The sequence below is a fragment of the Thiorhodococcus mannitoliphagus genome (assembly GCF_010915725.1).
In the GTDB taxonomy this organism is placed as follows: domain Bacteria; phylum Pseudomonadota; class Gammaproteobacteria; order Chromatiales; family Chromatiaceae; genus Thiorhodococcus; species Thiorhodococcus mannitoliphagus.
Window position 1 is genome coordinate 1 of sequence record NZ_JAAIJR010000036.1, and the last position, 46,763, is coordinate 46,763.

Sequence of the window (46,763 nt, forward strand, 5' to 3'; positions counted from 1 at the left end):
TGGACTCAGTTCTGGCAGCGCATTGATCAGTTCGGCGCCGAATGCTGTTGCTGAGACATCATTCAGAGGCCGCACTCCTCCACCAGCACCGCCGAGTGCACGCTCGCTGCGCCATCTTCGCGGCAGGCGCGCATCACCTGATCCAAGGTCACTCCCTCGTCGAGGACATCGTCGAGCACCAGCACGTGCTCACCGCGAATCGCCTCTGATGGTCGATAGCGCCAGGTCAGCTCACCGCCGCGCGTGTCGCCCCGGTAGCGCGTCGCATGGATGTAGTCGAGGCGCAGCTGAAAATCCAACCGCGGCAGCAACAGCCCGGTGACGATGGCGGCACCTGTCATGACGCACAGCACGAGCGGATCCTTGCCGGCAAGTCGAGCCGTCAGCGTTTCCGCCATACGGTCCAAAGCCGCCTCCATTTCTTTTGACGTCACCAGGCATTCCGCACGCCCTGCAACGGCGGAATAGGCGCTCGCATCAAGCTTCATCCTGCTTTCTCCGGATCTGTTGGGTCGTCGAACTCGAGATCCAGTGTCTCGAGCGTTTCAAGCTCGGCCACATGGCGCATCGCGCGCTGCCACTCGGGCTGCTCGTGTAACTGCAGACGCTCGAGGTGCTTGCGGCCATGCATCCGCAGCAGGCGCAAATTGGCCGCTGGGTCATGATGGTCTTTGAAGGCCGCGACAATCTGGCGTGCCGCCTTACGGTTGTTGCAGATCAGCAGCATGTCGCAGCCAGCCGCCGAGGCCGCACGGGCACGCTCAGGATAATCTCCGCCTGCATCCGCCGCCCCCATGTTGAGATCGTCGCTAAAGATCACGCCCTGAAAGCCGAGCCGGCCACGCAGAATATCTTTGAGCCAGCGCCGCGAAAAACCCGCTGGGCAAGTATCGACAGCCGGATAGACCACATGCGCCGGCATGACCGCCTCCAACCCACCCTCGATCAAACGCCGGAACGGCACCAGGTCTTCCATCTCCAGATCGACGAAGGGGCGCTCGTCCCGCGGCAGCTCGGCGTGCGAATCAGCGCTGACGCCGCCATGCCCGGGAAAGTGCTTACCGACCGCAGCCATGCCCGCCTGCCGCATGCCATCGCACCAGGCCGACGCAAGATCGCAGATGGTCTGCGCCTGGGCGCCGAATGCCCGATCGCCGATGACCTGGCTGATCCCCCGGTCGAAATCCAGCACGGGAGCAAAGCTGAAGTCCACCCCGACGGCCCGCAGCTCGGCGGCCATCAGCCAGCCCAAGGAGGCTGCAGCCTGACGGGCGCGTCGCGGATCCGTCGCATACAGCGCCCCGAAGCGCCCGGCGGGCGGCAGGCGGGTAAAGCCTTGGCGAAATCGTTGGACACGCCCGCCTTCCTGATCGACTCCAATCAAGAGATGCGGCTCACGCAGGTCATGGATGGCGCGCGTGAGTGACGCGAGCTGATCGGGCGAAACGAAATTCCGCGCGAAGAGGATCACACCGCCGACAGCGGGATGCCGCAGGAACTCGACGTCCTCGTCCTCCAGGGCAGTTCCTGCGATATCCACCATGATGGGTCCGAGCGACATCCTAGTTTGTCACTCCTGAGCTTTTCGAAAGGACGGCGAACACTGACGACATGGGACTCTTGACGACATAGAACTCTTAAGGCGCGGCTGCGCATGCGGCAAAGCACCTTTTTAGCACAGCCGCCAGACCACAAGCGAGCCAGTAACCTGGACAGAACGCCTGCGCACCGACTCAAGAGACCCGCAGGCGCACGTCCAAGTGGTCTCTAAAAGCGTCGCCCAGCAGATTGACCGAGAGCACGACCAGAAAGATCGCCGCGCCAGGCGCAATGACGAGATGCGGCGCGACGAGCAGGTAGGAGACGCCGTCGCGCACCATGTTGCCCCATGAGGCATCCGGCGGCTGAACCCCCAGCCCGAGAAAGGACAAGCCCGCCTCGGCCACCACGGCCGCAGCGACGCCAAAGGTTGCCTCGACCAGCAAGGGCGCGAACGCCAAGGGCAAGAGATGCTTGAGCAAAATCATCGCAGTGCGCCGTCCCAGCGCCCGCGCCGCCGTGACATGATCTCGACCGACCAGAGAAAGCACTTGGGCGCGCGTGAGCCGGGCATAGCCCACCCAGCCAACCGCCGCCAAGGCCAGGATCACGTTGTCGATGCCAGGCCCCATGACGCCGGCAAGCGCGATCGCAAGCAAGATGCCCGGGAAGGCCATGAAGAGGTCGATCACGCGCGCGATGAGCGCATCGACCCAACCGCCTGACAATCCCGCAATGCCACCGATCAGGGTGCCGACGGCGGCACTGACCGCGACCACAAGGCAGCCAACGATCAGCGAGGTGCGCGCGCCAACCAGGAGACGAGCGAGCACCGGCCGCCCGAGATCATCGTTCCCCAAGAGCGAGCGCTCGCCAGGCGGGGCAAGGATAGCCGTGAGATCCACCTTGGTCGGATGGAGACCCACGACCGGGGCGAAAAGGGCACAGAGCACCCAGATGGCCAGCACCAGGGATGCCATCCGCAAAGTCCAATCGAGGCGCAAAACTGATAAGCTCCCGTAAACGCGGGCACATTCCGACCAATCCGTTGGATTTCCAAGCCGAGACCCGATGTTTGAGATCAGATAAAGAAGGGCGCGGCAGCCCACCATCTGTGTCGCGCCAGGTCAACGAGGATAGCCTTAAGAATGAATGCAAAGAACCTGAACATCCTTCTCTGGGTCGCCGTGACCTTCTGGCTGGTGATGATGCTCAACAGCCTGACGGCACCGGATCAGATCGAGCCACGCAGCCTGAGCTACAGCCAGTTCCTCCAGGAACTCTCCGACGGAGCGGTCAAAGAGGTCACGATTCAGGATGAAACCATCAAGGGCTTGCGCACCGACGGCTCTCGATTCGAGACCTACAATCCCGGCGACCCGGGTCTGGTGGGTGATCTACTGAACAATTCCGTCACCATCCGCGCCAAGCCGCCGGAACAGCCAAGCGTATTCATGCAGGTCGTGGCCGCTTGGCTGCCCTTCATCGTACTCGCCGGCATTTGGATCTGGTTCATGCGTCGCAATTCAGGAGGCGGCGGAGCTGGGGGCATCTTCAACTTCGGCAAGAGCCGCGCGCGGCAGCATGCCGAGGGCGAGGTCAAGGTCACGCTGCGCGACGTCGCGGGCGTCGAAGAGGCCAAGGAAGAAGTCGCGGAGCTGGTCGACTTCCTCAGGAGCCCGCAGAAATTCTCCAACCTCGGCGGGCGCATCCCGCGCGGCGTCCTCATGGTGGGCCCACCAGGCACGGGTAAGACGCTCCTGGCGCGCGCGATCGCGGGCGAGGCCAAGGTGCCCTTCTTCAGCATCTCGGGCTCCGACTTCGTCGAGATGTTTGTCGGTGTCGGCGCCTCGCGCGTCCGCGACCTCTTCGAGCAGGCGAAGAAGAGCGCGCCCTGCATCATCTTCATCGACGAGATCGACGCCGTCGGCCGCAAGCGTGGCGCCGGACTCGGCGGCGGACACGACGAGCGCGAGCAAACACTCAATCAGCTCCTGGTCGAGATGGACGGCTTCCAAGGTAACGAGGGCATCATCGTCATCGCAGCGACCAACCGCGCCGATGTCCTCGATCCAGCACTGCTGCGTCCTGGACGCTTCGACCGTCAAGTCGTCGTCGGCTTGCCCGACTTGGCTGGGCGCGCGGCCATCCTTGAGGTCCACATGCGGAAGGTGCCGATCGCGAACGATGTCGACGCCAGGACGATTGCGCGGGGCACCCCCGGCTTCTCCGGCGCGGATCTCGCCAATCTGGTGAACGAGGCCGCACTCTTCGCGGCGCGCGCCGGGCACAGCGACGTCAACATGGAGATGTTCGAGAAGGCCAAGGACAAGATCATGATGGGCGCCGAGCGGCGCAGCATCGTGATGTCCGAATCGGAGAAAAAGCTCACCGCATATCACGAAGCCGGGCACGCCATCGTCGGCCGACTGGTGCCCGAGCACGACCCCGTTCACAAGGTCAGCATCATCCCGCGCGGGCGCGCCCTCGGCGTCACGCTCTTCTTGCCGGAGCGTGATCGCTACAGCATGAGCAAACGCCAGCTCGAAAGTCAGATCTCCAGCCTCTTTGGCGGGCGGCTGGCGGAGGAGATGATCTTCGGTCCGGAGCAGGTCACGACGGGCGCGTCTAACGACATCGAGCGCGCGACGGACATCGCGCGAAACATGGTGACGCGTTTCGGACTCTCCGACGGCATGGGTCCGCTGGCTTATGCGGAGGACGAGGGCGAGGTCTTCCTCGGGCGCTCCGTCACCCAGCAGCGGCAAGTCTCCCCGGAGACCGCGCAGGCCATCGATAAGGAAGTCCGCACCATCATCGATCGCAACTATCAACGCTCCAAGCGGTTGCTGAACGAGAACATGGAGAGGCTGCACACCATGGCCGGGGCACTCCTCAAGTACGAGACCATCACCAAGGAGCAGATCGACGACATCATGGCCGACCGACGCATGCGCGAGCCTGATGACCACACAGGCGGCTCCACCCCGACAACAGGAGGCGGCACCGGCACGGCGCAAGATGGGACCGCACCCAAGCAACCACCGCTGCCGGCGGGGGGCCTTTGATAGCGACTGCTTGAAGCCCAGCACCCCGCTGGGCTGAACAAAAAAAGCCTCAGCGGCATGCCGCTGAGGCTTTTTCATGTCGGCCGTTGAAGCCTGGGCGCGTCTATTGAGAGCGAGCCCAGGCTCACCAAGCCTTCTTGTCATCGTGATCGCGGCCGATGATGTCCTCATGCATGGGGTTGAGGAGATGCCGCTGACTCAAGACCTCGATCAAGATGGCCTTCGGCAAACCGGCGAGACTATAGCCCCCCACGACGACGCCTTCACTCAGTCGATGTCTGCGCCCAATATGGGCTTCGTGACGGAGGTGCTGCTTGGGAAACAGTCGGCCTGAAGGCCGACCCACCCACCAATCTGGAAACACCGCAGGAAACACCGCAAGAGAGTGGCAGGTATTTCCCTGAACCTCAGGCCTGACTGGCCTGCTGAGCGCAGGTACGCGCCTTGACGGAAAGCGCGTGAAGCGCGCCGCTGGCGACCTGATCCTTGACCGTCTCCATGACGAGACGCTCGCGCTTCAAGAGCGACAATCCGTCAAAGGCGTCGCTGACGACGATGGCCTCGAAATGTGCGCCATCACCGGTCACCTGGACCTCGGCGCCCGGAAGGCCCACACGAATAAGCTGGGCGACTGCTTCAGTTTCCAAGATTCACTCCTAAGCTGGACTCGAGCTGAAACGCTATGGTGGCGCCAGCGAGCCAGGTGTCAAGCACGCCACTCGCCCCCGTCTTGCTCGGGTACTAGACCCCTCAGCGCGTCTGTAGAGGTCGGAGGAGGTGTTGTTCCTGGGCGCGGTGATCCGGGGCGACAGCGAACAGGTGTCGCCTTGCCCTGAAACGCCATTTCCATCCCAACAATTTCTTCATACCTGTTTGCCTTTAGGCAACGAACCAGCCTGATCTGGCGCTCTTTCGAAAAGACGGTCTTCGCAAAACGGCTTGCTCCAAGCGGCCTAGCAGCGCCTTTTGCAAAGTTGGCACAGCTGCTGCTTTCTCCTCTGCAAGCGCCCAACAGCGCGCTTGATGACCAAACACTGGGAGAGACCACCATGCTGACCATCACCGACCTGACCCTTCGCCACAACCTCAATGCAGCGTCCATGAGCAGCGTCCGCGGCGGCTTTGCCCTGAGCGACTTCGATTCCCTTTTCAGCACCGGGATCGTCAACGCCCCCCAGATCGACCTGGGCACCCACCTGCTCGCCCAGGAGCAAGCCTTGGCCGTCAATCAGGCTGGCAACATTGGTGGACTGAACCTGGTGATCTCCGATCAGACCCAGAACGGCGTGTCCGGCCAGGTCACGATCTGAGCCAATGCTGTCTAGGCCCTGTAAGTACACAACCTAGCGAGGCTTCGCCTCAGACCGACGAGTCATGCCATCGGGATCGCTATCGTCGGTTCGATACCGATACCGATACCGACGGCCTTGGATGGTCGGACGCTTCATCGAAATTTGACTCATCTGCAAGCATTTTGCGCCCTCAAGGATTCGAGGAGCCTGTCCGACTTGGGGGGATCGAAGCGAGGAAGTGGGAGAGCGAGGCCATTTCGTTCCGGTTTTGAGGCGCATAGTGGTTCTATGTAACGAAAAAACGGGGCGAAAGGGACCCTTCTCCCGATTCCGCAGCCGATTCATCCTCAGTCGGACAGGCTCCTAGACCCTGCAAGCACACAGCGAGATGAGGAGAAAGAGCATGTTGAGCATCAACGACCTGACGGCTGACCGCACCCTGGATAAGGCCGCGATGAGCGGCCTACGCGGCGGCCTCGCCGTTGCCGGAGACGACCTCGCTTCCTTCCTCGGCTACTTCAATGCACCGACGCTGGATCTCGGCACGCATGAACTCATCCAGAGCCAAGCCGTTGCCGTCGATCAGAGCGGCGCAACCGGGGGCTTCAACATCAACAGCGGCAGCCAGACGCAGAACGGCATTTCGGGGCAAGTCTCCTTGTTTTAGCCGAGGGCTGAGCGGCAACCATCACCGCTCACCGAGTTCAGTGCACCCAGCACGGCAAAATCCCCGTCATTTCCTAAAGCTCCCGCGTCGCCAGGAAGCGCACCTCGGGCCAACGCTCTTCGGCCAAGCTCAGGTTCACCATGGTTGGGGCCAGATAGACCAACTGATCGTCGCCGTCTAGCGCCAGATGCTCGTAGCACTTATCCCGGAAACGCTCGAGCATCTTGGAGTCGTCGCACTGGATCCAACGCGCCGTCTTCACGCTCACGGGCTCGACGATGGCCTCCACGCCATACTCGTCTTTGAGACGGTAGGCCGCGACATCGAACTGGAGCACACCGACGGCCCCGAGAATGAGTTCGTTGTTCTTCAATGGCCGGAAGGACTGGGTCGCCCCTTCCTCCGAGAGTTGCAGAACCCCTTTCTGCAGGGCCTTCATCCGCAGCGGATCCTTGAGGACGACACGGCGAAACAGCTCGGGGGCGAAATAGGGGATGCCCTCGTACTTGAGGTCCTCGCCTTCACTGAAGGTATCGCCAATCTGGATGGTGCCATGATTGTGCAGGCCGATGATATCGCCCGGCCAGGCCTCCTCGACATGCCTTCGCTCGTCGGCCTGGAAGGTGATGGCGTTGGCAACCTGGATCATCTTGCCAATACGCACATGGCGCATCTTCATGCCTTTCTTGTAGCTGCCCGAGCAGACCCGCATGAAAGCGACCCGGTCACGGTGGCCCGGATCCATGTTCGCCTGAATCTTGAACACGAAACCACTGAACCGCTCTTCCGCAGGGTCGACCAAGCGCTGCCGAGTCTCGCGCGGGCGCGGCACTGGGGCGTAGTCGACGAAGGCGTCGAGCAGCTCACGCACCCCGAAATTATTGATCGCCGAGCCGAAGAAGACGGGCGTCTGCTTGCCAGCACGATAGGCATCTAGATCCAGCGGATGACTCGCCCCCTCGACCAGCTCCAGCTCATCACGCAGCTCCTGGGCCTGATCACCGAGGATCTCATCCATGCGTGGGCTGTTGACCCCATCGATCACCTCTCCCTCGGCAATCTTGCCGCCATGCTGAGCACTGAAGAGATGGGTCCGCCCGCTGCGCAGGTCATAGACCCCTTTGAAGCGTTTACCCATGCCGATGGGCCAGGTCACTGGAGCGCACTTGATCTTCAGCACCGCTTCGATCTCGTCCAGGATCTCGATCGCATCCCGCCCCTCGCGGTCGAGCTTGTTGACGAAGGTGAGGATGGGCGTGTCGCGCAGCCGACAGACATCCATCAGCTTGATGGTCCGCTCCTCGACGCCCTTGGCCACGTCGATGACCATGAGGGCGGAGTCGACCGCCGTCAGCGTGCGGTAGGTATCCTCGGAGAAGTCCTCGTGCCCCGGGGTATCGAGCAGATTGACGATGGCGGCGCCGTAAGGGAACTGCATCACCGACGAGGTCACGGAAATGCCGCGCTCTTTCTCGAGTTCCATCCAGTCGGAGGTTGCGTGACGCGCAGCCTTGCGACCCTTCACCGTACCGGCAAGCTGAATGGCGCCGCCGAAAAGCAGCAGCTTCTCGGTCAGCGTGGTCTTACCGGCGTCCGGGTGGGAGATGATCGCGAAGGTGCGGCGTGTATCGATCTGCTCTTGGAGCTCGCTCATAAAGCTGTCAATCAGGTAATGTTCGCGCTGGTCAATCGCGGAAGTATAACTGGCCGGTCAGCTCGTTGGACAGACGCAGACCGCGCCCGGCCACGCCGTCAGCGCCTAGAGGAGACCAGCGCTGACGCTCTCGAGCCCCCGCAGCTCGCGCGCCAGGACGGTCGCGTCCTCGCGCCCCTTGTGCGCTGGGTAATAGTTGCGCCTGGTGCCGATCTCGCAGAACCCCTCCGAGGCATAGAGCGACCGGGCACCCGCATTCGACACCCGCACCTCCAAGAAGGCGGTGTCGGCCTTGTGCTTGAGTGCGACCGACAGGAGATGACGCAACAGCCTGCGCCCCTGCCCGCGCCCCTGCCAGTCCGGATGCACGCAAAGGTTGAAGATATGGCATTCACCCACCGCGACCGACATGATGCCGTATGCCACAACAGCGCCATCGGCCTCACCCACCCAACAGCAGTATCCAACCCGCAGGCAGTCCTTGAAGATACCCTCCGTCCAAGGAAACTCGTAAGCGGCACACTCGACAGCCAGGACGGCACTGACGTCCTCCGCGCGCATGGGCCTTAGACGCAGGGTCGGCTGCGTACCGCACTGGCTCATCGAAATCATGCCCCAAGGTTTTGCGACTAAAGATGCTGAGAGCGGAACCATACGCGAGCCATGACGCCAAAGCGAAGGGTACAGAGTCAATCCACGCAAGCAGCAATGAAGGCTCAACGATGAAACCCACAGCAGACAAAGGGTTTACATGGGGACAGGCCGAAAGGCCGCCGGCAAACTGATTCTGATCATGTCACGATCGATTCTCCAAGAAAGCCCACGAAGACCACGCCCACCCCTTTCGACTTTGGGTCTATAGTAGCCGGGGTATTCGACTGCGAGCCGGGCTTGAGAACGGGCGCACGGCGCTCCAACGCCAATGAGAGCAGCTGCTTGGGACGAGCGCACAACACCAGCCCCTCGCTCACAGCAGGGTCAACTCAAAAGGACACTGCCGCTAGCTCGGCGCCAGCAAGGAGGGTAACGCAGGGATTGCAACATCTCCGTCATCAGCCAGGTTTAAGGTGATTGCAGGAAAATCTCATACCCGATGGCGCAGGATCGAGGTTCGCCTTCATGGAGCATCGCTGAGCGATGTGAGCGCCGGTGCGACTTGGATGACAGGGCTTGAGAGACTGTCTGAAAAACCCCGTAGGGGCGACTTTAGTCGCCCTTGGCACTGGCGGGAAGGCGAATGAATTCGCCCCTACAGCTCGGGCGATTACAGTATTCAGGCAGCCTCTGAGACAAGTCCGCCGACCTGAGCTTTGACAGAAATCGCCTTAAGGTTGATCAAGAAGCTCCGCATCGCATCGCCGCATCGCGGTCACCCCCTTTTCACTCACCAAACGGACAGTTCGATGTCGCACAAGAGCATGGTCACACTCGACGGCAATGAAGCCGCCGCCTATGTTGCCCACATGACCAATGAGGTCATCGCCATCTATCCCATCACGCCCTCCTCGAACATGGGCGAGTGGGCCGACGAATGGTCCTCGCAAGGCGTCAAAAATCTATGGGGAACGATCCCCGACGTGGTCGAGATGCAGAGCGAGGCGGGCGCGGCGGGCGCCATCCACGGCGCGCTGCAAGGCGGCTCCCTAGCGACGACCTTCACGGCCTCTCAGGGCCTGCTGTTGATGATTCCGAACATGTACAAGATCGCGGGAGAGCTGACCCCAACGGTCTTCCATGTCTCCGCCCGCAGCCTGGCCGCGCAGGGCCTGTCCATCTTTGGCGATCACTCAGACGTCATGGCCTGCCGAGCAACGGGCTACGCCATGCTCTGTGCGGCATCCGTGCAGGAGGTCATGGACTTCGCGCTCATCGCGCAAGCGTCCACGCTGCAAAGCCGTGTGCCGATGGTGCATTTCTTCGACGGCTTCCGCACCTCGCATGAGGTTGCCAAGATCGAGCGGCTGCCCACCGACGTCATCCGCGCCATGATCGACGAGGAGCTGGTCTCGGCCTTCCGCGCGCGCGGCTTGAATCCAGACCATCCCAGTCTGCGCGGAACCTCGCAGAACCCGGACGTGTACTTCCAGGGCCGCGAATCTGTCAATCCCTACTACGCGGCGGCGCCTGGCATCGTGCAAGCGCTCATGGATCGCTTCGGCCAGCTCACCGGGCGTCACTATCACCTCTTCGACTATGTCGGCGCCCCGGACGCCGAGCGCGTAATCATTCTCATGGGCTCTGGTATCGGCGCTGCGGAGGAGGCCGTGGAGCACCTCAACGCCCGTGGCGAGAAGGTGGGCCTGGTCAAAGTGCGCCTGTTCCGTCCCCTTGATGCCAGCGCACTGCTCAGTGCCCTCCCCGCCTCCACCACCGCAGTCGCGGTCTTGGACCGGACCAAGGAGCCAGGCGCCGATGGCGAGCCCCTCTACAAAGATGTGGTGACGGCGGTCGCTCAATCCTTCTCGAACGGCCAGTTGAGCAGCATGCCCCGCGTCATCGGCGGCCGTTTCGGGCTCGGCTCCAAGGAGTTCACGCCGGCGATGGTCAAGGGCGTCTTCGACGAGCTTGCAAAAGACAGCCCCAAGAATCAGTTCACGGTCGGCATCTTCGATGACGTCGCCCAGACCAACCTGGAGTGGGATCCGAGCTTCAAGGCCGACGCGCTCGATGGTGTCACCGCCTGCGTCTTCTACGGTTTGGGTTCAGACGGCACGGTGTCGGCGAACAAGAACTCCATCAAGATCATCACGGAAGAGACACCCAACTACGGCCAGGGCTACTTCGAGTACGACTCCAAGAAGGCCGGCGCCGTGACCATCAGCCATCTGCGCTTCGGCCCGACCCCCATCAACAGCACCTATCTGATCGGCGACGACGAATCCAGCTTCGTCGCCTGCCACCAGCCGACCTTCATCACGCGCTATGACATGCTCGACAAGGCGAAGCAGGGCGGTGTCTTTCTGCTCAACTCGCCGACCGGGGCGGACAAGGTCTGGAACGAGTTGCCGCGCAAGATGCAGCAAACGATGATCGACAAGCAGCTCACCTTCTACGTCATCGACGCCTATGGCATTGCCGGTCAGACCGGCATGGGGCGGCGCATCAATACCATCATGCAGACCTGCTTCTTCGCCATCTCGGGCATCCTGCCCAAGGACGAAGCCATCGCGCATATCAAGGAGGCGGTCAAGAAGACCTACGGCAAGAAGGGCCAACGCCTGCTGGATCGGAACTACCAAGCCATCGACGCCGCGCTCGCGGGCCTGCATAAGGTCGATGTACCCAGCCAGGTCAGCAGCAGCTTCGATCGCCCGCCCGTGGTGCCGGACGACGCCCCCGAATTCGTACGCAAGGTCACCGCGACCCTGATCGCCGGTAACGGCAACCAGCTTCCGGTGAGCCTCATGCCGGCCGATGGCACCTGGCCCACCGGCACCACCAAGTATGAGAAACGCAAGCTCGCGCTACAGCTCCCGAAGTGGGACGAGACGCTCTGTACTCAGTGCGGCAAGTGTCCGCTGGTCTGCCCACATGCGGCGATCCGCGCCAAGGTCTACGCCGGCGATCTCACTGCCCAAGCACCCGCGAGCTTCCAACATGCCGCCATCAAGGGCAAGGACTTCCCCCAGGGCTATCGGGTGACCTACCAGGTCGCACCGGACGACTGCACCGGCTGCGGGCTCTGCGTCGAGGTCTGCCCCATCCGCGACCGTCAGGACCCCAACCACAAGGCCCTGAACATGGTCGAGGCCACTGAGACGCAAGCCGCCGAGGAGGTCAACTGGGACTTCTTCCTGGGCCTGCCGGAGTACGACCGCACCCAGCTGGACGCGACCAAGATCAAGCATGCCATGATGATGCAGCCCTTGTTCGAGTTCTCAGGCTCCTGCGTCGGCTGCGGTGAAACGCCCTACATCAAGCTCGCGACTCAGCTCTTCGGTGACCGCATGCTGATCGCCAACGCCACGGGCTGCTCCTCGATCTACGGCGGCAACCTGCCAACCACGCCCTACGCGACCAATGCGGACGGGCGCGGCCCAAGCTGGAACAACTCGCTGTTCGAGGACAACGCCGAGTTCGGTCTGGGACTGAGGTTGGCGGTCGACAAGCAAAGCGCGCATGCGCGCGAACTCGTCGCCGAACTCGCCAGTCAAATCGGTGAGGACCTGGCCGACGGCCTGCTCAATGCCGAGCAGCACAGCGAGGCGGGCATCCACGAGCAGCGCGAGCGGGTCGCGGCGCTGCGGGTCAAGCTCAAGGGCATCGACACCCCGCAGGCTCGCATCCTAGAGGCCATTTGCGAGCCGCTCGTCAAGCGCAGCGTCTGGATCGTCGGCGGCGATGGCTGGGCCTATGACATCGGCTACGGCGGCGTCGATCACGTGCTCGCCAGCGGCCGCAACGTCAATCTCTTGGTGCTGGACACCGAGGTCTATTCCAACACGGGCGGTCAAAACTCCAAGGCCACGCCCATGGGGGCCGTCGCCAAATTCGCCGCGGCCGGAAAACCGACCTTCAAGAAAGATCTGGCCATGATGGCCATGGCCTACGAGAACGTCTATGTCGCCCAAATCGCCTTCGGGGCCAAGGACGTCCAGACGGTGCGTGCCTTCCTGGAAGCAGAATCCTACGACGGCCCCTCGGTCATCATCGCTTACTCGCCCTGTATCGCGCACGGTGTTGACCTCTCCAACAACCTGCGCCAGCAAGACCTCGCAGTGACCTCTGGCCACTGGCCCTTGTTCCGCTACGATCCGCGACGCACCGAGCGCGGCGAGAACCCGCTCCTCATCGACTCCAAGCCGCCGAGCATCCCCTATCGGGACTTCGTCTATACGGAGACGCGCTTCAGCCTGCTGACCAAGACCCACCCAGAGGCCGCCGAGCGCTTCCTCAATCTCGCGCAGAAGCATGTGGCGACGCGCTTCACGCTCTATGAGCAGCTCGCGCATCTCGCGGTCCAGAAGGCCCCGGCCTCGAAGTAGTCAGGCGCATGAGCGGGGGGCGCATCCTTGCACCGCCCGCCAGCGTCCAATCATGAATTCCTTGATGTGAGGGACGGCAGAAAATGAATCTCACCACCAAATACCTCGGGCTGGAGCTGAAGAACCCGCTGGTGCCTTCGGCCTCGCCGCTGTCGAAGAGCGTCACAACCGCTCGCGAACTGGAAGACAAGGGCGCGGCTGCCATCATTATGTATTCGCTCTTCGAGGAGGCCATCACCGCGGAGTCCGAGTCCATGGTGCGGTTCCTGCACCATCAGGAGACGGGCTTCGGCGAGAGCACGGGCGGCTTCTTGCCCGACCACCAAGACTTCGAGAGCGGACTCCAGGAATATCTAAACCAGATCCACAAGCTGAAGGAGGCACTGGACATCCCGGTGATTGCCAGCCTCAACGGCGTCACCCCCAGTGGCTGGATCAGCCATGCGAGCGAGCTTGAGCAAGCCGGGGCGGACGCCCTGGAACTCAACGTCTACTATGTAGCCGGCGACATCGGCCAGACGGGCGCTCAGGTCGAGGAACGCTACCTCAGCCTCCTGAGAGACCTGCGCACCAAGGTCCGCATCCCCATCAACATGAAACTGTCCCCGGCCTTCAGCTCGGTTGGCAACTTCATCAAGCAGCTCTCCGAGGCCGGCGCCGACGGCGTCTCGCTCTTCAACCGCTTCTATCAACCCGACATCAACATCGACAGCCTGCGGCTACAGTCTCGCCTCTACCCATCCACGTCCGCCGAGGCGCTGCTGGCAATGCGCTGGATCGCCATCCTCTACGGGCGCATTCCCGGACTCTCTCTAGGAGCCACCGGAGGCATTCACTCGGCCGAGGATGCCGTCAAGCTCCTGCTCGCCGGGACGGACGCGGTGCACCTCTGTAGCGCACTGCTTGAATGGGGCCCCACCCACCTCGGCATCCTGCTCAGAGGCATCGAAGACTGGATGGAGGAGCACGGTTTCGAATCGGTCGACGACTTCCGCGGCCGCGTCAGCGCCCTCAGCGTGCCCAACCCGGACGAACTCGAGCGCTCGAACTACATCCACGTGCTCGACAGCTACAGCCCGTCCGCCGGGGCCATGACCTAAGGCGAGTTCGGGAAATGACCTTTCCCAAAAGACGCGGGGCGGTAGGATGGGCAAAGTCCGCACTCGGGGCTTGAGGGACACCTCGGCGCTGGACGGACGTGCCCATCCTGCAAAGCGCTGAGCGGGGATGATGGGCACGCCCCTCGACCCTCGGCACTCCGAAAGAAGCGCATCGCCAGGGCTTTGCCCATCCTACGGGATCGGAACTGCGGGTATTTTGTTTCCCGGAAATCACCTAAACCGCACCAGCCTGTCATGATTCAAGGCACCGCCCGCCATCCCGGCGGGCGTGCCTTCCCTGCCAAGAAGCCCCAAGGCCAGCAGCACAATCGTCCACGAAGGACAGAGCCCTCGCGCACATCTACAGACGTCCTGATAGCAGCGACCATGAGAGCGCGTACCCGCTAGAGCGCACGCGTCAACAAGCTCATGCGGTTGCCCAGCTGTGGAGCGCGAATGCGCACCTGCCAGCCCGCACCTGGGGCGACGCTGAGGGGCTCACCCTCCAGCGTGACCATGGCTTCGAGCTGAAAGTGGCGATTCCCTTCTGGGCTCATCAGCTCCAGCTGGTCGCCGACGGCAAAGCGGTTCTTGACCTCGACCTCGGCCCAGCCATCCGCGCCGAACACAACCTCGCCGACGAAGATTCTGCGTTGGTTGCGCGAGACACCTTCCTCGTAGTTTTGCAGCTCCGCGGGGGCGTGACGCCGGTAGAAGCCCTCGGTGTAGCCACGATTGGCAAGCCCCTCGAGATCCACCTTGAGTTCGGCGCGGAAGGGACGCCCGGCGACGGCGTCGTCAATGGCCGCGCGATAGACCTGCGCCGTGCGGGCGGCGTAGTAGTGTGACTTGGTGCGCCCCTCGATCTTGAGACAGTCGATGCCGATCTCGACCAGCCGGCTGACGTGCTCGACCGCCTGAAGATCGCGCGAATTCATGATGTAGGTCCCGTTCTCGTCCTCGAGAATCGGCATGTATTCGCCGGGGCGATTGGATTCCTCGAGGAGATAGCTGTCATCGGCCGCCGGATGCCGCTCGCGCCCGGACCGCACCTGCGCGCGCTCCCCCTCGATCCCGACAGGCTCGGCCCCAGACTCGGCCGTCAGCTTGTACTCCCAGCGACAGGCATTGGTGCAGGCGCCTTGATTGGCGTCACGGTGGCTGAAGTAGCCCGAGAGCAGACAGCGGCCCGAGTAGGCGATGCAGAGCGCCCCATGAACGAAGACCTCCAGCTCGATATCCGGGCAGGCGTCGCGGATCGCGGCGATCTCATCCAAAGAGAGTTCGCGGGACAAGATCACCCTGGACAGTCCTTGTGTTTGCCAAAAGCGCACGGCAGCCGCATTGACCGTATTGGCCTGAACGGAGAGGTGGATGGGCAAGTCGGGCCAACGCTCGCGCACCAGCATGATCAGCCCGGGATCGGCCATGATGAGGGCGTCCGGCCCCAGCGCGACGATCGGCTCCAGGTCCGCGATAAAGGTGCGCAGCTTGGCACCGTGCGGCATGAGGTTGGCCGTGAGATAGAACCGCTTACCCTGAGCATGCACCTCTTGGAGGCCTGTCTCCAGGTTCTTCAGGTCGAAATCGTTGTTACGCACCCTGAGGCTGTAGCGGGGCAGACCGGCGTAGACCGCGTCCGCCCCATAGGCCAAGGCGTAGCGCATGTTCTTGAGGGTACCTGCCGGCGACAGCAGCTCCGGCATGGCGTCGATCGGGACGGTCAATGCAGCCGCACCTCGAAGGTCTTGTGCTCATCTGAGCCAAGCACATACTCACGAACCACCTCAACCGACACCAGATCGTCAGGCTCCGCGTCGACCATGGCGATGCGAACGTCCGCATAGCCCGTGATGCTGTGGGCACCGATCCGCACGATTCGGTCCCCGGACTCGAGCCCCGCCGCCTTTGCACCACTCGTTTGCGCGAAACCCTCGATGCGAATACCTGGTTTATCCTCGTCGGCGTCGCTGCTCAGCATGACGCCCAGCATGCCGGAAGGCGGCAGCTCGACCTCGGGTGGATAGAGGAAGAAGTCGGCCGCGGCGCCGTCGGGCTCACGGTTCTGTCCGTTGAGGACGATCGCCATGGGGACGCGCTGGCGGCGCATGAGCCGCTTGGGAATGCCCTGACCATATTCGACATGCCCGCCGCCTGTCAGGACGACCAGGGTCGTCTCGGGGTTTTGCTCGAGGTAGGCCGCGGCCCGCTCGGCCATGCCCTCGTCCCAGAGGAGCTGCACCTCGAAGAAGTGGTCGAAGTCACGCTGCTGGTCTGCGGGATGGTGCCGGAAGACCCTCTCGATACGCGCTCGATAGGCGGGATCCTCACGGTCCATCTGGGCTGGAATCCTGGCGCGCTCCTCGTCGCTCAGCCCATCAATGCCCGCATCGCCAACCTTGCGCGTCAGCTCCGACTCGAGGTTCAAGGCGATCACCGGAATCCGATGCTCGCGTGCAAACTGCAGAATGGGGCGATACAGGCGGTAGTCGTAGCGCCAGCGGTCGAAATACTGAGTGCGGCGCAGGAAGTCAGCCTCGTCGATCTTGCCTTCCACATAGTCGTCGACATCTTGCTGAAACGGCTGTTGGAAAAATTCCAGCCCGATCGCAATGGATTTGCCGCGTGCATGCAAACCTTCGATGATCGCGAGTTGGTTGAGATGATCGGCATAGCGGTCGTGCTGTTCGCCGACGAAGACGACGCGGCGATCAGCAAGCTTCGCAAGAAGCGCGTCCATACCCGTCAGGTCGGAGGCGTCCAGCACCCGCGTGCCATTGCCGTCGATGGCGCTCACCGTGGCGTCGGCGGCGATTGCTGGGTTGATTCCTACCCCAGTGCCTAGCAGCGCCGGGATCACAAAGAAGGCGGCCTTCATGGCCGGGATTGATCGAAATCGGAGCGACATGAGATCCCCTAGTCATCATAGACCCGCAGGTCCGTCAATTTGGATACGAAGGGCTTACACCTTCAAGTTCGGACATCGTCCGCCATCGCAGCGCACCGAGGGCAAAGCCAGAGACGGTTTCGCCGATTGGCTCGAGTCTAAGCTGACCGGACTGCGGCTGACGCTCTTGTTGTGCGCGCTCGGCACTTCCTTGCCAACGGCAGCAGCGCCCGAGATCCCGGAGGTCGCGCACCGGCTCGACGTGCACATCAATCCTGCCGACCATGCGCTGACGGTTGAGGACGAGATGCGGCTGCCGGAGGGAAAAAGCGAGTGGACGCTGCTGTTGCACGCCGACTTTGAGCCCGAGATCACGGACGGCGAGGCGGAGCTGACCGAGATCGAGCGCCTGCGCAACCTGCGCGGATACCGCTTGCGCCTCAAGGCTGCGGGCCCCGTGACCATCCGTTACAGCGGGCGCATCCAACATGGTCTTCGGCAGATCGACGAAGGCATGGGCCGCACGCGCGAATGGTCGCTCGGGGTCATCGGGCCGGAGGGCGTCTTTCTCAATGCCAACAGCGGTTGGTATCCGCAAATCCCGGATACGCTGCAGAGCTTCCAGCTGGACGTGCATCTTCCCGCCGGCTGGATCGCCGTTTCTCAGGGTGCCGGCCCGGGCGAGCCCGGCTCCGGGCACTCCACCTGGACCGAGCCCTTGCCGCAGGACGACATCTATCTCATCTCGGGTCCCTATCACCTTTACCGCTCCGATGCCGAGGGTATCGAGGCGCAGGTCTATCTCCACGAGCCCGATCAGGCGCTGGCCGAGCGCTACCTTGAGGCGACCGGCACCTATCTCGCGCACTATTCGGAGCTGATCGGCCCCTACCCCTTCGCCAAGTTCGCGCTGGTCGAGAATTTCTGGGATACCGGCTACGGCATGCCGTCCTTTACCCTGCTCGGCCCGCAGGTCATCCGTCTCCCCTTCATCATCCACACCTCTTACCCGCACGAGATCCTCCACAACTGGTGGGGCAACAGCGTCTTCATCGACTTCGACAGCGGCAACTGGAGCGAGGGTCTGACCTATTATTTGGCCGACTACTGGATCAAGGAGCAAGCCGGCCAGGGCGATCAAGCCCGGCGGGACATGCTCAAGCGCTATGGCGATTATGTCCAGGCGGGGGAGGATTTCCCCTTGGTCGAGTTTCGCGGCAAGCACAACATGGCCTCACAGGGCGTTGGCTACAGCAAGGCAGCCATGTTCTTTCATATGCTGCGCCAACGCCTTGGCGATTCAACCTTCGAGGCCGGCCTGCGCCGCTTCTACGCCGATAACAAATTTCGCAAGGCCAGCTATGAGGACTTGCGCGCGGCCTTCGAGGCCGCCAGCGGCCAGGATCTGAAGCGCTTCTTCACCGCCTGGACAACGCAGCCTGGCGCGCCACTCCTCGGGCTCGAGGACGTTCGGGTCGAGCAGATTGATGAGCACTACCGGGTTACCGGGCACATCCAACAACGCCAATCCGGCGCCGACTTCCCCTTGCGCGTACCCGTCGTGGTGACCCAGGAGGATCAGACGAGCGTCACCCTCGAGGTGGAGAGCAACGGCAAAGACGCGACCTTCTCGATCGATCTCCAAGACAAGCCGACACGCATCGCGGTCGATCCGAATTTCGATGTCTTCCGCACCCTGCTTCCGGGAGAAACACCGGTCACGCTCAGTAGTCTCTTCGGCTCAGACGACGGCCTGATTCTCATTCCCAAGGCAGCGCCAAAGGCACTGCGTCAGGCCTACCGCCAGCTCGCCACAGCCTGGCAGGGGGGACACCGAAACTGGCGCATCCAAGACGACGACGCCATCGAAGAACTCCCCAGAGATCGCCCCGTCTGGCTGCTTGGATGGGAGAATCGGCATCTGCCGAACCTGACGCGAGGGGCGTCCGATTTCTCGCTCAGCAGCGACCCACGCAGCCTGACCATCAGGGGTCAGCACATCGATCCGGAATCCGAGAGCCCGGTGCTGACGCGCCGCAACGACGGGCGACTCATCGGCTGGGTCGCGGCCACGGACGCCGCGCAAGTACCGGCCCTGGCCCGCAAGCTGCCGCACTACGGCAATTACAGTTTCCTTGTCTTTAGCGGCCCTGAGTCGAGCAACCGACTCAAGGGGCAATGGCCGCCTGGAGACTCGGCGCTGGTCCGCCATCTAGCAACGAAGCGCCCTTGAGTCACTGGAGGGGCCTTAAGTCGCTGAAGGGGCCTTGAGTCACTGGGGGAGCGACATCTTGCCGACTCGAGCAGGGTCACAGCCTGTTCGAGCCGTCGCTCAAATCCGCGGCCGACGCCGCAACTGGGTCAGCCCGAAGAGCCCACCCACCACCAGGAACGCGCCGATCAAGAGCCCAACCCAGGGAGGTGTGCCGCCTCGATCGCCGAGCAAGGGGTTTGCCGGTCGCTCCGGCAAGAGCCAGACATCAAGGGTCTCACCCGGCTCAAGCCGCGACCTCAAGGAATCGGAGACCAGATCTTTCACCTCATACGCTCGACCTTCAAAGACATACCGATAGTGCAGGTAGTCGTTGCCGCCGGCGAGGTTCTCGAAACCCAGGACCTCCGCCGTCACCCGGATGCCATCCGCGCGCATGTGGTGCTCCTGCTCCATCCGCGTGACGACGAGGGCGCACAGTGCTGCACCGAAGAGGGCAATGCCGAAGTAGGCGGAAGCCCCAGCCCTTGTCCGGACGTGAAGCGATTTCAGGAGCACGCGCAAAGCACCTCGAGTTTGGAGCCAACCCCTTATCCTGGAACAGCCGAGGAGATCCTGTCGACCAGACGCGCATGGACGGCCTCGGCTTCCCTGATCCTGGGCTCCAGGAGGTCCAGCGTCTGCTGAGCGTCGATCGCCTGGAGAATCTCCGACATCATCCCTTGAAGCTCAACGAAGCCGAGGGTTCCCGCAAGACCCTTCAGGGTATGCGCCAAGCGGCGGGCTTCATCCCGCTCGCCAGCCAAGAGGGCCGCGCGCAGCCGCTCTGGATCCTGCTGATGCTGCTGCGCATACTTCGCGAGGATGCTCTCGTAGAGCGACCGGTAACCCTTCAACTTCTTCAGCGCCCCGACGACCTCTACGCCCGGCATGGTCGCCACGCAATCGATCACGGAGCTGGCAGCGGCGGTGCTTGGCGGCCTCTGCAACCTTTCCACTGGCCTCCTTTGCCGCGCCGGCACTTGCGACCGCTCCAGCCACTTGAGCAGTGTCGAGTAGAAAAGCGGAGGATCAACTGGCTTGGAGATGTGGTCGTCCATGCCCGCCTCGCGACAGCGCTGCTTATCCTCCTCGAAGGCATTGGCCGTCATTGCTACGATCGGACAGGGTCGCCAGTCCGTCCGCTGGCGGAGTCTTCGACTGGCCTCCAGCCCATCGAGCACCGGCATCTGAATGTCCATGAGCAGCAGCGGATAGCCGCCTTGGCAGGCCATTTCAATGGCCTCCTGACCCGTGTTCGCGAAATCCGCCTCCAGCTCAACGATCTGCAGCAGCTCACGGATCACCTCTTGGTTGATCAGATTGTCCTCGGCAACCAGTAGGCGCGCGCCACCGTAGCGCTCGGCCAAGCCTTGCTCGGCGACCCCATCGGCCTGAACCTGATCGAGCTGCACGCTGTCCTCCTCGGACACCTTGCGGAGACGCGCCGTCAGCCAAAACAAGCTGCCGCGCCCAGGCTCACTCTCGGCGCCAGCGTCGCCACCCATGAGACGGGCGAGGCGTCTCGTAATCACGAGCCCCAGCCCGGTTCCCGTGAAGGAACGTGCAGCCGACTGGTCGACCTGGGTAAATGGCTCAAAGAGACGTGCGAGGTCATCCGTGGTGATACCAATGCCGGTATCCTCAACCTCAATGCGCAAGAAAATGTCGTCGTCCGTCTCTTCGAGCATGGCTAAACGCAGGGTGACGCTACCCTGAGGGGTGAACTTCACGGCATTGGTCAGGTAGTTGACCAGCGCCTGGCGCAACCGCGAATCATCACCATAGAGCACGCGCGGAACGCCCCTGCTAATGCAGTCGAACCTCAGGCCCTTCGCCGTGGCTTGCGCCCGGATCATGGAATTCACCTGCCCCAGCAGCGCATCGAGCAAGAAAGCGCGCTCGTGCAAGATGAGCTTTCCCGCCTCGATCTTGGAGACATCCAAGATATCGTTGATGATCCCGAGGAGATGATTTGCTGAGTCGTCAATCTGGCGCAGAATGACACGATCAGACTCAGCACTGAGGTTGCGGCCGAGCAGATAGGTCAGACCGAGGATCGCATTCATGGGCGTGCGAATCTCGTGACTCATGTTGGCCAGGAAGGCGCTCTTGGCCTCGCTGGCCGCTTCCGCCTGCCGACGGGCCTCATTCAACTGCCGGGTCCGCTCCTCGACCAGCTCTTCCAGGTGCGACCTGTAGCCCTCCAACTCCTCCGCCGTGCGCTTGGCCTCCGTGACGTCCTCCTTGACGGCGATATAGTGAGAGATCTCGCCATCCGGCTGACGGATCGGCGCGATCAACGCGGATTCGGTGTAGGGGGTACCGTCCTTGCGGCGGTTGATCAGCTCGCCACGCCATTCCTCGCCGCGACTCAGGGCACCCCACAAGTCGCCATAGGTTTGCCCTGGTGTCATGCCGGAGCTGAAGATCCGTGGATTCCGGCCGATCACCTCCTCCCGCAGGTAACCGCTCGCCTGAATCAGCGCCTTGTTCACATACTCGATACGGCCTTGAGGATCGGTGATCAGGATGCTCACCGGGCTCTGCTCGACTGCCAACGAAAGCTTGCGCGCCTGCTCTTCAGCCTCCTTGCGCGCGCTCAAATCAATGTCCACGCAGTACATCTGCGGCTCGCCGTCTGGTCCCTTAAGCATGACGTGACTGGAAAAGACATGCACCGGCGAGCCATCCGCCCGCCTCAACGTCAGCTCGCCGGCTGGGGCGGCGGGGCCGCCGTTGACCCAGGCATCCACCGCCGCAATGACGCCTTCACGCATGACGTCGGGGATGATCAGATCCTCCAGCTGGCATCCGATCGCCTCCTCCGCCGCATAGCCATAAAGGACAGTGCTCGCCGGGTTCCAATAGATGACGCGACGATAGCGATCGTAACCTTGAACCGAGATCGCCTCGATCTGCTCGAACAGCTGGTGGAAACGGGATTCGGAGTACCAGGACGCCTCAGACGAGCAGCGGTCGGCCCTGATCCCATGCCCGCTGCCGAGGATACCCACCATTTGACCCAGCGCATCCCGCAGGGGAGAGAGCGACACATTGAGGTAGCGCACCTCGGCACCATCCAGGGAGGGGACCGCTTGCACGTAACGCTGCGGCTCGCCGGCCAGGGTCAGCGCCTGCTCATGCCGCTCAAAGTCTTGCGCAAGACTCATCCGAAAGAGATCGCAATCGCGCCGCCCGACAACCCCGGCGACACCGAAGAAGTGCTCGAAGGCTGGATTACAGACCCGATAAAGACCACTGAGATCCTTGACCCAGAGCGGATCCGGAAGTGCCTGGATGATTGCTGGAGAACCCGCCAGCTTGAGCCAATCGATATCCGTTAGCGCATCCATCGAGCTGCTCGTCGTTTTTCCTTCGTCCATTGATGAAGCGACAGAAACCGGCGCTAGCCCCGCCTCTCAAACCTGGGCTAGTCGGTCCTGCGCGTGAACACTGCGAGATTGGTAGGGCACTGGCACCGCTTCCAGCGGCGAGTCATCCGTTGTCGCCCTCAGCTATGAAGATAGCAGCCTGAAAACAATTCACAGACCCTAGGCGTCACGCGGAAAGCTGGCGCCAGGGCGAGGAGCAGCTCGCCGTCCCTGGAGTTTTGCATCCCTTGCAACGCTGAGGCGGGCAAGCACGCAGCCCAACCCAAACCGCGAGGCTCTCGTTCTGCGAAAGACAGGATTACAGATTTGATCGGGGCTGATCGGGACCTCGTTCACTGTTCATCGCCTTCGGGCAGCGCAGGAGGGCGGACGGGAAAGTGATCAAGGGGCGGACCGGAGACATGGCCGCAGACAAGTTAACAGCAGGCTTCAGGCTTGAAATCGAGGCGCCGTCGCATCGAGACGGCGCTCGGCTTCTTGCATCCGCCCCTGCCGCAGGCCGGCGAAGGACGGGGGCGCGCATCAAGCGACCGATTGATAATAGATGTTCTGAGGATGCTGAGCCTCGGCGAAGAACGACCAGCGCTCGGCCATCAAACCGAGGAACTGCACCAGGAAGGCCAGGATCGGAAGGTTCGGGGACTCGGTCACGTAGGACGCACCAATGAGAAGCACGGGCAGCGGAAAGACGAGCAGGAGGAAGAGGTAACGGACGTTCGCAACAAACCGCTGACTGCGACCATGGAAGAACTCGCGCGTGTTGAAGCTACCGCCGGTGGCGCCCTGCGTCCGCTGGACAAGGGTATTGTGGCGGATGCCAATGGCGGTCTGAACCGTGCTCTTACGCTTGATGCGCGCATTGCGACGCAGATGGGCGAGGCGTGAGCCCAAGGCGACCAGGGTCAGAATGACCGCCCAGGTCCCATAAAAGGTGACCAGCGGGTTGCCGATGTAGGCGGAATAGGCTGCGGCCAGCATGAAGCCGGACGCGGCACCGAAAAAGATGAAGTTGAAGACCGTCAGCGGCGTGTGCCATTCCTGCAGAAACTTCACATCGGCGTAAATCATGGCGGTGCAGACAAAGAGTGCCAAGCTCGCCAAGGTGCCGATGATGCCGAGAATCAGGGTGACATCGACCCGCAGGGCGCCGACCTCAAAGATCGTCCCCGTCCATTCCATCCAATGAGCGAAGCCGTAGGCAAAGACCAAGGCCATGACGATCGGCAGGATGATGACCTCCCGCGACAGCCAGGAGGTGCGCCACTTGGCGGCGGCACGCCAGGCCCGTTCGGGGCGCCCGAGATGGAAGAAGGAGGCCACGAGCCCGGCGATCAGAAACAGCAAGGCGACCAGGCTGCCAAAGGCGTAAAAGCGGTCCACCTGCGCCTCCACGAAGTTCGGGATTGCATAGAGCTGACCAGTGACCATCGCCAAATAGAGGCCTTGACCGGCACCGATGAGCGTCGTCAAAAAGATGACTGAGAAGGCGGGATGCATGGCTATTGGTCCTGCGCAGCTGATTCTCGAAGAGGGCCTGGGCCCTCATGGGACCGGACGCGCGGCCGATCTCGACCGCCGTCTGGCGTGTTCTTGTCTACCAAGCCACGTCGTCCAAGGTCTCCTCACCCGTGTAGGTGGTGAGATCTTCCTTGCGTAGCGGATTGTCGACACGCGTAAGCTCGTCTGGATCGATGTGCATCCGCGTTTTCTGACGAGGTAGGTAGTGATTTGCCGGCTTGGTGCCCCACTCAGGCATCAGCTGGTAGCCGCCGCGCTCGCGAATGGCGACCGAGACCTCGGAGTCCGCGTCGTGCACGTCGCCGAAGAGCCTCGCGCTCGTCGGGCAAGCCAGCACGCACGAGGGCTTGCGGTCGCGCTCGGGCAGCTTGGCGTCGGTAATGCGGTCGATGCAGAGCGTGCATTTCTTCATCACCTTCTGCTCCTCGTCCACCTCGCGGGCACCATAGGGGCAAGCCCAGGAGCAATACTTGCAGCCGATGCACTTGTCGTAATCGACCAGGACCACGCCATTGTCGGGCCGCTTATAGGATGCCCCCGTGGGACACACGGGCACACAGGGAGGCTCCTCGCAGTGCAGACAGCTCTTGGGGAAGTGGACCGTTTCGGTATTCGGATAGGTCCCGACCTCGAAGGTCTGTACGCGGTTGAAAAAGGTCCCGGTCGGCGAGGCACCATAGGGGTTTTGGTCCACCAGGGGACCGGCCCAGCCAGAGGTGTTCCACTCCTTGCAGGAGGTGACACAGGCGTGACAGCCGACGCACACATTGAGATCGATGACGAGAGCGAGTTGAGTCATTGCTTAGCCTCCAGCCACCAGCCACCAGCCACCACGGAGCAGAGCCCCGCCGGTGACGGGAGGCCGCGGGCCGGTCGTTGGAGGTTTATTTCTTGGTGAATACGCCAGCCACGTAAGACTGCCATTTGCCACGCTTCTTCTCCTGGCCGGGCAAGCGCGGCATTGCGGAGAACTGGGGCGAGGACATTTTCGGCTCCTTGTCGTCGGCCTTGTAGACACGCACGCGCACATCGAACCAGGCGGCTTGCCCAGTGACGGGATCCGAGTTGGAGAGGTGCTCGCCGGCCGCGTTTGGTGGGAGTTCCTCGGCGATGACGTGATTGAGCAGGAAGCCCTTGCGCGACTCGTCCGCGTCGGCGCTCAAGCCCCAAGCACCGGACGCCTTGCCGATGGCGTTCCACGTCCACACCGTGCCCGGCTCGACGGCCTCGGAGAAGCGGCACATGCAGCGCACCTTGCCGTGGGGCGACTCGACCCAGACCCAGTCGCCGTCCTCGAAGCCATTCGCGAGTCCCACCTTCGGGCTGAGATAGAGATAGTTGTGGCTGTGGATTTGGCGCAGCCAGGCATTCTGGCTATCCCAGCTGTGGTACATGGCCATCGGGCGCTGCGTCAGGGCATTGAGCGGATAGCGCCGCGTGTCCACCAACTGGTCCTCGAGCGGATCATGATAGAAGGGCAAGGGGTCGAAATAGGTCTCGACGCGCTCGCGCAGCCGCTCCGGAGGCTGGCGCCCCGGCCATTTGCCTTGGGCCGCCAGGCGGAAGCGCTGCAGCACCTCTGAGTAGAGATGCAGGGTGATGGGCTCGGCGTAGCGGATCATACCGTGCGCACGGGCCCAGTGCAGGTAGCCCTTGTTCCAGTTGCGCATGTACTGGTAGCTCTGCGGGAGTTCGTGGTGGTAAACGCAGCCGTTCTGCGCATACATCTCCCACTGGCGCGGATTCGGCTCGCCCTTGAGCACCTTGTCGCCGCTCTGACCACGCCAGCCGGCCAAGAAGCCGATGCCCGAGCCGGGCGAGGTCTCGTAGTTGACGATGAAATCCGGGTAGTCGCGATACTTGCGGCCGCCGTCCGCCTTGGTGAAGGCGGGCAGTTTGAGCCTGGAGCCCAGCTCGATGAGGACATCCTGGAAGGGCTTGCACTCGCCTTTGGGCGGCAGCACGGGCACGCGCACGGCGTCGACTGGGCCATCGAACTCCGAGATCGGCCGATCCAGCATCGACATGACGTCGTGGCGCTCCAAATAGCTGGTATCCGGCAGCACCAAGTCGGCGAAGGCCACGGTCTCCGAGGCAAAGGTATCGCAAACCACCAGGAAGGGGATCTTGTAGTCCCCGTTGGGGTGCTTGTCGACCAGCATCTTGCGCACTTCGGTCGTGTTCATGCTGGAGTTCCAGGCCATGTTGGCCATGAACAGCAGCAAGGTGTCGATCGGGTAAGGATCGCCGCGCCAGGCGTTGGTGATGACGTTGTGCATCAGGCCATGGACCGAGAGCGGATACTCCCAGGAGAAGGCCTTGTCGATACGCTGCGGCTCGCCATCATCATCGACGAAGAGGTCCTCGGGCTTAGCCGGCCAACCCAGCGGCAAACCGTCCAGCGGGGTATTGGGCTGCACGGCCTCGGGGCCATGCGGCGGCTTGGGACAGGGCGGGATGGGACGCGGGAAGGGCGCCTTGTGGCGGAAGCCGCCCGGCCGGTCGATGGTGCCCAACACCGTCATGAGGATGCCGAGGGTACGAATGGTCTGAAAGCCGTTCGAGTGGGCCGCCAGACCACGCATGGAGTGAAAGGCAACTGGGTTGCCGACGACCGACTCATGCTCGTTATCCCAGCAGTCGGTCCACTTCATCGGCAGCTCGATCTTCTGATCGCGCGCGGTCACGCCCATCTCGTGGGCCAGACGACGAATGGTGTCCGCGGGGATGCCGGTGATGGGCGCGGCCCACTCGGGGGTGTACTGCTCGAATCGTTCCTTCAGGAGCTGGAACGCCGGCTTGACCGGGGTGCCGTCCTCAAGCGTATAGGAGCCCATGAGGCGCGGATCGGCGCCTGGCGTGTGGGTGCTGATGGGGCCGTCGATCTCGCGCTCCCACCAGAGTTTGTTCTGCGGATCGAAACACCCCTCTTCCACGTGCATCTCAGCGCGGTAGAAGAGACCGTGATCGTCGCGGCTCGGATCGTCGACGACCAGCTCGGCCGCATTGGTGTACTGGACCAGGAACTCCCGATCGAAGAGGCCCAGCTTGAGGATCTCATGCGTGATCGCGAGGAGCAGCGCGCCGTCGGTGCCCGGCTTGATGGGCACCCATTCGTCGGCGATGGCTGAATAGCCGGTGCGGATGGGATTGATGGAGATGAAGCGCCCGCCGCGGCGTTTGAATTCGGAGAGTGCGATCTTGAGCGGATTGGAGTGATGGTCCTCGGCGGTACCGATCATGACGAAGAGCTTGGCACGCTCCAGGTCGGGTCCGCCGAACTCCCAGAAGGATCCGCCGATGGTATAGATGAGGCCTGCGGCCATGTTCACGGAGCAGAAACCGCCGTGAGCGGCATAGTTCGGCGTACCGAACTGCTTGGCAAAGAGCCCGGTCAGGGCCTGCATCTGGTCACGGCCGGTGAAGAGGGCGAACTTCTTTGGATCTTCCGCGCGCAGCTTACTGAGACGCTCCTCGAGCATCGAGAAGGCTTCTTCCCAGGAGATCGCCTCGAAGGCGCTGTCGCCGCGCTCGGCACCCGCCTTGCGCCGCAGCGGCTTGGTGAGGCGGCCCGGCGAATACTGCTTCATGATGCCCGAACTGCCCTTGGCGCAGATCACGCCTTTGTTCAGAGGGTGGTTCGGATTGCCGTCGATGTAGCGCACTTCGCCATCACGCAGGTGCACACGGATGCCGCAGCGGCACGCGCACATGTAGCAGGTCGTTTCCTTGACCTCGACGCGACCGACGTCTTTGTCCGAGTAGCTAACTGGGTCCTGCATGGGGGGCACCTTTGGCGGGATCGAGGCAAACAATCACGGCATTCTAATATTCGAGTGCGCTGACTTTCAAACCGATTCAATACTCGGAATTGAGGGATACAGCCCTAAAGAAATCAGGGTTAGCAGCCAGCGCACCGCACAAGCAGGAAACGCACACAACAAAAAGGGCCGCAAGCGGCCCTTCTCGTCATCTTTAACAACCAAATCTTTACAACCAAGCTAGCGCTCCGAGACTGAAGCCCTAGCCTGGAGATCAAGCGGCGGCTTGGCGCTCGACAGGCATCCAAGCGCTAAGACGCTCGCGTTCTGCATTGATGTCGACGGTGAAGAAGTGACTCAGCACACCCAGTGCCTCGTCCAAGTCTTCGCACGGCCACTCGCTGGTGACGGTCCGGCAGTTCCAGTCTTCAACGTGGAAGCAGCAGTGACCGCCCTTAGCGGCGCCTTCTGCGTCAAATCGAAGCTTGTAACCCGTTGATGTCAAAGGATCCCATTTGTACCGGATCGCGTTTTCGCTTGTTTCGAACATGGCTGGCCTTCGCAAATAATGTATTAGTTTGGACCGGAATCGAGTGACATCTATCCCGCCCGAAGGTGACGTCCCAGGCGCCCATCAACACCACTCGCCGAATCAGTAAAGCAACAATGCTGTCTCATATAGGCTGCATGCCGCATCTCACGCTTAGAGTCTAGTACAAAAATGCAACAACCAACAAGCGACGGAATGCTCAATACCGGGCGAAAAGTAAGAGCTTCACTTTGTTTGAACATTGCGACGACGAACGGTTATGCGAACCAAGAGGCCAAGGAAACCGTATCATAAAAACAACAAAATCCGTGCATTTTGTCCTCGCAAGACCATCAAGAGGTCGTCGGAGGTGCTTTACTTGCAAGACGAGCCCGTCCGACGGGCAAGAAGTGTGGCGCATCGTAAGTTATGGGGACCGCATGCCCCGAGAGCAGGTTTCAGATGCAAGCCGGCGCCAGACCAACACAAGGCAGTCCGGGGACGCTGCCAGGGATGAGATCCACCAGGGCTCGCCCGCCAAAGGGCGCGGGAGTGAGACGCCGGACCAGGGAGCCGAGGTAGGAGCGGGCCGAGACGTTGGGCTCGGCCCGAGGATGACTAACCTACTCGAGATCGAGCGGATCCCCAGGGTTCACGCCAGCCATGAAGGCGAGTTTTCGGTCGTTGTTCGTGAGGCGATAGATGAGTCCCATCCAATTGCCGAGCACACCCTCCGCCGTGTCGTGCCAGGTATTGTGAAGACCTGCTAGGAGGTGCGATTCCGGAAACACCGGCAGCTCGCAGCCCCGGTCGAGCGCAGCCCGGATGCGGGACTCATGCTCGTTCAGAATGGCTCGGGACTGAAGACCGAAGTAGCTCTCCGGGAATGGCGGATAGTCAAGGCGCGCGCCAGCCGTAAAGCCTTTGACCTCGCGCTTGTACTCCTTGAGCAGCGAGATGGTGTCGTACTCCGGATGTCCCTGAAAGAACACCTGCCGAAATCCATCCGGGCTCACGGCAAGGTGTACGCCGGCCGCCTCGCTCTCGACCAGCACCTTGAGGCCGGCCGAGACGAACTGCTCGTGACTGATGTCATTGAACCGAGAGTGAGGGACGTCGAAGCGCGTATTGACGTTCGCCACCAGAGGGTGCGAACGGTCCACCACACGGTGCGGGAAGACACCCCAGCGCTTCTCGGGGAGGGGCTGACGACGCTGGGCGTACCTGAACTGCAGCACGGCATGGGTCGCCAGGCATGAGCAGAGTGTCGAGCAGACATTCTCGTAGGCCCAGTCGACAACCTCCATGAGCGGATCCCAGAAGGGCTCGGCGGAGAGATCCGACCCAGTGACGTTGGCGCCCGTGATGATGAGTGCGTCCAGCCCCTCTTCACGAATGCGCTCGAAGGGCTCGTAGTAGCGCTCGATGTGCAACCGCGCATCCGGACTGCGCTCGAGCGCATCAAGCGTGAAGGGATGGACGTAGAACTGCGCGATCTGATTGCTCTGTCCGATGAGACGGAAGAACTGGCGCTCGGTCGCGGCAAGCGCGGCGTCCGGCATCATGTTGAGCAGTCCGATGTGCAGCTCGCGGATGTCCTGATGCAGCGCCAAGTGGGGATCTAGGATCTGCTGCCCCTCTTGCTTGAGCCGCGAGAAGGTCGGCAGACCATTGTGGGAGACGATTGGCATGGGGCGTTCGGTATCTTGCTGCTTGATCTTATCCAGAGTCGCGGCCTACTTCGTCTTGGCTGGCCGCACTCATTGCCCATCCGAGCGGGCGATCGCGGACTCGATCAGCTGAAGGAAATCGGCCTCGTCGCGAACCTGAGCGACATCCTCGGAAGACACGGTGTAGCCATAGGGCCTGGCAATGGCCTCGTAGCGTGGCACCCGTGAATGGAAGAGGCGTGGAAAGACCCAACGCGTAAAGTCGTCGGGGTCGATCTCCGCCACATAGTCCAGCTCGCGCAGCTCCAAATAGTCCTTTATGGCGGCTTGCAGGAAATCCGGCCTGTAGTAGAGCGGCTTGGGATCCGCTTGGGCACGCTGGATCAGCTTGATCTCGTCCGCCTCCGGCACCCGGATGTAGAGGATGAGGCTGTGAGCGGCCAGCATCTCGATGACGCGTGGCTCGTCAAGCTCGCAGAGGCTGCCGCCGACATCGTTCACCAAATGGGCATAGCTGTAGATGTCCTGTGCCTTGCGAACGAAGTCGGGCAGATCCAGCATGGCGGCGATCTCGGCCTCCCGGTAGAGGGCCTGGCGCCGACTGAACTCGTCCATCGGCAGGCCGCCAAGCTCAGGATTGCCGAGCTTGCCGATGAAGCTCAATACCGGCCCGAGATCAGTCACCTTGATGTTGTTGCGGATGGCAATCCAGTCACGCCTCAGGAGCTCGCGAAGAAAGGGCTCCCGCATGGCCCGCGCCTTGATCAAGTCCAGAATGGGCTCGTCGAGATAGCGTGTCCCGATGCGGTAGTCGCCCGAATAGTGGAACCAATCGCTGCGCCGCAAGGTGGCCGAGAGGTAGGTCTTGCCGACCCCCGACATGCCGAGCAGGGTGATACACCTGTGCTTCCAGGCACGGAATTCGTCGACTGTGAATTTCAAGGATGACGCTCCAGAAGAATGGGTGCGCTCGACCGCTGGTCGCCGCACCCGTGGCAAAGACGGGATGTTAATGCAGCGAGCGCGCCCCTGACCATTCCAAGAGTGGCCGCCCCCTACGCCCGTGCGTCGAGCGCCTCCCAACGGACAAATGCCTGCTCCAGGGCGGCATCCACGTCTGCGAGCCGCGCATTGAGCTTGGCGACCTCGGAGCCCTGGCTCTGATAGAGCGTCGGGTCGGCCATGCGCGCGTGCAGCTCGGACTGCTCTTGCTCCAGCGCCTCGATGAGCCCGGGCAGCTCCGCCAGCTCGCGCGTCTCTTTATAGCTGAGCTTCGCGGCCGCAGGCTTCGGCTTCGACTTGCCCTCGCCTTGCGCCGCAGCCTCGCCGTCGGCCGGCTTGTGTTTGACTTGCGCCTGCTGAACGGCGGGCGCGGGACGCTGCCTGAGCCAATCTTCGTAGCCGCCAACATAATCACAGACGCGCCCGTCACCCTCGAACACCAGGGTACTGGTGACGACATTGTCGAGCAGCGCGCGATCATGACTGACCAAGAGGAGCGTCCCGGTGAACTGCGCCAAGAGTTCTTCTAGGAGTTCGAGGGTCTCGGTATCCAGGTCGTTGGTGGGCTCGTCCAGGACCAGCAGATTCGCTGGACGCGTGAACAGCTTCGCAAGCAACAAGCGATTACGCTCGCCCCCCGACAGGGCCTTGACCGGCTGGCGCGCGCGCTCAGGGGTGAAGAGAAAGTCCTTGAGGTAGGAGAGGACATGCCGGCTTGCGCCCTGGGTCTCGATCTGATCGCTTCCCTCGGCCACATTGTCTTGGACGCTCTTCTCTGGATCGAGCTGCGCGCGCATCTGGTCGAAGTAGGCCACCTGGAGATTGGAACCCCGCCGGATCTGTCCTTGCTGCGGCTCGAGGTTGCCGAGAAGCAGCCTGAGCAGGGTGCTCTTGCCGGCACCATTGGGGCCGATGATCCCGATCTTGTCGCCCCGCAGGATCAGCGTACTGAGATCGCGAATGATGACGCGCTCGCCCCAGCCATAGGTCACGCCCTCGGCCTCGGCGACCAGCTTGCCCGAGCGATCCGCCTCGGTCATGCGCAGCCGCGCCGTCCCCTGAAGCTCACGCCGCTCCAGGCGCTCCTCCCGCATCGCCTTGAGCGACCGGACGCGGCCTTCGTTGCGGGTGCGACGCGCCTTGATGCCCTGACGAATCCAGACCTCCTCCTCCGCGAGCTTGCGATCGAAGTGCGCGGCGGCCTGCGCCTCGGCGTGCAGCCGCTCCTCGCGGCGGCGCAGATAGTTGTGGTAGTCCCCGGGCCAGTCGGTGATGCGGCCGCGGTCCAGCTCGAGGATGCGCGTGGCCACACGCTGCAGGAAGCGCCGGTCGTGCGTGACGAAGAGGATGGCCCCCTGAAAGCCGACGAGAAACTCCTCCAACCAATCGATTGCCTCGATGTCCAGATGGTTCGTGGGCTCGTCGAGCAGCAGCAGATCCGGCTCCGTCACCAAGGCGCGCGCCAGGAGCACACGCCGCTGCATGCCCCCCGACAGTGCCTCGAACCGCGCCTGCGCATCAAGGTTGAGGCGAGAGATGACGCGCTCCGTGCGTTGCTCGATCTCCCAGCCCCCACGCTCCTCGAGCTGATGCTGGATGCGGGCCAGTCTGGCCAGCACCTCCTCCGACGCCTCCGCATCGAGGCTGTGCGAAAGACTGAAGTACTCCTGAGCCAGCGCCCCAAGCTCCCCCAAGCCGGATGCCACTACATCGAAGACGGACGCCCTGGTGTCGCGCGGGATCTCTTGCGTCAAATGGGCGATCTTGGCCCCTTGAGCAGTGCGCAACTGACCACCATCGGGCTGCACATCGCCGACGATGATGCGCAACAGGGTCGACTTGCCCGCCCCATTTCGACCGATCAAGCAAATGCGCTCTCCCCGCTCAAGGCTGAAGGAGACATCTTCCAGCAAGGGCGGGAGACCATAGGAGAGCGTGATCGAGTCGAGACTGAGGAGCGTCATGGAATTTCCTGTCGGATCAAAGGTCGATGCAGTGGGCTCGGTCGGCTATGTTAGCCGTTGCGAGCAAGCTTCACGGCACACTTCGCGGTCGTCCGTGTTGCGCTTCTTCAATGACATTTCTTGATCGGCGCGCGGCAACCGACTTACGTTACCATTGTATCTTTGCACGCCTCTCCCGCTCACTTGGCTTGGAATTCCATCGACGCTGATGACAAAAACAGTCTCTCTAAAGGAGGCCTGGTCAGGCGAAGCGAACTGCCTGAACTGCTCGCTTCGCACCTCCGTCCTCTTTGCCGGTCTGCAGCAAGCGGACTTCGAGCACATCCACGAGCCCATCGATCAATTCAGCCTCAAGCCGGGGGCCAACCTCTACCACGCCGGCGACCGCGGCGACTACATGTTTACGGTCCGCACCGGCGTCTTGAAGCTGGTTCAGTACCTGCCCGACGGCAGCCAGCGTATCGTGCGGATCGCTCGCGCCACCGACGTGCTCGGCCTCGAAGCCATGCTCGAAGACAACTACCACCATGAGGCAGTCGCACTGCATGCCACTGAAGTGTGCCGGTTTCCGGCGCGACTGGTTCGCGAGCTCAGCCAGGCAAATCCAGGGCTACATCGCGAACTCATGGCGCGCTGGCAGCGCGCCCTGAACGAGGCTGACGCCTGGCTAACGGAGCTCTCGACCGGATCGGCGCGGCAGCGCGTTGCGCGTCTGCTGCTGCGCCTGGTCCGCGACCGCGAGACCAGCGAGTGCCAGCTCTTCAGCCGTGAAGACATGGGCGCCATGCTAGGCGTGACCACGGAGACCACGAGCCGGACCATCGCAGAGTTCAAGCGCCAAGGGCTCTTGGTCGAAACGGCCCCCAATCTCTTCCTGCTGGACATCCCCAACCTGCGGCGAATTGCGGAAGACTGAGCCGCTCCGGTCCGCCGGAGCCGAGCCCGACACCCACCGCGCTCGCAGGAGCTGACTGTCATCCCAGGCGATCATGCCTCGCTCAGCGGGCCTAGGTTGACTGATTTCAATGCCGCCGCGCTAAGGCGCCTCGTAATCTGCGCGTCATCAAGTTACCGGGGCCGCACGCGCGTCGCGGGCAGTGGGCGCCATCGCCTCGAGTCGTCACCGAGCGACCACTCGAGCAAGCCTCGGCCCAATAGCCGCCAGTGTCGATGGAGCCCCCATGAAGCAAAGCCTTTCCGTCAACGACTACCCGATCTACTCCCTTGAGATCGGCCGCGACGAGACCACCTTCGGTTCAGTCGACGCCATCTGCGGCTACTTTCGTGCGTGCATCGAAGCACACCGCTCGGCCGTTTTCATCACCGAATTCGACCACTACAGCCACACCAAGCAGCTTCCTGAGGGCCATATCGGCGAGGGGATCCGCGCGGCCAAGAATGTCGTCTTCTGCTTTGGCATCTCACTGCCGAAGCCCGAGCTACTGGCCTGCCGCCCGCGCTCCATCGGTGTCGCCGAGACGGACTCAGGCTTCGTCGTGAGTTTCATGGAGACCCCCATGCCGGTTGCGAACGCCGCCATGGAGGACTGGGCCGCGGGGCTCCGCAACTTGGAGACCGAGGCCGCCTGAGCGCAGACTGGCGCCCCACCCATCAATCCAAGCCCGACCGGAGACCCCATGCGCATTGCAGTGACAAGCCAAAATTTCCGCACCATTACCGGCCACGCCGGCAAAACCAGACGCTTTCTGGTACTGGAATGCGACGGACAGCAACCAGCCGTCGAGATCGAGCGCTTAGATCTGCCCACGCAGATGTCGCTCCACGACTACCACGGCGACGATCACCCCCTCTTCACCAAAGCTCTCGACGCAATCATCACTCAAAGTGCCGGGCGCGGCTTCACGGAGCGCCTGTCACGCCAGGGCATCGCGGTCCATACCACCAGCGCGACAGATCCCACAAGTGCCGCCCAGGACTTGGCTGCAGGCCGCCCTTTGCCAGCGGCGGCGCCACATGAACACGACCACGCGCCAGCCCAGGTCACGCTCGGCTAACGCCGCCTAGCGCGCACCAGCCACACACGCAAAGGTCTTCCCGGATCCGCTGATTTTGGCAGCCGTGGCGGCGGTGCAGCCCCTGCGACCGGATGCGCCCCGAGCGCTCTCCACGCCCTCTAATGCCCCTATAAAAACAATGGTATCAATTAGTTGCAACATCTTGTTCCTATCGATCCCATTCTAGTTTAGTCTCCCGGGCAGCGCGGGCGTCGTCTGAAACAAGCCGATCAGGGAGGATCAACGAATCGCGAACGACTGCCGCCAAGCTCTCAACCATCCACACCAACATGGCGTGGATCCTAGGAGAATTGCTCATGCTCGATAGCTCCATGATCGAACTCTCGCGATGGCAGTTTGCCTCCACCGCGATGTACCACTTCCTTTTCGTCCCCCTAACCCTGGGGCTTTCCTGGATCCTCGTGATCATGGAGAGCGTCTATGTCATGACCGGTCGCGAGATCTACCGGGACATGACCAAATTCTGGGGCAAACTCTTCGGCATCAACTTCGCCCTCGGCGTCACCACCGGACTGACAATGGAATTCCAGTTCGGGACCAACTGGGCCTACTACAGCCACTATGTCGGCGATGTCTTCGGGGCACCGCTCGCCATCGAGGGGCTCATGGCCTTCTTCCTAGAGTCAACCTTCATCGGTCTCTTCTTCCTCGGTTGGGAGCGACTCTCCAAACGGCAGCACCTCACGGTCACCTTCCTGACGGCACTCGGCTCGAACCTCTCGGCCCTGTGGATCTTGATTGCCAATGGTTGGATGCAGAACCCCGTCGGCTCTGAGTTCAGCTACGAAACCATGCGCATGGAAATGACCAGCTTCGCGGAGCTGCTGCTCAATCCGGTCGCACAGGTGAAGTTCGTCCATACGGTCGCAGCCGGCTACGTGACCGCCTCGATGTTCGTGCTCGGCATCAGCGCCTGGTACATGCTCAAGGGCAGGGATCTGGCGTTTGCCAAGCGCTCCTTCTCTGTCGCCGTCGGGTTCGGCCTTGCCTCGATCCTCTCGGTCATCTTGCTCGGCGACGAATCCGGCTATGAGGTCGGCGACGTCCAGCGGGTCAAGCTCGCCGCGATTGAAGCCGAGTGGGAGACCGAGCCAGCACCTGCGGCCTTCACCCTCTATGGCGAACCCAGCAATGAGGACCAAGAGACTCGCAACGCGATCAAAGTACCCTGGCTGCTCGGGCTCATTGCCACGCGCTCTCTGGACGAAGAGGTCGTGGGTCTCAAAGATCTCATGCGTCAGCACGAGATTCGCATCCGCAGCGGCATGATCGCCTATGAATATCTGACGCGACTGCGAGGCGACGAAGACACGGAAGCCAACCGCGCCGTCTTCGAAGAACACAAAGACGACCTGGGCTACGGACTGTTGCTGAAGCGCTACATCGAGAACCCGGCCGAAGCGACCGAAGAGCAGATTCAGATGGCGGTCCAAGACTCGATTCCTGAGGTCGCCCCCCTCTTCTGGACCTTCCGCGTCATGGTCGGGGCCGGCGTCTGGATGCTGCTCCTGCTCCTGCTGGGCTTCTATTACAACGCCCGGCGCCTCATACACCAGAAGCGCTGGCTATTGCGCCTTTTCCTCTTCAGCATTCCAGTTCCCTGGCTAGCCGCCGAGACCGGCTGGTTTGTCGCAGAGTTCGGCCGGCAACCCTGGGCGATTGGTGAGGTTCTACCCACCAGCATCGCCGCATCCAGCCTGACCCCGACTGATCTCATCATCAGCCTCTCCGGGTTCATTCTCTTCTACACCTTGCTGTTCATGATCGAGATATTCTTGATGTTCAAATTCGCGCGCCTAGGCCCAAGCTCGTTGCACACCGGCCGCTACCATCATGAAATCGACACCGATCACGCTGGCGGCATGACGCCCGCGACGGCCCCCCAGAAGCAGGCAGAGTAAACCGGAGAAACATGATGATCCTGGATTATGAAACCCTGAAATTCATCTGGTGGGTACTGGTCGGCGTACTCTTCATCGGCTTCGCCGTTACCGACGGCCTGGATATGGGTGTCGGCACCCTGCTCCCCTTCCTCGGCAAGACCGACAGCGAGCGACGCGTCATCATCAACACCGTCGGCCCGCACTGGGACGGCAATCAGGTGTGGCTGATCACGGCGGGCGGGGCCATCTTCGCCGCCTGGCCGCTTGTCTATGCGTCGGCCTTCTCCGGCTTCTACTTCGCGATGCTGCTCGCACTCTTCGCGCTTTTCTTCAGACCGGTGGGATTCGACTACCGCAGCAAGATTGCCGATCCGCGCTGGCGCAATGCTTGGGACTGGGGCCTCTTCGTCGGAGGCGCCGTGCCTGCCTTGGTATTTGGCATCGCCTTCGGCAACCTGCTGCAAGGTGTCCCCTTCCATCTGGATGATCTGCTGCGCCCTTATTACAGCGGCAGCTTCTTTGGCCTCCTGAACCCCTTCGCCTTGCTGGCGGGTGTCATCAGCCTTGGAATGCTGGTGATGCATGGCGCCATCTGGCTCCAGCTGCGCACAGCCGAACCGATCGCCACGCGCTCGAAGGTCATAGCAAAGAAGGCCGGATTGGTAACCATCGTCGCCTTTGCAATCGCTGGTGTGTGGCTCAGCTTAGGCATTGATGGCTATCGGGTCGTCTCCATGCCACCGCTTGATGCCACACCGAACCCCCTAACCAAAGAAGTCGTTCGCGATTCCGGTGCCTGGCTGGCTAACTACGCCGCCTATCCCTGGACACTGCTCTTCCCGCTTCTGGGCTTTGGCGGCATGGGCTTGGCCATCCTGGCCTCAATGTCCGATCGCCCAGGATGGGGTTTGGCCGCAAGCAGTTTGGGACTGACTGGCGTGATCATGACGGCTGGCGCCGCCATGTTTCCCTTCATCATGCCGTCGAGCACCAATCCGAACAGCAGCCTCATCGCCTGGGATGCCGTCTCAAGCCACCTCACCTTGTCGGTGATGTTCTGGGCCGCCGTCATCTTTGTACCCTTGATCATCGCCTACACCACCTGGACCTACACCAAGATGTGGCGGCGCGTGACCGTCGAAGAGATCGAGGCTCAGGACCATTTGGCCTACTGACCCTGCTAGAAAGCCATCGCACTGGTTGGTCACCACGGCCGACCAGTGCAAGTCAAAGATCAAATCGCGAGAAAAGCCATGTGGTACTTCGCTTGGATACTGGGTGTCCTACTGGCCCTAGCCCTCGGCATCATCAACGTGATGTGGTTTGAGTCAGAGCAATGCATGGGCAGCTCGGACGACCAATGAGCTGAAGCAAGCTCCCGAAAAACGAAAAACGCGGCCGATGGCCGCGTTTTTCGTCTCTAGACTTCAGAAGGCGACTGACGTTGCGAAATCACACCCTCGCGCGCCGAAACCTGTCTCTAGCTTTCCGACGTAATCGGCATGATCAGGATATCGACACGCCGGTTGAGCCTGCGCCCCGCCTCCGTATCGTTGGTCGCGATAGGCTGAGATGCCCCATAGCCAGCTGAATAGATCCGCTGCGGCAAAACCCCTTGATTCTCAAGGTATCTCGCCACCGAGGCCGCGCGACGCTCGGATAGCTTCTGATTGTACTCAGCGGAGCCGGTGCTATCTGTATGACCAGAGACCGCCAACTGCGTCTTACCATACTTGTTCACGACGCCGCTGATCTTATCCAAGGTGCTGTAGAAGGCCGGCTGGATCTGATCCGAATCCACCGCGAAGGCAGTCGCACCAGTCATCCGGACAAGGATCTGATGATCTGGCAACTTCTGAACAACAATGGCCCCACTCGCAATCTCCGGCGCGAGCACCTTCTCGAAGTTTTGCCGCTGCTCCTCCATGTAGGCACCGACCATACTCCCGACCAGCGCCCCACCCACAGCACCGATCAGTGCCCCCTTACCCGCATCTGCGCTCAGCGAACCGATCAGCGCTCCAGCAGCAGCACCGCCAGCGGTTCCGATGGCGGCACCCTTGCCGGTCTCCGTCATCCCAGAGCCATCGGATGCGCACCCCGATACAAGAACCGCAACCATCGCCGCAGTCACCGTCGTTTTCGCGAAACCAGGAGTCATCTAAATCCTCATCGTGTTGAAATAACGGTTGCGGCCCCAAACCGCAACCACTGGCGGACACCACAGGCATCCGCCCCGCTCCAAAGTGGCGGTCAGCCATCTCTCATACAAGTCACACCAAAGACAAATTGCAACGCCTCGCCCCTGACGACATCCGCCCAAGAATCAAGGCGTCCTCCCCAGGCACCTTCGCAGCACCGCAAGTCTCAGTTCGGAACGAAGCGCTCCAACCGCGGCTCAATGACACGGATAAAATCAGCCACAAGCTGATCCTTCTCCTCAATGCTATCGCCCAAAGGCGCAGCCGTTGTGATCCGCACCAAAGCACCATCCGTCCTGTTTCGCGTCAAGGCATCCCAGAATAGATACCACTTCACAAGATACTCATTCGCAATGATCCGTCCACGTTGCTGAAACCAGTAGTAAACAAGGAGTCGCTCGTCACCCATCTGGATGAGCGAACGATTTACCCGGAAAGGCTCAGCATCTGGATTGACTCCCGGCACCTCCCACTGCGAAAGCGCCTGAATTCGCCAGCCGCCCCCAGGCAAACAGGATTTGGGAGAATGCGCAGAGGCTCCCTTACGCTGAGATTCGTAGTAGGCAGCGTAAAGATTCAGCGTCTGCCCTTGAGCATCCGAGTAATCAACGAGTAGATAATCGTCGAGCTTCAAGGCATCGACGTAGATGGATTCGAGCACGCCGACCTTGCCGTGCCACTCGCCAATGTCCAAGGGAAAAAGCGCGAACGGCGCCCGCTTGAGTTCCGCTTCCGCACGATTCGGAAGCATCACCGAAACACCCAGAGCCATGACCAACAAAGGCAGGACAGCATAGAAAGAAGGTGTCAGGCGTCGGCGCGCCCGCGTTGCCCCCTCCGGCAAGGGCTCCGGCCCTTCAATTGCAAAGGCTTCGGAGAATGGAATCCGATCCGGCCCGATGCGGGCCAACAGCCACATCTCCGCAACCAGAATCGCAGCACAGGCCATAAAGACGATCCAACCCTCGAAGTCATGCAGAAACCCCTCAGCCATCCCGACGCCCGCTCGATCGACCAAGACGCCGATGACACCGATACGAAAACTGTTCATCAATATCGTGATCGGGAGTGTAGAAACGAACAAGATGACCTTCTTCCAGAAGGCGCCACGGAATAGAATGGCCGCAATGAAGCCGAGCGCGGAAAACGGAAAAAGATAGCGCAAGCCGCTACAGGCCTCGACGACTTGAAGCTGATAATTTCCGAGATCGATAACGTTTCCTTCCAGAAACACCGAAATGCCAACCAGACGAATCACTCCAACTCCAAGCTGGGACGATACTAGCTGAAGCTGAGACGAAAGATTGTTATAGAGAAAAGCGGGCAAGGGAATCGTAAAAAGAAGAACCAGGTAGGCAGGAAGAATAATCTTAAACGCCCGCGAGCCTAACAAAGCAAGCAGCACACCAGCAAGGGTGATAAGAAAACCATATTGAATTATCGTGTATAGGGCACCCAATTCACCTACAACGTAAAAAACTAATCCGAGCAAGGTAACAAGAAAACCCCACCAGCTCGACCTAAACGACATCTGCGCAAGTAGGCTGCTCTTCTGCCAAACGAGAAAGGCCGTGACCAGAGGAAGCATGTAACCATGACTGTACTCGTCGGTACGCCAAGCGGACATCATTGAAGCGAGGCCGCCGGAAAATACGATCAAAAGCACAGCAAGCGTGGCTATCAGCAGTAACCAGCACGCGGCGCCAAACTTCCAACATCCACCAAGGTTCGACTTAATGTTATTAGCATCCATGGATTTAGCCATCTAAAGACACGCAGCTTCCCAAGACAAGATTCGGAGACAAATAACGTAGGGATTGAAGGCATATGGCACCACCGGAACAGTAGAATCCCGGCGCCTCAAACTCCAAAGCTTAACAAACAGCCAGGCAGCTCGTTCCCCCTAACCGTCCGAGCAATATGCCTCAGTTCATGGCAGACCTAGCTTCTACCGCGAAACGAATTGACCCAGCTTGGAAAGATTCTTCCACACGAGTGCGCCCCAACCACCGATTTGATTCGTCCGCAAGGCTCGATAGTCTTCGGCGGATTTGCGTAGGATATTGCCTAGCGAACCGTTGCTGAGACCGCCCGTGCGCATGCGCACTAAAACCTCAGGCAGATAGATCACTTTCTCTGGCCGAGATGATAGCAAACGCAGAACCAAGTCATAGTCGGCAGAAATCTTGTAGCTCACATCAAATCCGCCATGGATCTCGTACCATGCCCGCCGAACATAGAGCGTCGGATGCGGCGGCATCCAGCCTCGCCGAAGTCGCCCAACATCGAACTCTCCGGCCCGCCAATATCGAGCCACCGAAGCCGAATCATTTCGCCAAACGTACTCTAAATCTCCGTAACAGGCTGTCACGGAGGGATCCTCGAAGCAAGCCGCAACCCGCTGCAGCACGCACTCATGGGCAAACACGTCATCGGCGTGAAGAAAACCCACGACGTCGCCCGTCGCCAAATGAATGCCCTTATTGAGGGCATCATAGATCCCATCGTCCGGCTCGCTAAGCCATCTTGACACCACTGTCAACTGCCTCGACGCCTCACGCTGAATCAGAGCACACGTTCCATCGGAAGATCCGCCGTCGATCAGAAGATATTCAAGCGACACGTCGCGTTGGAATCGCACCGATTCCAGCGTTTCGCCCAGAGTCGAAGCACTGTTGTAGCATGCAGTGATCAAGGAAAGATTCATTGGCCCCGAATCGAAACCTCCAGAACTTGCTCGATCGCTTGAGCCGCATCACAGCCAGAAAGCTGCATATGCCGCTTCACCTCCGTGACTTTTGCATCGACCAAATATCGATACCAGAATCCCTGCAAAAAGTGGAAAGCCGTTCCCGCCTTTCCGTCGAGAAAACCAAGTCGAAGAAAATAGCGATAAAAAAAATAGACGAACGCCCGGAAGCCAAGCGGAAAGCGCGCATAGACCTCCTCTTTGATCCAGCGTTTGACTCCCGACTGCTTGCCGCCACGGAGACTAGCCACCGAGTCCCGAGGCATAAATTCATATTCCAAATTCAACAAATCAATCGCTTCACGACTAGCATAACTATTGTGCTTTGCAGTCCACCAAGTGAGCGAATTTAGATTATCGTCGATCAACTCACCATCAAGATCCAAAACACCTCCTTCCACCTTGATATGCTCATCCATCCAACGATTTTCACACCGCCCACGCCCATAACGGAACATGCGAAGCACACGCACCGGAAATACGCCACCATGCCGAATCATTCGCCGCTGAAAAGTCATCCGACGACTAAAATAGACACCGTCGATCTCCGGACCGATTACAGGCAAACGGTCAGACAACTCTTCGATCAACTCGGGTGTCAAATATTCATCAGCATCCAGCCTTATCACCCAGTCGGTATCGGAGTCAAGCTGAGTGAGTGCCCAGTTGAACTGAGCTGCATGACTCATCCAAGCGTGCTGGACGACCCGAGCCCCGCAGGCTCTTGCAATCTCCAGCGTCTCGTCCGTTGAATAACTATCAACCACGAGGATATCAGTAGCGACAGTCTCCAAACTAGCGATGCAACGCCTCAGATGTCGCGCCTCGTTAAAAGTCAGAACGATAGCAAAAATTTTCACAGCTTTCGAAACATCATTATTTATTGATCTAAAAGCGACCTGTAACCGAATTGTTGAAAAATTTTACACAATAGCAATTAAATCACCTTCACTCCTCAACACTCGAAAACGCTCTGCCCTCGGAACATAGCAAAAACTGCCAAGCAAGCGCGGCTTGTCAGCGAATCCATTAGCTTCCGAGATCATCAAGAGCGCTCGAAACGTCGCACCTTAACAAAAACAGCGGGATTACCACGGACCACTGTCCAAGACGGCAGATCATCGAATACGCTCGAGCGCGCAGTCACCACCACGCCATCACCGATCGTAACACCCGGGCCGACAAAGACGTCCGCGGTAATCCAGGCATCCGCTCCTACCGTGATCGGCGCCGTCATGAGCGGCATCGTCTCTTTCGTGTAATCGTGACTCGCGGTACAGAGAAAGCTATACTGACTGACAGTGGAATTTCGCCCTAGGGAGATGCGGTCCACGCAATAACAATCCACGTGGTGACTCAAACAGCTAAAATCACCCATCACCAGGTTCCATGGAGCCCAGATCTTCGCCGATGGATAGGGGTGAGCGCCTCGTCCGATCCTCGCGCCGAATACCCTCAGAAGGATTCGCCTCCACCCGTGCAAAATGCTAGGACTGGGTCGATAGAGAAGCCACCACACAACGCCCCAGACAGTGCGACCCAATTTATTGGCCAAGGAAAGCACCTTGGGCCTGGTATGCATCACCATGCTGCCACCTCGCCTCCAAAGCCGCCGCCCACATCACAGGGCAATGCGTTCGGGCCTCCAATCACAAGAATGCGCCCACTGACCTATACACCTAGCAGACATCTGCTGGCTGGCCAATGCCTCAAGGAAGCTATTCCGAAAGCAGTCAAGCTAACCACCTAGTGCAAGTAGGTAGCTTGAAGTGCGCACTGAAAGTGCTGTTCAGGCTAAAGCCAGCTACAAGCCAACCGCCCCAAGGCGGCTTAAGGGCAAGACTGGAAGTCCTACTCGAGATGAAAGTCGTCCTCTTTCTCTACGTGATTTTTGATGTAGTCTTGGCTCGACTTTGGCCATTTTGGCAGTCTCCCAGAAAGCTAACGGCTTGAAGTATCGTGAGGGCTGAAAATTAGAGGAGGTCGGAAGGCCCGAACGCCGAAACTGGACCCCTCGTTAATTTTTTCACGCATCGTAAACTCTTGACAAAAAAGAGATTGCCAGCCGGGGAAAATGGCCAAAGTCGAGCTTGGATCATCTCATCGGTTACGTTCCCGGTGCTACAGGCGAAATATCCTTTCGCCCACATCCTTTGACCCCAGTATTGCTTCCGCAGAGATGCAAATTCCCTTTGCAACTTGTAGGACGACCTTCCCTTCAGTTTCTGGATCAACTTACTTACCGACTCTTGAGGTGGGATGGACACCAGCACATGGACATGATCTCAAGGGCCTTGATCATCGATTGGTCCACCTGCGGGACTGACGGCTGAAGCACAGGCGTAACACGCTGATTTATATTGGTATGTTTTGCGATACCCTACCATAATTTAGGGTTTTGGGCGAAACGATGATCAAGGCCATCTCAAGAGACGACTCCGGACAGTATTTCGACACCCATGTCCGAGCATGTCTGCCGACACAACTCCCGTAGCCTCGTTCCAACGTCTTTCTTCAGGGCCTTTTTCCGATACTTCGTGCACCACATCAGATGGACGTGGAGCTGAAAGACCGAGTGGCTTCCTCTTCTGTATTCTTTCATCTACCAAAGATACGGCTGCATGCTCGAAGCTGCCAGCTGAAGCTGGGGATTTTAACCATCCCGAAGGGGACACAATAAAGGCATTCAAATCAATCCGCCAGGCTATTTTGCAAACACCCTAAGTATAGATATTTCACCTGTCATGGAGACGCTAGAATCTTCTTTAAAATTTAAAGTGATTTAAAATCATTTATTTATATTAATGAAGCGATCCCGGCGTCCTCATGTTAAATGAAACAGCTATACCTCTACAGAATTATTTGTAGCGACTAATTCACATTTTTTGATGATTTTAATTTTATAAAATATTGATTTGTATGGATTTCATTTTTTGCAATTAACTTTGACAGTTTCTATTCAGCACTCGCAATTCTATTGACGCACTTATCACCCCACCTATCCTTCCGGCGTATTTACTTTTTTACAAGCCTCGCCCTGAGACTAGCACTCCAATTCAGATTCATCGCAATAAATAGACCTGTCAGTTCCGCGAGGTGGAGCATACCACTACCAGCGGTCACCATACGAACAAGAGCAGGTGCTACAAAGACCGCTGCCGCAGTCGAATCAAAAGTCGTCCGATAGAGGCCGCCGAGATATATCTTACCAACATAGAGTAGGAGAAAAGCCCCGCTTAACGCTCCCAGCACACCGGACTGAATCAATGCATCAAGGACTAAATTATGCGGACTACCATAGTCAAAGTGATTGTAACCAATCAATAACTCGATAAAAGACATCGAACTTAGAAGATATATTACAATACCAATCCGACCCGAAGTCGACCGGTCATCCGAGACCCGATCACCAACAATGCTTAGCACCCAGGAAAACTGTTCCGGAAACAAAACCGACCAAACGACCAACCCTCCCACGAACGCAAGAGCGGATAAAATCGCTAGAGCAAAATGATCTCTCGCGCTAGCAATCAAATATCGAGCGATCGGAAAAGCAAGCAAAAGCAATGCAAGCCAGGCAGACCGACTAAAAGAAAAGAATATCAAGTATACACAAGACAAAGAAACCAGTATAGCAAACAGCCTGCGGCTATCATAATTGTGAAAAACCATACCAAGAAGAAGCACGGGGACAATAGCCATCGTATGACGGATTCCTTTGGCTGCCTCCGGGTCACTAAAAACTCCTTCGCCATATAGAGCCCGATGAATAAAATCTGTGGAGTTCTCGATTTGAGAATCGGCAACAAGAGTGCCAAACGCATAGTAGAAAGAAGCAACACTGGAAAATAAAAAAAGGACTGCAACAATCGGCCAATAAAAGCGCCAACTTGAATCTAGAGTCGCTAGCAGATAGATCCGCGCCAAGATAAAAGCAATCGAAGCATGAACACCAAAACCGAGGAGTTTCGCGACATCCCAATGCGGATTTTCGTAATAGGTAAGTGGAAGTAGCCAGACAAAATATATAGCAAAAAAAGATAACATTAACTTAATATTAATTGGCTTTAATAACAGTCGCCATCGAGCGGCACCGTAAAGTATCAGAACCCCACCCCCAATCAACACCGGACGCACACCCATCCCAGCCACTGAAGCTACAACGTACCAAGGCCATGGTAGCAGAACCAGTACAACCAACAGCAGAAAAACAGTGATCATTTAAAGTTGGCTCGATATACGTTGCAGGACTGCCGGGTTGGCTCGCTGCCAAGTCGGGCGAAATTTTTATGTGGCGACTAATGCAATCCAGTGCTTTCACAGTGCTGAACGTGTCCTTAAGGCTAGTTCATGGCTGTGAAGGTCACGATTCGTGGCAAATCGTCGGATGCCGCCCCCCGCTTCAGGGGGGGCGTCTTGGGCTGTTGACGCTGCGCGAGCAATCGCGCGACGGATACATGCGGCTTTTTCGGATCATGGGTGCGAGGTGGAGCCGTGTTCTTCGGGCCACGTGGATGCTTGCGGTACTTGCGCAACTGCACCTGTTGCGCGGTGGCGAGCAGCCAGGCGGCCATCGCCTCGGGCGTGAACGTTTGAAACACGGCCCATTCCT

The 46,763-nt window shown here is 60.3% G+C and carries 37 protein-coding genes and 2 pseudogenes; 12 read left to right on the top strand and 27 right to left on the bottom strand.

Going from position 1 to position 46,763, the window contains the following annotated elements:
• Positions 1-74: 74 nt before the first annotated feature.
• The 3 genes and pseudogenes from G3480_RS10690 to G3480_RS10700 all read right to left on the bottom strand — a co-directional run.
• Positions 75-488: pseudogene (locus G3480_RS10690) on the bottom strand (phosphoribosyltransferase family protein); the annotation flags it as partial.
• Positions 485-1,561, bottom strand: coding sequence for a beta-N-acetylhexosaminidase (gene nagZ, locus G3480_RS10695; RefSeq protein WP_164653881.1), 1,077 nt, complete (start codon positions 1,559-1,561; stop codon positions 485-487). The pseudogene G3480_RS10690 and the gene nagZ, both read right to left, overlap by 4 nt.
• Before the next feature lie 172 nt (positions 1,562-1,733).
• Positions 1,734-2,519: an ABC transporter permease gene (locus tag G3480_RS10700; RefSeq protein WP_164653882.1), complete on the bottom strand. Its 786-nt coding sequence runs from the start codon at positions 2,517-2,519 to the stop codon at positions 1,734-1,736.
• Between the two features lie 168 nt (positions 2,520-2,687).
• On the opposite strand from G3480_RS10700, the gene ftsH reads away from it, so the two are divergent.
• Positions 2,688-4,607, top strand: coding sequence for an ATP-dependent zinc metalloprotease FtsH (ftsH, locus tag G3480_RS10705; RefSeq protein WP_164653883.1), 1,920 nt, complete (start codon positions 2,688-2,690; stop codon positions 4,605-4,607).
• Between the two features lie 124 nt (positions 4,608-4,731).
• Here ftsH and G3480_RS28950 read toward each other — a convergent pair whose 3' ends face one another.
• Positions 4,732-4,860, bottom strand: coding sequence for a hypothetical protein (locus G3480_RS28950; protein ID WP_276611692.1), 129 nt, complete (start codon positions 4,858-4,860; stop codon positions 4,732-4,734).
• A 154-nt stretch (positions 4,861-5,014) separates the two neighbouring features.
• The gene (locus tag G3480_RS10710) at positions 5,015-5,254 is read right to left on the bottom strand and encodes a BolA family protein (protein WP_164653884.1); all 240 of its coding nucleotides are present in this window, start codon (positions 5,252-5,254) and stop codon (positions 5,015-5,017) included.
• A 402-nt stretch (positions 5,255-5,656) separates the two neighbouring features.
• On the opposite strand from G3480_RS10710, the gene G3480_RS10715 reads away from it, so the two are divergent.
• Positions 5,657-5,917, top strand: coding sequence for a hypothetical protein (locus tag G3480_RS10715; protein ID WP_164653885.1), 261 nt, complete (start codon positions 5,657-5,659; stop codon positions 5,915-5,917).
• A gap of 385 nt (positions 5,918-6,302) precedes the next feature.
• Positions 6,303-6,566, top strand: a complete 264-nt coding sequence (locus G3480_RS10720) for a hypothetical protein (RefSeq protein ID WP_164653886.1) — start codon at positions 6,303-6,305, stop codon at positions 6,564-6,566.
• A gap of 73 nt (positions 6,567-6,639) precedes the next feature.
• On the opposite strand, the gene G3480_RS10725 is transcribed toward G3480_RS10720, so the two are convergent.
• Positions 6,640-8,220 carry a peptide chain release factor 3 gene (locus G3480_RS10725; protein WP_164653887.1) on the bottom strand — a complete coding sequence of 527 codons (1,581 nt, stop codon included), beginning with the start codon at positions 8,218-8,220 and terminating at the stop codon, positions 6,640-6,642.
• Between the two features lie 105 nt (positions 8,221-8,325).
• Positions 8,326-8,823 (bottom strand): ribosomal protein S18-alanine N-acetyltransferase, encoded by a 498-nt coding sequence (gene rimI, locus G3480_RS10730; RefSeq protein WP_206171659.1) that lies wholly within the window; start codon positions 8,821-8,823, stop codon positions 8,326-8,328.
• Positions 8,824-9,623: 800 nt separating this feature from the next.
• On the opposite strand from rimI, the gene nifJ reads away from it, so the two are divergent.
• A complete protein-coding gene (gene nifJ / locus G3480_RS10735) occupies positions 9,624-13,205 on the top strand; it encodes a pyruvate:ferredoxin (flavodoxin) oxidoreductase (protein ID WP_164653888.1) in 3,582 nt (1,193 codons plus the stop codon).
• An 83-nt stretch (positions 13,206-13,288) separates the two neighbouring features.
• A complete protein-coding gene (locus G3480_RS10740; protein WP_164653889.1) occupies positions 13,289-14,305 on the top strand; it encodes a dihydroorotate dehydrogenase-like protein in 1,017 nt (338 codons plus the stop codon).
• Between the two features lie 404 nt (positions 14,306-14,709).
• Here the strand turns inward: G3480_RS10740 and trhP are convergent, their stop codons facing one another.
• Both trhP and G3480_RS10750 read right to left on the bottom strand, forming a co-directional pair.
• Entirely contained in the window at positions 14,710-15,972 is a 1,263-nt protein-coding gene (gene trhP, locus G3480_RS10745) for a prephenate-dependent tRNA uridine(34) hydroxylase TrhP (protein WP_420824618.1), read from the bottom strand.
• 56 nt (positions 15,973-16,028) lie between these two features.
• The gene (locus G3480_RS10750; protein ID WP_240905746.1) at positions 16,029-17,213 is read right to left on the bottom strand and encodes a ChaN family lipoprotein; all 1,185 of its coding nucleotides are present in this window, start codon (positions 17,211-17,213) and stop codon (positions 16,029-16,031) included.
• On the opposite strand from G3480_RS10750, the gene G3480_RS10755 reads away from it, so the two are divergent.
• The gene (locus tag G3480_RS10755) at positions 17,212-19,425 is read left to right on the top strand and encodes a M1 family metallopeptidase (protein ID WP_164653890.1); all 2,214 of its coding nucleotides are present in this window, start codon (positions 17,212-17,214) and stop codon (positions 19,423-19,425) included. The two genes, G3480_RS10750 and G3480_RS10755, sit on opposite strands and share 2 nt — an antisense overlap.
• Before the next feature lie 99 nt (positions 19,426-19,524).
• Here the strand turns inward: G3480_RS10755 and G3480_RS10760 are convergent, their stop codons facing one another.
• The 9 genes from G3480_RS10760 to G3480_RS10800 all read right to left on the bottom strand — a co-directional run bounded on the left by G3480_RS10760 (position 19,525) and on the right by G3480_RS10800 (position 33,282).
• Positions 19,525-19,962, bottom strand: coding sequence for a DUF3592 domain-containing protein (locus G3480_RS10760; protein ID WP_164653891.1), 438 nt, complete (start codon positions 19,960-19,962; stop codon positions 19,525-19,527).
• A gap of 32 nt (positions 19,963-19,994) precedes the next feature.
• Positions 19,995-22,799 (bottom strand): PAS domain-containing hybrid sensor histidine kinase/response regulator, encoded by a 2,805-nt coding sequence (locus G3480_RS10765; protein WP_164653892.1) that lies wholly within the window; start codon positions 22,797-22,799, stop codon positions 19,995-19,997.
• Positions 22,800-23,360: 561 nt separating this feature from the next.
• The gene (gene soeC, locus G3480_RS10770) at positions 23,361-24,335 is read right to left on the bottom strand and encodes a sulfite dehydrogenase subunit SoeC (protein WP_164653893.1); all 975 of its coding nucleotides are present in this window, start codon (positions 24,333-24,335) and stop codon (positions 23,361-23,363) included.
• 97 nt (positions 24,336-24,432) lie between these two features.
• Entirely contained in the window at positions 24,433-25,155 is a 723-nt protein-coding gene (gene soeB, locus G3480_RS10775; RefSeq protein WP_164653894.1) for a sulfite dehydrogenase subunit SoeB, read from the bottom strand.
• An 85-nt stretch (positions 25,156-25,240) separates the two neighbouring features.
• Positions 25,241-28,138, bottom strand: coding sequence for a sulfite dehydrogenase subunit SoeA (gene soeA / locus G3480_RS10780; protein ID WP_164653895.1), 2,898 nt, complete (start codon positions 28,136-28,138; stop codon positions 25,241-25,243).
• Between the two features lie 253 nt (positions 28,139-28,391).
• Positions 28,392-28,667 (bottom strand): hypothetical protein, encoded by a 276-nt coding sequence (locus G3480_RS10785; RefSeq protein ID WP_164653896.1) that lies wholly within the window; start codon positions 28,665-28,667, stop codon positions 28,392-28,394.
• A gap of 602 nt (positions 28,668-29,269) precedes the next feature.
• Entirely contained in the window at positions 29,270-30,337 is a 1,068-nt protein-coding gene (metA, locus tag G3480_RS10790) for a homoserine O-succinyltransferase MetA (protein ID WP_164653897.1), read from the bottom strand.
• Between the two features lie 69 nt (positions 30,338-30,406).
• Positions 30,407-31,258, bottom strand: coding sequence for an ATPase (locus tag G3480_RS10795; protein ID WP_164653898.1), 852 nt, complete (start codon positions 31,256-31,258; stop codon positions 30,407-30,409).
• Between the two features lie 113 nt (positions 31,259-31,371).
• Positions 31,372-33,282, bottom strand: coding sequence for an ATP-binding cassette domain-containing protein (locus G3480_RS10800; protein WP_164653899.1), 1,911 nt, complete (start codon positions 33,280-33,282; stop codon positions 31,372-31,374).
• Positions 33,283-33,490: 208 nt separating this feature from the next.
• Here G3480_RS10800 and G3480_RS10805 point away from each other — a divergent pair, with 208 nt between their 5' ends.
• The 6 genes from G3480_RS10805 (at position 33,491) to cydX (ending at position 38,565) form a co-directional block, all read left to right on the top strand.
• The gene (locus G3480_RS10805) at positions 33,491-34,198 is read left to right on the top strand and encodes a Crp/Fnr family transcriptional regulator (protein WP_164653900.1); all 708 of its coding nucleotides are present in this window, start codon (positions 33,491-33,493) and stop codon (positions 34,196-34,198) included.
• 265 nt (positions 34,199-34,463) lie between these two features.
• Positions 34,464-34,871 (top strand): DUF6858 family protein, encoded by a 408-nt coding sequence (locus G3480_RS10810; protein ID WP_164653901.1) that lies wholly within the window; start codon positions 34,464-34,466, stop codon positions 34,869-34,871.
• Between the two features lie 48 nt (positions 34,872-34,919).
• Positions 34,920-35,297, top strand: a complete 378-nt coding sequence (locus G3480_RS10815; protein WP_164653902.1) for a NifB/NifX family molybdenum-iron cluster-binding protein — start codon at positions 34,920-34,922, stop codon at positions 35,295-35,297.
• 317 nt (positions 35,298-35,614) lie between these two features.
• Positions 35,615-37,219, top strand: coding sequence for a cytochrome ubiquinol oxidase subunit I (locus G3480_RS10820; RefSeq protein WP_164653903.1), 1,605 nt, complete (start codon positions 35,615-35,617; stop codon positions 37,217-37,219).
• A 14-nt stretch (positions 37,220-37,233) separates the two neighbouring features.
• The gene (gene cydB, locus G3480_RS10825; protein ID WP_164653915.1) at positions 37,234-38,376 is read left to right on the top strand and encodes a cytochrome d ubiquinol oxidase subunit II; all 1,143 of its coding nucleotides are present in this window, start codon (positions 37,234-37,236) and stop codon (positions 38,374-38,376) included.
• Between the two features lie 78 nt (positions 38,377-38,454).
• A complete protein-coding gene (gene cydX / locus G3480_RS10830; protein WP_164653904.1) occupies positions 38,455-38,565 on the top strand; it encodes a cytochrome bd-I oxidase subunit CydX in 111 nt (36 codons plus the stop codon).
• 116 nt (positions 38,566-38,681) lie between these two features.
• On the opposite strand, the gene G3480_RS10835 is transcribed toward cydX, so the two are convergent.
• From G3480_RS10835 to G3480_RS10875, 9 genes and pseudogenes are all read right to left on the bottom strand, one after another.
• Positions 38,682-39,362, bottom strand: a complete 681-nt coding sequence (locus tag G3480_RS10835; RefSeq protein WP_164653905.1) for a YiaD family glycine zipper/OmpA-like lipoprotein — start codon at positions 39,360-39,362, stop codon at positions 38,682-38,684.
• 206 nt (positions 39,363-39,568) lie between these two features.
• Entirely contained in the window at positions 39,569-41,155 is a 1,587-nt protein-coding gene (gene xrtD / locus G3480_RS10840; protein WP_240905747.1) for a VPLPA-CTERM-specific exosortase XrtD, read from the bottom strand.
• Positions 41,156-41,350: 195 nt separating this feature from the next.
• Positions 41,351-42,109, bottom strand: a complete 759-nt coding sequence (locus tag G3480_RS10845; RefSeq protein WP_164653907.1) for a glycosyltransferase family 2 protein — start codon at positions 42,107-42,109, stop codon at positions 41,351-41,353.
• Complete coding sequence (locus G3480_RS10850) at positions 42,106-43,011, bottom strand: glycosyltransferase (RefSeq protein WP_164653908.1); 906 nt, start codon at positions 43,009-43,011, stop codon at positions 42,106-42,108. The genes G3480_RS10845 and G3480_RS10850 overlap by 4 nt, the downstream gene beginning before the upstream one ends.
• Positions 43,012-43,196: 185 nt before the next feature.
• The gene (locus G3480_RS27855; RefSeq protein WP_206171660.1) at positions 43,197-43,484 is read right to left on the bottom strand and encodes an LbetaH domain-containing protein; all 288 of its coding nucleotides are present in this window, start codon (positions 43,482-43,484) and stop codon (positions 43,197-43,199) included.
• A gap of 640 nt (positions 43,485-44,124) precedes the next feature.
• The gene (gene tnpA / locus G3480_RS29485; RefSeq protein WP_164653909.1) at positions 44,125-44,424 is read right to left on the bottom strand and encodes an IS200/IS605 family transposase; all 300 of its coding nucleotides are present in this window, start codon (positions 44,422-44,424) and stop codon (positions 44,125-44,127) included.
• Between the two features lie 152 nt (positions 44,425-44,576).
• The gene (locus G3480_RS29490; protein ID WP_164653910.1) at positions 44,577-44,753 is read right to left on the bottom strand and encodes a transposase; all 177 of its coding nucleotides are present in this window, start codon (positions 44,751-44,753) and stop codon (positions 44,577-44,579) included.
• Positions 44,754-45,166: 413 nt separating this feature from the next.
• Positions 45,167-46,372: a hypothetical protein gene (locus tag G3480_RS10870; protein WP_164653911.1), complete on the bottom strand. Its 1,206-nt coding sequence runs from the start codon at positions 46,370-46,372 to the stop codon at positions 45,167-45,169.
• 122 nt (positions 46,373-46,494) lie between these two features.
• Positions 46,495-46,763 (bottom strand): annotated as a pseudogene (locus G3480_RS10875) (hypothetical protein); the annotation flags it as partial.

Bases quoted from the DNA above. Each gene is read 5' to 3' on its own strand.
- G3480_RS10720 (WP_164653886.1), top strand. From the start codon at position 6,303: ATGTTGAGCATCAACGACCTGACGGCTGACCGCACCCTGGATAAGGCC.
- nagZ (WP_164653881.1), bottom strand. From the start codon at position 1,561: ATGTCGCTCGGACCCATCATGGTGGATATCGCAGGAACTGCCCTGGAG.
- cydX (WP_164653904.1), top strand. From the start codon at position 38,455: ATGTGGTACTTCGCTTGGATACTGGGTGTCCTACTGGCCCTAGCCCTC.
- metA (WP_164653897.1), bottom strand. From the start codon at position 30,337: ATGCCAATCGTCTCCCACAATGGTCTGCCGACCTTCTCGCGGCTCAAG.
- ftsH (WP_164653883.1), top strand. From the start codon at position 2,688: ATGAATGCAAAGAACCTGAACATCCTTCTCTGGGTCGCCGTGACCTTC.
- G3480_RS10820 (WP_164653903.1), top strand. From the start codon at position 35,615: ATGCTCGATAGCTCCATGATCGAACTCTCGCGATGGCAGTTTGCCTCC.
- G3480_RS10765 (WP_164653892.1), bottom strand. From the start codon at position 22,799: ATGGATGCGCTAACGGATATCGATTGGCTCAAGCTGGCGGGTTCTCCA.
- G3480_RS10815 (WP_164653902.1), top strand. From the start codon at position 34,920: ATGCGCATTGCAGTGACAAGCCAAAATTTCCGCACCATTACCGGCCAC.
- rimI (WP_206171659.1), bottom strand. From the start codon at position 8,823: ATGAGCCAGTGCGGTACGCAGCCGACCCTGCGTCTAAGGCCCATGCGC.
- G3480_RS10870 (WP_164653911.1), bottom strand. From the start codon at position 46,372: ATGATCACTGTTTTTCTGCTGTTGGTTGTACTGGTTCTGCTACCATGG.
- G3480_RS10845 (WP_164653907.1), bottom strand. From the start codon at position 42,109: ATGAATCTTTCCTTGATCACTGCATGCTACAACAGTGCTTCGACTCTG.
- xrtD (WP_240905747.1), bottom strand. From the start codon at position 41,155: ATGGATGCTAATAACATTAAGTCGAACCTTGGTGGATGTTGGAAGTTT.
- G3480_RS10725 (WP_164653887.1), bottom strand. From the start codon at position 8,220: ATGAGCGAGCTCCAAGAGCAGATCGATACACGCCGCACCTTCGCGATC.
- G3480_RS10835 (WP_164653905.1), bottom strand. From the start codon at position 39,362: ATGACTCCTGGTTTCGCGAAAACGACGGTGACTGCGGCGATGGTTGCG.
- G3480_RS10805 (WP_164653900.1), top strand. From the start codon at position 33,491: ATGACAAAAACAGTCTCTCTAAAGGAGGCCTGGTCAGGCGAAGCGAAC.
- nifJ (WP_164653888.1), top strand. From the start codon at position 9,624: ATGTCGCACAAGAGCATGGTCACACTCGACGGCAATGAAGCCGCCGCC.
- soeA (WP_164653895.1), bottom strand. From the start codon at position 28,138: ATGCAGGACCCAGTTAGCTACTCGGACAAAGACGTCGGTCGCGTCGAG.
- G3480_RS10740 (WP_164653889.1), top strand. From the start codon at position 13,289: ATGAATCTCACCACCAAATACCTCGGGCTGGAGCTGAAGAACCCGCTG.
- cydB (WP_164653915.1), top strand. From the start codon at position 37,234: ATGATCCTGGATTATGAAACCCTGAAATTCATCTGGTGGGTACTGGTC.
- G3480_RS10750 (WP_240905746.1), bottom strand. From the start codon at position 17,213: ATGTCGCTCCGATTTCGATCAATCCCGGCCATGAAGGCCGCCTTCTTT.
- G3480_RS10810 (WP_164653901.1), top strand. From the start codon at position 34,464: ATGAAGCAAAGCCTTTCCGTCAACGACTACCCGATCTACTCCCTTGAG.
- G3480_RS10755 (WP_164653890.1), top strand. From the start codon at position 17,212: ATGAGATCCCCTAGTCATCATAGACCCGCAGGTCCGTCAATTTGGATA.
- trhP (WP_420824618.1), bottom strand. From the start codon at position 15,972: ATGCGCTACGCCTTGGCCTATGGGGCGGACGCGGTCTACGCCGGTCTG.
- G3480_RS10800 (WP_164653899.1), bottom strand. From the start codon at position 33,282: ATGACGCTCCTCAGTCTCGACTCGATCACGCTCTCCTATGGTCTCCCG.
- soeC (WP_164653893.1), bottom strand. From the start codon at position 24,335: ATGCATCCCGCCTTCTCAGTCATCTTTTTGACGACGCTCATCGGTGCC.
- G3480_RS29490 (WP_164653910.1), bottom strand. From the start codon at position 44,753: ATGAAAGAATACAGAAGAGGAAGCCACTCGGTCTTTCAGCTCCACGTC.
- soeB (WP_164653894.1), bottom strand. From the start codon at position 25,155: ATGACTCAACTCGCTCTCGTCATCGATCTCAATGTGTGCGTCGGCTGT.
- G3480_RS10700 (WP_164653882.1), bottom strand. From the start codon at position 2,519: ATGGCATCCCTGGTGCTGGCCATCTGGGTGCTCTGTGCCCTTTTCGCC.
- G3480_RS10785 (WP_164653896.1), bottom strand. From the start codon at position 28,667: ATGTTCGAAACAAGCGAAAACGCGATCCGGTACAAATGGGATCCTTTG.
- G3480_RS10715 (WP_164653885.1), top strand. From the start codon at position 5,657: ATGCTGACCATCACCGACCTGACCCTTCGCCACAACCTCAATGCAGCG.